The following is a 57,671-nucleotide window of genomic DNA, read 5'->3' as shown; positions in this document are numbered from 1 at the left end:
ATGCGAACAAACCGTTCGTGGCAGCAGATGCAAAAAAGATTCTCGAGAAATTTGTAGCGGCTGACGCAGACTACCGGAGGCGATTTGGAGACCAACAGGTCGAAAATCGGCTGCGCTTTAGCATCGTTACGAATCGGCCGATTGATGCAGACTTTGCTCTGGCCGTATCCAAGCTCGCCAGCGGGAAGGTCAGCCACGAGCGTCGAGTCATCGACCAGGCGCATCAAGTATTTGCAGCATGCAACAGAAGTCCTCGCGACCTGGAGAGCTTTCTCTCGCGCTTAGAGATGCGGGGCGCCTCGGGTTCGCTGACAGCCTTAAAGGCAGACGTCGCCACGCGAATTGTCGACTGGTCTGCGTCGTCTGACTACGTCGCACAAGGTCGACTGGGTGCGTTGAAGGCGCTTGTTAGAACCAAAGCTGGCACGGAGGGGGCGAATCGGAATGTCATCAGGCTAGAGGATGTCCTCAGCGCGCTCCATGTGGCAGATGCTCGCGATCTCCTCCCGACGCCAGCGAGTTTTGTCGGCATAGGCCCTGTTGTTTCGAGATCGCTCGCTCAGAAGAAGGTCCTCGAAAATCTGTTCAAGCAGAGGCCTGTCCTTTTGCATGCCGCAGGAGGCGTTGGCAAGACAGTATTCATGCAGGCACTGGCCTCAAATCTGGCAACCCAGGGCGAAGTGATTCTGTTTGACTGTTTTGGAGGCGGCAACTACAGGTCCGTCGAGGATTCGAGGCATCAGCCTCAGAAGGGCTTACTTCACGTAGTGAATGCGTTGGCCTCGAAAGGACTGTGCGATCTCATCATTCCTGGTCCACTATCTACGCCAGATTTGCTTGCCACGGCCAGACGACGTTTCAACCAGGCGGTTCAGACCTTGCGGCGCCAGGATAGTTCGGCAAAGCTGTTCCTGCTGATTGATGCCGCAGACAATTCTGCTCAGCAGGCACAGGATGTTCATGAAAAGGCATTCCCAACATTGCTAATGGAGACATTTTCCCAGATGGGGATGCCTGAGGGAGTGGAAATGGTCGCGAGCTGCCGAACCGAGCGCGTCCCGATGACCAAGGGGTCATCAAGTCCCATCCAAGTACAACTGCCGTCATTTGAACGCGAAGAGACATCTGCGTTCCTGGCGCCTCGCGTAGCCGAACTCTCCCAGACAGAAGTGGATATCGCCCAGGTGCGATCTGAAGGCAATCCCCGTGTACTTGCACATTTAGTGCAGGAGTGGGAGGGTTTGGTTCGCAAATCTCCCGTAGCCAAATCCGCTCCAATCCACGTCGAGCAACTTATTGAGCAAAGACTCGTCCGCGCCCTGAGGTACGTCGCAGACCAAGGGTTGGAAGAGGAGGTGCGGGCATTCTTATGCGGTCTGACAGTGCTCCCGCCACCTGTCCCCGTTGCCGAATATGCTCCCGCTATCGGGCTTGCCCCAGAGGCCGTAGAAAGTTTTGCGGCAGATCTTGCTCCGCTGCTCGATCGAACTTCACTCGGCATAGTATTCCGGGACGAGCCAACGGAGACGTTCATTCGCGAAAAGTACGGTACTGACGCCGTCCTCTTGCAGCGGTTGGCGGAACGGCTTGAGAAGGCACAGGGCGCATCGATATATGCTGCGCGAGCACTACCTCGCCTACTGGGCATGACAGAAGCTACCGAACTCGCACTTAAGTTGGCCTTTAGTGCTGACATGCCTGCGACGCTCACAAGCGATTTGGGTAAACGTGCCATCCGAACACATCGCCTAACCACTGCCCTTTCGATGGCGTGCCGCCAGGAGCGAAGACCCGAAGCAATTCGGCTACTAGTGGAGCTAGCGTCAGTTGCTGCAAACGGTGACCGACTCGATGCGCTCATAGCTTCATATCCCGATATGGTCGCTGCAGTGGGCGACTCGGAAGCCTTGCGCAGGCTCTTCGAAATTCGCACTGACTGGTCTGGTGCTCGCCATTCACGTCTTGCCCTCGTCCACCTCTTGATGGGCAACGCTGACGAGGCCTCGCTGCATGCGGAAAGCAGTCGGCAGTGGGTCCGGTGGTACTTGAATCAGGAGAAGCCAGATTCGAAGGTCACAGCTCCAGCGCCGCTCGAGATTGCTACCTTGTGTGCGCAACGCGCGAGTAAAGGAGACTACGGGAAAGCACTCGCTTCCCTACGGGTTTGGCGACCTTGGTTCGGATTTCTCGTCGCAAAGGAATTTGCTCGAATCGCAATTAGTCACCTTAAGCTGGTGCCGCAAGCCTTTCTAACGGAAGTTCTTGCAGCGCCGCCAATGGGGCCCGCACTGTACGCGGCATGCATTCAGTGTGTGCCTGATGCCTTGAGCTCACAGCGTGCGGCACTCATCGCGAAGCTAGCACATGCTTGCAAGGCTCGTCCTGATGCCCGCCCGTCAGGTGGAGACGAACGCTTTCCCCTCGAAGACGCGCTACTTCTTGCAGCAGCGAATGCCGTGAGCATTGGCGCGCACCGTCACGCGAGGCAGATACTCACGCAGGTAAGAATTCCGCGACCGAGCTACCACAGCTTTCAGCAAAGCTGGCCAGCCGAACGGGTGTCGAGATGGCTGGTTTTTTCGGTGCTGGAGAGTCTCACACGGAAAAAATTGCCCACGCTGACGGACATCGTACCGCGAGAAATTCGAGAGTGTCTCCCCCGAACGCTGCTTCGCGAGTATGCCAAGGAGGAAATAGCAGCTCGAATAGAGTCTCAAGCGCGCCGCAGATCAAAGAAAGCCGCTACACGCGAGAAGCAGATTGAGATGGATAGCTATTCAATCGTCCGCATCTTGACTGACAGTGTGGCCACTTTAATGCCTTTGTGCGTTCGGTTTGCAAACGCGGTGCGCGAGGGAAGAATAGGTAACGCATCCGGCATCATTGACGCCTTGGCCGAAGCGGCAACCCCGCATTTCAGCCACTCTGAATCAACGAGAGGCTTGGTGCGCGCGACGGCTCGCGAGATGACTCTCATTGCCCTACAGCTTGAGCCAAGTGACTATCCTGTGCTTGCCGATCGGTTTGTGAGCACTGTCACGGAGGAATCCGTCATTGCGTCTGCCGCAGGCCTCGAGTGCCTAGAAGTGCTTTGTCGGTTCCATCGGGCCGCAGATGTGGGGCCGAACCTGCTGCCATGGATCAATAGGCTGATTGAACGCGAGGACGACGCAAGCCATAAAGGGCATTTACTCGCCAGGGTATCGAGGATCCTATGGCCCATCAGTGCCGAAGATAGCGAGCACTACTTTCGTCAGTCTATGCGGCAACTTAACGCGCTGGGTTCTGCGGACTACGAGACAGTGCATGACTTGCTGCCATTGGTAAAGGAACTAAAAGAAAGAAAACTACAGCCGAGCCACTTTCAGCGGCTCGCGAACCTCTGCGAGATGAATTTTCATGGCGAGCCTTCGAAGTTTCCGTGGGTTGAGTTTGCCAGTGCAGCCGTAGCGGCGCAGGGCGTGCAATCGCTCGTACAGATCGGCCGCTGGTGTTCTCGCGACGCTGCTAGCTATGACTATACGGCGCCGCCTCTTGTTGTAGAGCTGGTGCGCAAGAAGCAACTCAATGTTGAACTTGGAATGGTGCTTCTGAAGCTGGACGAGTTGTCTGAAACGCATTGGTTCACTTGTGGATACGTCGCTGGGGTTTTCTCCGATGCGAACCCTCGGGATGCAGAAACCACAGCACGGGAGTTGATTGGAATTCTTGAGAAAGATAGTCCGTCGAGTACATCGACGTACTCCCTTGAAAGTATCTTGGAAACCCTAAAGCCTCGATTGGCGCCGGGTTCCGCCTCACTCGCTTACCTCGCTCAACGAATCGCTGCGCTTAAGGCTTTGCCGCATCCTGCTGCCACACCCAGGACTATTGCAATGGCGGAGGCAGAAACAAGAATGGGCCGGCGACGGCTTGTAGGAAGCCAAACTGATCGCCGTGTAAGCAGAATCGCCATAGGCTGTTCCCCAATAAATGTCGCGGAGGTCGCGGCAGCTCTGAAGGCCGTAGCGGAAGTAGAGCAGGGCTGGAGTGTCACACGTCAATTCCTCCGGCAGTTAGCCCTTCGGGTGGCATTTGGCGATCGCAATCGATTTTTGGAAGTTCTTACTCTGGTGGACGGGCTAGAGCTGGATCTCCGTCTTGAAGTCCTAGAAGAGACTTGCCAAGCGTGGGAGAGCACATCTCCCTCAATAGGAAGTCGAAGAACGCTGTACTTTGAGCGGCTATTGATTCAGAACGCTGGAGATTTAGTGGCGCAGAAGTGGAGGTTTCGTGGATCGTTCGAGCGAATAGCTCGGCTCGGCGGGATGACTTGCGAACGAGCCGCTATGGCTGTTGCCGGGAACCTCACGCTACTCCCTGTTGCCGTAAACGCAGGGCACTGGCTCAAGCTCGCTACTTATCTTGCGCAGGCCGATGACGGTCAGGCGACGCATGATGCGCTCGTACGTCTACTCAGTGGTCCAGCGCTTTCAATGGCCGCCTCCTACGGAGACGGGGAGCATCAAGAAGAGCACGCGCCTGCCATTGATGAGTGCGCAGTGGTCGCAGGGCTGGTGTGGATGCGGCTCGGGTCCGGTGACGCGTTTGAACGCTGGCGCGGAGCACATGCAGTTCGCATGCTAGTCGAGCGGGCTAGATTTGATGTTGTGGATGCACTGGTGGTTCTATATCGAGCCGGAGTTGGTGGCGCGTGTTCAGCGCGGTCCGTCAGGTTTCACATTTGGGATGCCAAGCTGTGGCTGCTTATTGGTCTGTCGCGTGCGGCGAAGGATGTCCCTGATCTGGTGCGTAGGTATAGCGGGCTTCTCATGGAGGAGGCTTTTGCGCCCCGTACTCCTCATGTCCTACTGGCTGAATTTTCTGTAGCTGCGCTACGTTGCGCACCAAAAAAGCTGGCGCACGAACTCAAACTAGAGAGCCTGCTGCGGAAGCATGACCCTGCAGGCGGCCCACGAACGAGGTATGACCGCGTTTCAAGTGACCCCTATACGCCTGGTGGCGTTCCTACTCCAGATCATGGATTTGTGCTGGACTATGACTTCCGCAAACACGAGGCACCATTCCTCGGCAGATTGTTCGGCTTGCCGGCATGGGAAGTTGCAGGGATGCTTGAGAAGCAGGCCGCTGAAATGGATCCGGGATGTCCTGGAATGTACGATGGGCATGCGCGACATTCGCGTGGATCGCGATCAGGCGTAGAGGGACGTTTCCGCGGTTATGGAGGCCATCTCGGCTGGCACGGCCTTTTCCTTCTGACAAGCCAACTGCTCAAAGTCCGGAGTGTCGCAAAGGCTTCAGATGATGCGGCTGATCCATGGCTAGAGTTCATGCAGCGTTATGGTTTGACGAGGTCGGATGGCTACTGGCTGCACGACGGCACGGATTCTCACCCGCTCGCGGCTCACTGCCTCTTGCGAACTAACAGGGATGAAGGAGAGGAGTTGCTGTCCAACCCGTCAACCTTGATGGAGCTCGCCGGTATACAAGGCGGTCGACCACTTGGAGCGATTGTCGTCGGAGGCTCATGGGAGAGTCGCGACGATGTGAAGATCGAGGTCAGCAGCGCTTTCGCATTCAGCGATAGAGCTATGTCGGCGTGCAGAGCGCTTTCGAAGCGGCATGCACACGATGTCTGGTTACCGCAAGATGATGGAGACGAGGGTTCTGACTTCGGAAGAATAGGCCGAGAAGCAACGTTCGAGCCCTGGATTGAGTATCCGAGAACACGCGTTGGGTGGGACGAATTTGACCCGTTGGCCACACCTTCGGCCAACAGTCGACCAATTCCCGGTCTAGATTTTCGGTCGGCAATCGAGATTTCGGCCTCGGACTGCTTTGGGCGCAGCTGGCGCGATAAAAGCGGACTTGAAGTAATGCGCGCATTCGCATGGGGAGCGCGCCGCGGATATGGCGACCAAGAAACCAAAGTCGTCGCAAACGCACTGCTATGCGAGACGAAGACTCTGTTGCGCCATCTCGCGGATACCAATCGAAGTTTGGTCATTCTTGTCAAGATTGACCGGTATCGCAATGAGCACTCCAAAAGCCCAATCAGGTATCGAAGCATGGGAGCAATTGGGGTGTTGCTCGCTGATGGGACTATGCCGCTTTTAGTGCCTGCTGCGGTAGTGAAGCGACGGTCCGATTGGTAGGGCGATCGCAGACAAGAATGATCAAATTCTCAAACCATAGCCCGCCCTCCAATGAGCCTCCTCCTTCACGAAATCCCGAACAATCCAAAGTTCGGTCAGGATGTCAAGAAATACATCTTTGAGCTTGAATCGAGGATTTGCACCCTCGGATTCTTCAAGGCAACTGCTGCAAAGTCGCAACTCGAACCAAAAGAAAGCTCACAATTCTTCGTCGACTGTATAGACGCAATTGAGAAGGCGTTTGCCCCTGACATCAATTCCTACTCCGCAATGCGGTGGATCTACTATTTGCGGCGCACCCCGCATGCCGTTTTCTCAGGGAAATTGGTCTCGACGGGGCCCAGTACGCGGGCCCTTGCGGAGATATACGCGCAGCGAAGTTTGAAGATCGAGCAAGCAAATCCTGGGAAGCAAGGCTTTGTTTTTCCCGTTGAAGAAGGTACGTTGAGACACATAGCGCGCTTTGTCGCATTCGTTCTCATCGTCTACGATCTGCAGGTGGGCTATCGCTATGCCAATAAGGGCTGTTGCTTCAGGTTCCCTGATAGAAGTCTCCAGGGAGCCTGGAGTATCGGTCGGGCGCCGCCTTCGAGTTTTAGGCCGTCAGGCCGTGCATTGATATCAGCGTTGCCGACTCGGTGCCCCGATGCGTTGATCGAGTCAGCGGTGCGAATATATGATGAGCGGCACAACCAACAGAGTACCTTCTTGGGCTTCGCCCTTCAACGCGCCGGGCTAGCGGACAACGCGGATCGCTCTGGTGAGGTCCGATCAACCACGCCAGTGAATCAGTCCATCTGGGGGATGCGAGATGAAAGCTGGTTTGCGCCGCAAGAGCTCCTCAAGGGACATATCAATGCAGCGATGTATGGGAATGATGGCTGTGTTGTCATCCGCTTCGGACCCCACGACCTAAATCTTGATGCTCTTTTTGAGATTCATCGGCTGCCGTCGATGTCGCGTATATCAATAGACGAGCGCGCCTCGCTCTGCTTATTGGTCCTATTGTTGGGGGGGCATTTACTACAGTCCCGCCGCTACTCATTCCTACGCACCATGGAGGTTGGCTATTTCGTTGTTGATCCTGAGGAGTGGGAGAGCATTGGCAAAGAGCAGTACGACCCAATCCAACATCGAGTAAGGCAGTTCCTCCCGCAATTTGTTGCCCCGTCGACCTTTCTGGAGTTCTCCGCCAAATGCCTTGAACTTGAAGGGTCCGCGTGGCCATTGGTGCACGGCGATCCCGTTCGAGTAAGTCGTGACTACGTCAGCATAGATATGTGGGCGGCCTCAATGGCTTTCCTAGCTGCGTACCAGTTCCCAAAGGTGCAAGGACAAATTGCGAACGACCGTGCCACGAAGTTCGAGGATGTTGTTCAGGATTTGATTGACGGCACGGCCTGGGCAGACAAGCGGCTTGGTGCAGATCGACAGCGCACGCTCTACATGGACGGGAAGGCTGTCACAGATATTGACGCGATTGGTAGTCTCGACGGGGTGCTTCTTCTTATCTCATGCAAAAGCATTCCGTACTCACTTGAATACGATCGTGGTTCGCACAATGCCATTCGGAATGCGCGATCAACTTTGGACGAAGCAGTTGACTACTGGGCAGGCATCGTTGACTCGTTCGAGGCGAGGCGCCACGGGGACAACTATGACTTCAGGGGCTATCTAAGAATTATCGGCTTAGTCTGCACGCCATTTGCCGTTTACACCACCCATGTGAAGGCGCTGTCTCAAACGACACCTTCATTGCGCTGGGCGAACTCCTTGGATGAATTGGCCCGATTTCTCCGGCAAGGCGTCGTGTGAAGTCCCGGCTCTCTTTGAGTTCTCTAACGTAACCCAACTCTCGTACCTCGATAGTGGGGCAGGGCGTGTGCGCCGATGGATGCGGTTGCTGCGCGCGCCGATGAGCGTGCCAGGCGCCGGCCTAAGCGTATCCTCAGCGCCGCGTCACGACGTTGTATCAATTCTGCGCAAGCGTCGGTGAACTGCGGTCAGTTTGATCGAGGCACTCAGGAAGTCTTCTGATGTCTGGTCAAAAAACAGCTCGGCCTCGAAGTAGCAACGCTGGTAAATCTCCAGCGTTGCAACTCCATCGTTAAGCTCGGCATTCAAGAAGTGTTCGTCGAACTCTGAAGCTGCCGACGAATACCGCCCGCCCGCTGCTTGGCTGGCGCTCATCTTTTGCTGACTGTCCTGAAGGCGGCTTCCTGCCAGAAGCAGCCATACGGGAGTACAAAAAGGGGGCGTGGCCCGCACAACCCAACTCTTAGTTGGATCGGCCGCTTCCCAACCGATTCTGCCGTTCCTACTCCGTCACCTCAGAACTAGAGCCTGCAGAATGGGCCGCCTGTGAATAGTTCATCGGCAGCACACCGCGGGGCCTAGAGCGGGCTGTTCATCGGCTTTTTTTGCTGCACGTCGGCGGCCGGACTGTGTGAAACGGAAGCAACCATTCCCCGCAGCCAAGCGTGTCCGGCATCGTGGTCGTTGCGCCGGTGCCAGACGGCAGTGGTAGTCGATGCACCGGCTTGATAGGGGGGGTGACGACGGAGCAAGTCACCAGCTCGCGTGAGGGCCCTGGCCAGAGAGGTCGGAACGATCGACAGCATGTCGCTTTCGCGCAGCAGAGCCGGTATGGCCAGCGAATGCGGGACGGTGACACGAAGCCGCGGCGTTTGCCCGATGTTGTGCAGAGCCTCCTGCAGCGCGTGGCGGTCGAACATCTCGGATTGGCGGGCCAGCCCGCGCTCGAGGATGAAACCGTCGACTGCGCCTTCCTCCTCACCACCAACCGAGATGGTCACCAAGGGGTACTTTGCACAATCCTGCAGTGTCAGTTTGCGGCGGGAGGCAGGATGGCCCTTACGCATCAAGATCACCTCGCCCTGGGTCATCAGCGTGCGGGCATTGAACCGCGGGGGCACTTGAGCAAAAATCCCGATCGCCAGATCAATACGACCGATGTCGATCTGCTCAGCGAGGTCCAGGCGGGTGGACGGCCTGATCACCAGATCCACACCCGGCGCCGCCTCTCTTAGCCGCTGCGACAGCGCAGCGACGATGACCTCAGTCACATGGTCGTTAGCAGCAATCACGAAGCGACGATCCGACTTCTCGGCGGAGAACGGCTCGATCCCGAGCGTGGCCTCAATGCGGCGCAGCGAGTCGCGCAGAGTCGGCGCCATCTCGGTGGCGCGGCCAGTGGGCAGCATGCCCTTGCGTGTCCGCAGGAACAATTCATCCCCAACAAGCTCTCGTAGGCGGGCCAGCGCATGGCTGACTGCAGATTGGCTCAGATTGAGGCGCCGCCCTGCGAGCACGAGGTTTCTGTCCTCATACACCGCGTCGAAAACCTTCAGCAGGTTCAGATCCATGCGGCCGATGCTCATGAAGGCCTCGAAGTCAAATGAATGCGCTGCATCTTACTCTTGCACAGATGCCAGTTCCATTCATTTCACAAGTTACCGATCATCGCTTCTCAACCTGTTCAACCCACGATCTCGAGGTGCCAAGATGGCCGTTCTCTCACGTCGCGCTTTTACGCGTATCGCAATGGCCGTCCCGGCCTCGACATGGCTGCGACATGGCCTGGCACAAACAAACGTAACGATCGGGAAGCTCCTTGTCGGCTATCCAGCGGGCGGTACGCTGGACACGACCGCACGGCAGCTGACCGAGGCCTGGCGGAAGTCGGGCCGCCAGTACATCGTCGATAACCGGGTTGGGGCCGCCGGCCGCATCGCGAACAGCCAGCTCAAGAGGGAACGGCCGGACGGCAACACGCTGCTTTGCACGCATTCGTCGGCGCTGACAATATTTCCGCACGTATACACACGTCTCATGTACGACGTGCTCACCGATTTCGCTCCAGTTTCGTCACTCGCGGTTGCGACCTGCGCCTTGGCCGTGAGCAGTGCGGTCCCGGCGACGGTCAAGACCTTGGCCGACTACCTGGTCTGGGTGCGCAGCTTCCCCTCGGGTTCGGCCTATGCCTCGCCTGCGGCAGGGTCCATGGCGCACTTCCTGGGCTTCCAGCTTGCAGAAACGGCCGGCGTGAAGCTGCAGCATGTCGGCTACCGTGGCTCTGCCCCGGCCTTGCAGGACCTCATGGGGGGCCAGATCCCCGCTTACTTCGGCTTCGTCGCTGACTTTCTTCCCTACATGCAACAGGGAAAAATCCGGATCCTGGGCGTTGCGGGCGAAAAGCGGTCCCCATTCGTCTCGGGAGTCCCCACGTTCGCCGAGCAAGGGTTCCCGACAATCCGCGGGGGGGAAACATACGGCGTCTTTGCCCCGCCGGGAACGCCGGAGCCGACCATCAAAGTGTTGCAGGAGTCCATCGTCGTTGCCGGCAAGGATGCAGGGCTGCGCGCCTCATTCGACCAGGTGGGGCTCGAGGTCTTCACCCAAACGTCCCAGGAATTTGGCCGTCAGCTCCAACGCGAGCGCGATGCATGGGGCCCGGTGGTCCGGGCGTCCGGTTTCCGATCGGAGGACTGATATGGCGGCAGAGCGTGTGACACAGGACCGCGATGAACTCATTGCGCGGAGCATCGCCTTCCTGGATGAGGTGAAAGACATGACGGCGGGGACCGAGACCGAACGCTGGCTGAACCAGAAGTACGGCCTCGGCAGTGAGCTCTACGAAACTCTTGCACGTCTGATCAAGAAAGGCGTTCAGGACGGCTGGGCCGCCAATATCGCACTTGACGGACCCGCATACCGTCGCAGCCGCATCGAGGAGCCCTCAGCGCACACCCATCAGTTCAGCATCACCGCGGTCTATATGGACAGCACAGGCAACGCGCAAGGGAATCCGGAGAGCGCATACCGGGGCCAGTACCATGCCCACCCTTACGGCGAGTTCAATCTGGTTGTACCTCTGAATCTGGGGGCCGCCTTGCGTGGCCCCAACGGCTGGTGTGAAGCAGGATGGACTGCCCCTGCGCCAGGGAGCCATCACTATCCCGAGGCCAAAGGGGGAGCGGTGATCGCGCTGTTCTTCCTCCCGGCGGGGCGCATTTCCTACCTTCCTGTCCCGCAAGGGGAACTCCTCTGCTCATGAGGCCGGCTGAAGTCCACGAGGCGCTGCTCTCGCGCAGGTCCATCCGGGCTTACAGACCGGAACCGTTGCCTTTGCCTCTGGTGCTCGAAATCCTGCAGGCCGCTTCCAGCGCGCCCAGCAACTCGAACACCCAGCCGTGGCGGGTGCACCTGCTGACGGGAGCTCCGATACAGTCCCTGGGATCGGCGCTGGAGGAGGCTTTCATCCGAGGGAAGCACCCCGCTTCAGCACATTTCCCGGACACGCTGCCCGATGAGTTCGCAGCGCGCCAGTCGGACTTCGCCGGGCGGTATTACGGTGCCCTCGGAATCGCCCGAGAAGATTCCGCGGCGCGCGCAAGGCAAACCCTGAAGAATTTCACCTTCTTCGGTGCGCCCGTGGGCCTGATCTTCACCATCGACAGGCGCCTACACCACCATAGCTGGCTTGACCTGGGCTTGTTCATCCAAAGCGTCATGCTTGCAGCCAAGGCGCGGGGCATCGACACCTGCCCACAGGTGTCGTTTTCGCGTTTCCACGAGGTCATCGCCGCTGAACTGCGACTTTCGGCGGACGAAGAAACCGCGTGCGGGATGTCCATGGGCTATGGCGACTTGTGTGCGGCCGTGAACCGGATGGAGATGCCGCGCCGGCGGGTCGATGAGTTCACTCGCATCGTCGGGTACGAGCCGTCATAGGTCGCGCCACATGCGCGCGTGCCCCCAGGACTGCGGCGCAGGCACCATTGCAGCCATCCATGCGGCGCTTGCGGTCGCTCAAGCTTCTTGCTTTGCGAGAGAGGGTGTGGCGAAGGGCGCGGGCCTGCGCCCGATGCGCCAGCTCCATGTCTCGCCTGGCGGGCCATGTGCTGATCCGCTCTAGATCTCACTTGGGTGAGCGTGCACCTCAACCCAAAGAGTAGGTCGCGTTTCATTCCTCAACGGGATCACATCGGACCCTGGCGGCTCCACATTTGGACAACACCTGCAATTCCTGCGGCCGTGTATGTCATTTCAGGAGTACCTATGCACATCATCTTCAAGAAGTCGATTCTTGCCTGCGTCCTGGGGCCCGCCTTGCAGGGCTTGTGGATGTGTCCTGCCACCGCGGCCGCACCCGCCTCTGGTGCCCCGGCAGTGAAGACCGCCCAGCCCACCGTCGTCCTCGTGCACGGCGCCTGGGCAGACGGTTCGGGTTGGGAAAAGGTCGTTGCGCTGCTGCTGGACAGTGGAGTCAATGTCGCCGTGGTCCAGAACCCGCTGACCTCCCTCGCGGATGACGTCGCAGCGACCCGGCGGGTGCTGGACAGCCAGTCCGGCCCCGTGGTCCTGGTGGGCCACTCCTGGGGCGGGGTCGTGATCGGCGAGGCGGGGGTGCACGACAAGGTCAAGGCCTTGGTCTACGTCGCCGCGTTCGCCCCCGCGGAAGGCGAATCCGTGAACGATCTTCTGGCCGTCAAGGACATCCCGCAGCCGCCCGGTCTCGCCGCGATCCGGCCCGACAGCGCGGGCTACCTTTGGCTGTCGCCTGAAGGCATGGCACATGACTTCGCCCAGGACGTCCCCTTGGCGAAAGCACGGCTATTGGCAGTCACCCAAGTTCCTATCAACAGCCCCAGCTTCGGCCAGAAATCGGCCGCAGCAGCCTGGCGCGCCAAACCGACCTGGTACTTGATGACGAATCAGGACCGAATGTTGCCGCCGGCCGCGCAACAGCACTTCGCCAAGCGGATGAACGCGAAAGTGACGGCCATCGACGCTAGCCATGCGCCCATGCTGTCCAAGCCCGCCGAAGTGGTGGCCGTGATCCTGGACGCCGTGCGCCGGGTCGGCCAGTAAGCGGCGCGCGCATTCCATTGGCAGCTCCGGCCGCCCCTGACCGCCGTGCTCCCTGACAGCAGTGGTTCCCCAAGGCTGCGCCATGAAAGCGGGCGGCCCGATTTCCTTCAACCCCTCTCCTCAAAGGACCTTCCCATGAGAAATACCCTCCAGGCGCTGCTCTGCGCCCTCACGCTTGCATGCTCCCTGGCGGCGCCGGTTGCAAAGGCTGCACCTGCGCTCGACAAGGTTGCCCCAAATGTGGCGAGCACTGCAGCGGTCAGCTACCGGACCGTCAAGGTTGACGGATTGAACATCTTCTACCGCGAGGCCGGTCCCAAGAACGCCCCGACAATCCTGCTGCTACACGGATTCCCGACCTCGTCTCAGATGTTCCGGAACCTGATTCCACTGCTGGCAGACCGCTACCATGTGGTCGCGCCGGACTATCCAGGCTATGGCCAGAGCGACATGCCGCCGATGGACAAGTTCCAGTACAGTTTCGACAACCTGGCCAACGTCGTTGACAAGTTCACCCAGGCCATTGGCTTGTCGACCTTCGCGATGTACGTGCAGGATTACGGCGCGCCAATCGGATATCGCATTGCGCACGCCCATCCAGAGCGCATCACGGCAATCATCGTGCAAAACGGCAATGCTTACGACGAAGGCTTGGACAACGACTTCTGGGTACCCGCCAAGCAGTTCTGGGCTGACAAGTCGCAGGCCAACGGCGCCAAGCTGCGTCCGCTGTTCGAGCTCCCCGCCACCAAATGGCAGTACAGCGAGGGCTACCGTGAGGCGCACCGCATCAGCCCTGACGCCTGGATGTTGGACCAGGCCTACATGGACCGGCCCGGGAACAAGGACATCCAGCTGGAGATGTTCTACAGCTATGGCACCAACCCCGCGCTGTATCCCGGTTGGCAGGCCTACTTCCGCAAGTACCAGCCGCCGATGCTGATCGCTTGGGGAAAGAATGACAAAATTTTCCCCGCCGCTGGGGCCCATCCTTACCTCCGTGATCTTCCCAAGGCCGAACTCCACCTGTTGGACACGGGGCATTTCGCACTGGAGGAAGACAGCGCGACGATCGGACGCCTGATGCGGTCTTTCCTGCAGCGTCATCTCGCGAAGCAAAAGCCAGCGGCAAGATCCGGCTCTTGAGTGCCGCCATCCAACAGGAGTCCGCATGGGCCGACCTTTCACGCGCATCGCATTCACGCCCTCAGTGAGGGAGGCCCAGGCCCACTACGGCTCCCGGTCTCCTCGCAGCGAAGCCGAAGCCAACTCCGGGGAGCCGGACGCACTGACGGAAGCCGAGGCCGACTTCATCGAGCAGATGGATGGGTTCTACCAGGCCACCGTGAACGAGGATGGCTGGCCCTATGTCCAGTTCAGGGGAGGGCCGCGCGGCTTTCTCAGGGTGCTCGACGCGAAGACCATCGCCTTTGCGGACTTCCGCGGAAATGGGCAGTACATCAGCGTCGGCAACATCAACGCGGCGCAGCGGATCGCCCTCATCCTGATGAACCAGGCGGCCCCGGCCCGTCTCAAGATCTGGGGCACGGCTCGGGTGATCGACCGGTCGAACGACCCTGCGTTTATTGAGGCGCTGCAAGTCAAGGGCTACACCGGCAGGGCGGAACGCGCGATCGTGATCGACGTCCTGGCTTACGATTGGAACTGCCCCCAGCACATCACGCCGCGATTCACGCGCAGCGAAATCAGGGAAATGAATGGGCCGCTCCTTGCGGAAATCGAGGCGCTGCGCAAACGCGTCCCCGCACCCACGGCGGCAGGCCAGGCTAGCGGGGCCGCCGGCGACAGCAACTGAAGTCCCCATCAGGTTCCCGCGCAGCCCTTCCCCGCAGAGCCGCCGGGATGATGCCTATGACGCCGGCCCGCATCTTCGCTTCAGGCGAAATCCGGGCGATGGCCGGCTGATGAGCTGTACCTCCAGAAACTGTGAAGGCCCGTCGAGCGAGCCGGAGAGGAACTGCGCGGTTAATTCCGGTTAAGGATTGCTCCACGAAGATGGACCCTGCCTAGAATCCACCCGTCTCTTTAACTGGAGGTCTAATGTCTTTCCCACCTATCCACCGTGTCGTCACGGGCCATGATGCCAATGGCAAGGCCGTCTTTGTCAGCAACGGCCCGCTGACAGCCGTGCACAGCGTCGAGTCCGTTCCCGGAATGATCTTCCATGAAGTATGGGAGGTGTGGGGCACGCCGCCCGTGGTGGGCAACACAGAAGACCCCACTCTGGTGCCACTGAAACATACCGCGCGGAAAAACGGCGTCCTTCTGCGATTCTTCGACTTCCCTCCCGACGAGAGCTATCTTTCGGACGACAAAGTGCCGGCCCGGATGAAGCACTTGTTCGACGAGGTCCGCAATCCCGAAGGGTTGACAACTAAGCCGGATTCCCCGCATCCGATGATGCACCGCAGCGAGGCCATTGACTACGGCATCGTCATCGAGGGCGAGATAATTCTCTTACTCGACGACTCCGAAGTGCATCTCAAGCCCGGCAGCGTCGTCGTGCAGCGCGGCACCAACCACGCGTGGGCAAACCGCTCCGGCAAGCCGTGCCGGATGCTGTATGTGCAGATCGACGGGCAGTACGACCCGGCCATCGCTGCCTTGTTGGCACCCAAGTGAGTTCTTATGCGCGTGGCATTGCCGCAAGCAGCTGCGATGACACCTGCAGTTCGCGCGTCCCGAAACCCTCGGTGAATTGACAACGGAGCTGGGCCAGCATGGTCGGCTGATGAGCCTTTACCTTCAGAAGCTGTGAAGGCCTGTCGAGCGAGCCGGAGAGGACCTGCGCGGTTAATTCCGGTTAAGGATTACTCCACGACGATGGGCTCTGCCTAGAATCCACTCGTCTCTTTAAATGGAGCTCCAATGTCTTTGCCACCGATCCATCGCGTCGTCACGGGACACGATCCCTACGGTAAATCAGTCATTGCCAGCGACGGTCCGCTGTCCACGATTGCCGAGCTCCGGGCTGTGGCCGGCATGATTTTTCATGAGGTTTGGGAAACCCGCGCAACCCCGGCTCCTGTCGACAATTGTCGGGATCCGACCAGCGGTCCCATGGTGCATGGCGCGCCGAAGAATGGAACGCGCATCCGCTTTGTCGACCTGCCGCCGGACACGGTGTATCTCGCCCAAGGGCAGGAAAAGATGAAGGAGTTGTTCCGCGAAGTCAACGACGATAAAGGCCTGACGACCAAGTCGGATTCGCCGCACCCGATGATGCATCGGACCGAATCGATCGACTACGGCGTGGTGATCGAAGGGGAGATCAGTGTCGTCCTGGACGACTCGGAGACGCTCCTCAAGCCCGGCAGCGTGGTGATTCAGCGTGGCACCAATCACGCCTGGGCGAATCGCTCAGGCAAGGTATGCCGCATGCTGTTTGTGCAGATCGATGGAAGCTACGAACCAGGCATCGCCGCAGCCATTTCCCGACGGTGAGCCTTATGAGGCCGGGATGGACGAAAGGAGCCGTGAGGCGGTCAGGAGATCACCTGTGTCAAAGCCTTCGGTGAATGCGCTGTAGATGGGCATGAGCATGGCGCGCGCCTCTTGTGCCTTCGAAGTGGCGCACCAAATAACGGCGAGGTCGTTCGCCGCGCGCAACCGCCAGGCCAGCGCATGGGTCTGCTCGGCGACCCTCAGGGCTTCCAGCAGAACTGATTCCGCTTCCCCGGTGCGTCCCTTGGCCAGCAAGATCGACGCATGGACACGGAGAACTTCAGGCAAGCACCAAGCTTCTCCCTGCGCCAGCGTGGCGGCAGAGGCTTCCAGGATCGTGGACTCCGCCTCGTCGAGCCGTCCCTCGCGGGCGAGAGCAGCCGCCACAACACTGAGGTAGTAACCTATTCGCGTCAGGTGGTTGATGTTGCGGAATTCGATGACCGCTTTCTGAAGATTGGCGACGGCGTCCGGCTCAGCGGTCGCGCTGCGGCTGGCAAGCGCGGCGCTGTAGAACATTGCAACCGGGCGACGCGCAACAATGCCGTGCTGCTTGACGTGCTTCGCCAGCCTCTCGACCAAGTGGCCGCACTCGGCATCACGTCCGCTCCAGAATGCCACTGGACAGGCATAGTTGAGCGCATTGTTGAACGACAGGTGGTGGTGATTGGGATGAGCCCTTTCCAGCGCCGCAGCGGCTGTGCGGGCTGCGGTGTCCGGGAACCCCATAAGCCACTGCACATGGGACAAAACGCCCTCGAGAAGGACGAGCGTGTCGGCGAGGTAGCGCACGTCGTAGGACCTGTTGAAGTAGCGCAGGTCCCGCTGGCGGAGCGATTCGAGTCTTCGCGACGCGGACTGGAGCCGGCCTAGAAAGAGGTCGGCGATGGCAGTGTGCACCTCACCTTCGGGCAGCGCAGACGGGTCCTTCTCCGCAGCGATCGCGACAAACTCATCCAGGAACCTCAAGCCAGCTTCGTGCCCGCCGGTCCAGAGTTCGTATACCGAGATCGCCGACAGGCAACGCAGCCGGTATTCGGTGTTGTCGGTCTGCGTAGCGATCTCCAGGGCCCGACGCATGGAGGCTAGCGTCAGCGGCTTGAAGTCGCGCGTCACCATCGTCGAGCTGCCAAGCCACAGATTGAGCTTCATCTCATACTCCGTGCCCGAAAGGCCGGCTGCTTCGAGATCCTCCACCGCACGAGAGACGTGGGCACGGCATTCCTCGGTGAGCGAAAAATGGTTCCACAGGAGAATGCCGGCCAGCGTAAGGCGAATCCTCAGCGACCTGTTCGCAGGGTCGGTCGCGGTCCAGGCAAGCGCGTCACGCAGATCGTCCAGGACCCGGCCATAGTCGATGGTCCATTCATGCGCCGGGCGTTTGGCCCATTCGGACGTCGCACGCTCGAGTACGGCGCAGACGTGTTCCGCATGGCGTTGGCGAACAGTGCGATCTTCCGCCTGCTCCCACAGTCGCTCGAAGCAGTCGGCGCGGGTGGTTTCGAGAAGGCGATAGGCGATGTCACCGGCATCCAGGTCGATCGCAAGCAAGGATTGCGCTTCCAGCTGCGCCAGGCACTCAACGACTTCGGCGCGATCGCGTGCGGACACGGCGGCGGCGCCTTCGGCGTCGAACACGCCGGAAAACACCGACACGGCCCGCAGCAGGGTTGCCTCCTCTGCGGAGAGAAGACTGTAGCTCCATGCAAGCGTCGCTGCCAGGGTTCGGTGCCTCTCGGGCCCTGCACGGCGCCCAATGAGGAGACGAAACCGGTTGTCGAGCTGATTGAGAAGTCCGCCAACGCCGAACGCGTCGATTCGGGTCGCGGCGAGTTCGATCGCAAGCGCAAGGCCGTCAAGCCTTCTGCAGATTTCACTCACAGCCGGCGCATCGGCGTCCCTGAACTCGAACGACTCCAAGCGGTCCGTCGCGCGCTTGATGAATAGTTGGACCGCGGGGAAGGCAAGGGCATCCTGCGCCTTCAGGCCGGACCCAGCGGGAGGCGTGCCCAGCCCAGGGAGCCTGCGCACGCGTTCGCCATCCATGCCGAGCGGCTCCCGGCTGGTCACCAGGATCTTGACCCCGGCGGCGACAGCCAGGATTCGAGCTGCGTAGTCCGCGGTTGCCTCGACGATATGCTCGCAGCTGTCGAGGACGAGCAGCACCTCTCGCTCGTGCAGGTGCTCGCAAACCGCGGCGAAGGTGGTGGGCAGATTGGAAATGACGCCGACGGAAGCGGCGATCGCGTTGGGCACCAGGTCCGGGTCCTTCAATACCGCCAGATCGACAAGCCAGATGCCGTCCTTGAAGGCGCCGAGGGCCTTTTCGGCGACGGCGAGGGCGACCGTGGTCTTGCCAATGCCCCCGGCACCGACGATCGACACCAGACGCGAAACTTCCAGTTCGCGGCAGATCGCTTCGATGGCGGGAGCTCGCCCGAATATGTGCGCCGTCCCGGTGGGCAGGTTGTGCGTGCGAGGCGGGTTGGCGGGCAGTTCGTGGAGGTCTGCTGAAAGTGGCCGCGTCTGGACGGTGCCAATGAACCTGTAACCCCGGCCGACGACCGTCACGATGTACTTCGGCGCCTCGGGCCCCTCACCCAAGACCCGCCGAAGGCCCGTGATGTGCACTTTGAGGTTGCCTTCTTCGACGACCGTATCCGGCCAGACCTGGTCAAGGAGTTCGCGCTTAGTCACGAGCTCGCCCTGGCGCTGGACCAGCACGGTGAGGATGTCGAGCGCCCGGCCGCCCAGCCGGATCGGGGTGCCGTTGAGCAACAGCAGCTGCCGTTGCGGAAGGAGGACATACGGCCCGAAGGAGAAGGACTGGGGGTCCATCGGTTCGGCTTGGATGTCCATCACGTTGACTGCCTCGCGTTCTGGTCGTTGATTCTAGTTTGCAGGCCTGGGCGCTGGCAGGTGCTGACTGCCCGCCGCCTCCATCGTATATCCCCCGGACAAGCGCTTCAGCTGCAGAACCCCCGCTCGCTGCGGCCGAAGAACGCCAGGATCTCACTGGCAATCGCCGGGGCGTCTTCTTCCAGGGCGAAATGGCCGGTGTCATAGAACCGCAGCTTCGCCTCGGGGAGATCGCGCAGGTAGGCTTGCGCGCCGGACGGCAGAAAGACCGGGTCGTTGCGGCCCCAGACGATCAGTGTCTTGGGCGTGTTGCGCCGAAGATAGGCGTGCCAGCGCGGATACTCCGCAACGTTGGAGCGGTAATCCAGCATGAGCTCGGTCTGGATACGCCGGGCTTCGGCATGGTCGAGGACCCAGGCATCCACGTTCCAGCTGGTTGGATCCATTGCTTCAAAGTCCCGGGCGCCGGTTTTGTACAGTTGCAGCGCAAAATCCCGGGACACCAGCTGCTCGGCGCCTTGGCGCTGCGCGGCCATGATGGCGGTGAGCTGATCCGCTGCGATCCCTTCCACATATGCGTTCGCGTTCTGGACGATCAGGCCATTGATTTGCTCAGGCTGCTCGGTGGCCATCCGCAAGCCCACAGGGCCGCCGAAATCCTGCATGTAGAGCAGGAAATGCGTCAACCCGATCTGACGGGTGAACTCGGACATGAGGTCGGCCAGATTCGCAAACGACGGCATGAACCTGTCGACGGGTGGATAGTCGCTGAAGCCTGAGCCCGGATAGTCCGGCGCGACAAGGTGGAAGTCACCGGCGAGTAGGTCCATGAGCTCCCGGTACATGTGCGAAGAGGACGGAAAACCGTGTAGCAGGAGAATGGTGGGTTTGGCCGGATCTCCCACTTCCCGGTAGAAGATCTTGATCCCACGCACCACCGCCCAACGGTACGCTGTCCGCATTTCGCGCTCGGATTGCCTGGTGAGCGGCGTGTAGGGTTGTGGCGAATCCGACGTGCAATGGTGTACTGGTATGCCTCCTAAGCCATGTGCTGCCGGATCGATGTTGCTTTTCATGAATGATCTCCATTTGGTCGGGCTGCTGCAAGAGAAGCCGAGTGTCGAAATGCCGCACTTCATGCATCGCTTCCACGCTCTCGACGCGCTAGCAGAGGAACTCTAGGTCGGGGTGTCAATGAGTGCGAGTTAATTTCGGTTAATTCGCTCTGCCCCGGAGCACTGCGGAGGAACTCCCGCGTGAGACAACTGTGGATATGCTTGTTCAGTCTTTTAGACAGCCCCAGTCCCCGGCAGATCTTGAAACGGGGCACCGGGGGCTCTGTGCGTCGTTTCCCCGCGCGTTTTTCTAAGGAGCGTGCTGCCACCTCAGATGGTGACCCGCTGAGTGTGGTGGGCCGCGGGTCTAGGCCCTGAAGCACGCCGCCACGCGGTGTGCGCCAGTCAGGTGTGAGCATCCTGCACGGCAGGTGCAGGCGCGTGCATCGTCATGGGCGGGACAGCTTTGCCGCGATGCCTGCAATGTATTTCCCCTGCGAACTGGCCATCGACAGCTCGTGCGGGCTCGGTGTCCTGGACCCATCCGGCCCAGCGATCGTGGAGGCGCCGTAAGGGCTGCCTCCACTCACTTGCGAAATGTCTGTCAGGCGTGATTCCGAGTACGGCAGGCCGGCAATCACCATCCCATGGTGTAGCAGACTGGTGTGGAAGCTCGTGATGGTGGTCTCGTGTCCACCGTGTTGGCTGCCGGCGCTGGTGAAGACGCTGCCGACCTTTCCGATGAGGGCGCCCTTCGCCCACAGGGAGCCAGTCTGGTCCAGGAAATTGCGCATCTGTGCCGCCATGTTCCCAAACCGCGTCGGCGTTCCAAAGATGATCGCGTCGTAGGAGGGCAACTCCTCCACCGTTGCCAATGGTGCTGCTTGATCGAGTTTCAAGCCGGCACGCTGCGCAGCCTCTGGACTCATGAGTTCGGGGACTCGCTTGATCATCGCTTCAGCTCCAGCGGAGTGCACTCCCTCGGCGATGGCATTGGCCATCGCTTCGATATGGCCGTAGGAGGAGTAGTAGAGGACAAGGATCTTTGTCATGGTGGCGCCTTCGTTGGTTGATTAGTTCAGATTAGTGAAGCACTTGCTGCCGCAAATCCTCCTGACGTATGAACTGGCGCCTATCCGGGTGGCTAGGGTTGTGAGGGAATGCTTCGTATCGATAGCGGCGGCCCCATCGCGGAGGCATATGCATGGTCAGCATGGGGCAGCGCGACTTGTCCGCAGGCCTGTCACGGGGCCTCGGAAAGGCTTCGGACCAGGCTGGAACCAAGTCGCTTGCCAGCCTCGACGCCGGCGCCTATGCCTTCATCCGACAAGACCTTGGACTGTTGGGCGATGGCTGCCCTGATCGAAGCGCGCTCAGGCCCCTTGTCGGGCGTACGAGCGGGTTGAGGCGCCCGCGCGCTGCGCCATGGGTACCATGACCGCGTCAGCAAGGTTCGTGTCCAGGCTGGCCAGGTCATGGGCAGAGACCCTGGGCCATGCCACGAGACCGCGATTCGCTGCGATCGACACTGCCTGGGTCCGACTGCATGCGTTTAGCTTGCTGAGAATGGATTTCACGTGCATCTTGACTGTAGCCAGCGCCACGTCCAGATCCCGAGCCGCGAGTTTGTTGCTGCAACCGAGCGCCAGCAGCCTGAGCACTTCCAATTCACGCGGAGTGAGGTCGTTTCTGGTCAGGCTTTCCGCCACGCTTTGCGCCGCGAAGCTGCACAGGTATCTGGACCCGCGTCCGACGGCGCGCACGGCATCCGAGAGTTCCTCGGGTGTGCAATGCTGCAGCAGGTAGCCCTGGATGCCGCAATCGAGTGCGCGGCGAATGTCATGTTCGCGGTCGACCGCGGTAATCACTACGATGCGAAGCCGCCCTTGGTCTCTGGTTTTCGCCAGCTCCAGTGCTGCCGTGTAGTCCGAAACGATCACATCGGCATCTGCCACGGAGGTGGTGATGTGCACACCCAATTCGCGACCAAGTGTCGCCGTGAGACCGAGAGCCAGGACCGGTTCCTGGTGCAAGACAGCGACTTTCAATGAATGTTCAGTTTCGTTCATGGAATCCTCCGATGCGGTTTCAGCGCATGCGAAGACTACCGCTGGACGTCGTGGGTCAGGGTTAATTGCGGTAAAGCGAAGGTCCCTGTGCGAATGACTGACTGGTGCCACAGCGCGGCAAGGTTGCGGCCTGTCGACGCATTTCTCCTCCTTCGAAAGGATGACGCGCACCTTCTCATTGATACGCGCTCGCTTCGCATCCGAAGGATGGATGGCACAGGGTCGGAAGCTGGCGATAGTGCGCTACATCGGTTCCCTAATTCCCTGGTCCAGACGCCTTCCATGTCGCCGGGGTCCTGCTGCTAACCAACTATGGATTTGTCATGCCTACCGACGTCCCTGACATGTTCGCCACGCGCCGCCACCAGGTCTTTCCGCGGCTCGAACTCCCCGAGATCGCTCGTGTCCATCGCTTCGGCCGCTTGCTGACGCACCGCGAGGGCGAGCTGCTCGACGCCAGCGGAACGGCGTCACAAGGCATGTTTCTGATTCTTCAAGGCAAAGTCGCTATCGTGCAGCGCGACGGCCTGGGCAAGACGGTGCCCGTCGTGGAGCTGGGGGCGGGCGATTTCGTGGGAGAACTGGGCATGATGTCGGGAAAGCAATCGCTGGTGGATGCGGTTGCGCTGGAGCAGGTGGAAACCTTGCTGCTCGACCCCAAGCAGATTCGCGCGCTCATCATCGCCGAGGCCGAACTCGGCGAACGGATTGTTCGCGCCATGATCTTGCGCCGGGTTGCCCTGATCGAATGGGGCTTGACGGGCCCGGTCTTGATCGGGCGAACGGGGTCGATGGAGCTGGTGAAACTCCAGAGCTTCCTGAGAAGCAACGGCGAACCGTACCGCCTTGTCGATGCAACCCAGGACGACCAGGCCAGGGATCTGATCGCCCACTACGGGGCTACCGGTGACGAGCCCGTCGTCGTCTGCCCCAACGGATCCGTGCTGATAAATCCCACCGAAGGTGCTTTGGCCAGGTGCATCGGCATGGTCGATTCCGCCGACCGGGAGGATCTCTACGATGTTGCGGTGGTGGGGGCCGGTCCGGCGGGGCTGGCGACTGCGGTGTATGCGGCGTCGGAGGGGTTAAGCGTCGTGGTCCTGGACCGTAGGGCGTATGGGGGGCAGGCTGCCAACAGCGCGCGCATCGAGAACTATCTGGGTTTCCCGACGGGCATCTCGGGAGCGGCGCTTGCGGGGCGCGCCTCGGTTCAAGCCGAGAAGTTCGGCGCCGAGCTGCTGATCCCGACTGAAGTGGATTCGATGGACTGTGCACGGGCCGGTCCCGACCGTGAACTGCAGTTGCGGCTCGCAGATGGACGGAGTCTGCGAGCCCGTTGTGCCGTCATCGCCAGCGGGGCACGTTATCGTCGGCCCGCAGTGCCACGCTTGCCGGATTTCGAGGGGCGCGGTATCTGGTATTGGGCATCTGCGCTTGAGGCGAAGATGTGCCTGGGTGCGCCGATCGCCCTCGTGGGAGGCGGTAATTCCGCAGGGCAGGCGGCCGTGTATCTGTCGCAATTCGCGTCCCAGGTCTATGTTCTGGTGCGTGGGGCTGGACTGGCCGCAACGATGTCGCAGTATTTGATCGAGCGCATGGAAGCCACCCCCAACATCGCGCTGCGGCCCTTCACAGAAATCACCGGGTTGCATGGAGATCCGTCCAGCGGGCTTACCGCCATCACCTGCCAGGAACGCGGGAGCGGGGTGGAGGAACTGTTGGAGGTGCGCCAAGTCTTTCTTTTCGTCGGCGCCGAGCCGGAAACCCGCTGGCTGGACGGATGCCAGATCGATGTGGACCGGCATGGGTTTGTGCGGACCGGCCATGCCTTGGCAGCCTCGGTGGCCGGATGGGTGCCCGCGCCCCTGGAGTCCAGTGTTGCTGGGGTGTTTGCCGTCGGCGACGTGCGTTCGGGTTCGGTCAAAAGGGTTGGAGGCGCCATTGGTGAAGGAGCCGCTGCCGTGGCCCAGATCCATCAGTATTTGGCACAGGCTGCACAAAATGCCTAAAGGGCCTTGCGCTGGAGAGCGTTACCCCGCAGGTCAGCGGCCCTTTTACCGCAATTAACCCGGGTTTTGGACCTCCGGCCATATACTGAATTTTCCACAAACCACCAGTGGGGCTGGCTTGAGCGCCCAGATTTCCAGGCTTCCTACTTCTTTCGCCTTTGGCACATTCCTGTTGATTCCGGAGCGACAGCTGCTCCTGGAAAGCGGAATTGTTGTGCGCATGGGCGGGCGGGCCTTCGACTTGCTGACGGTGCTAGTTCAGCGCCACGGAGAGGTCGTCAGCAAGCGGGAGTTGCTGGCCTTGGTGTGGCCTGGCCTTGTCGTTGAAGAGAGCAACCTGAAGGTCAATATGACCGCCATCAGGCGGGTCCTGGGCGAAGACACAGGCGCCCCGCGCTACATCGCAACCGTGGTCGGAAGAGGATACCGGTTTGTCGCGCCCGTGCAACATTCCGCCTGCCAATCCGGGCCTCATGTACCAGCCGTCCCGCGCTCCGGCTGCCCTACACCGGGCGCCAAGCGGATTTTCGGTCGGGAGGAAATGATTCACGCGGTCCTGAGTGATCTGGAGCATGGCCGGTTGGTGTCGCTCGTCGGGCCAGGCGGCGCGGGCAAGACGACCGTCGCACTGGAGGTTTCCAACAGGGCGGCATCGGTGTTGAAGAAGGCGGCCCTGTTCGTCGATCTTTCCATGGCGGAGGAGCCCTCCCAGGTTCCCGAGGCCATCGTCAACGTCATCGGGCAAGGCGATGGAGTGGGTGCAAGGTCCAGGCTGCCCGACGGCGGACTGGATGATCCCCACATCCTTCTCGTTCTGGACAATTGCGAACACCTGATCGGCGCCGTCGCCCAATGCGTGGACCAGGTGCTGGCGCGTACCAGGAACCTAAAGATCATCCTCACCAGCCGCGAACCGATTTGCATTCGGGGAGAGCGCGTGCGCCGCCTGCATGGCCTCGGACTGCCGCCGTGCGCCGACGGACTTAAGGCAGCGGAAGCGATGGCATATCCCGCATTGCAGATGTTCGTCGATCGCGCTGCTAAGCATTCCTTCTCGTTCAGGCTTGACGATGCGAACGCACCGGCGGTCGCCGCCATTTGCCAGAGACTGGATGGTCTGGCCCTCGCCATCGAGCGCGTCGCACAGCGCGTGGGAACACTGGGCGTCGACGGGCTGTTGGACCATCTCGACAGGCGGTTCCACATGCTCGACGGGTACCACGAAGGCCCAGAGCGGCATCGGACGTTGACAGCTGCGGTCGAAACCAGTTATGTGCTCCTGTCGCCCACCGAGCAGGCGACCATGCGCCGCGTTTCGGCTTTTGCCGGCCTTTTCAGCCTGGATGCAGCATGCGCCATCAGCGGGGCGGCCGGCGCCGACCGCGCCACCGTGATCGAGGACATCGCAGGTCTCGTTTCCAAATCCCTCCTGACGACCGAGTCCTGCGATGGCGAGATGTTGTACCGCCAGACGCATGTCATCCGCGCCTTCGCCCTCGACAAGCTTGCCGGGGACGGCGAGCAGACAGAGGTCAGGCGCCGGGCAATAGCTCTTGGCGAATTGGATGTGCCGCATCCGGGCTGGGAGGTTTTATCGGGTATTGCAGGGTCGGACGGCCGGAATTCCGAACCCGGCGGCCGCGAGGACCAACGAGATGTCGCGTGAGGGTGGGACGGGTGGCGCGTCGCCCAAGGTGATCTACCTGAATGCTCCGAAGGCGAATCACAACCTCCCGATCTTGGCGACACGGGTCGTCGGGCGCGGTGAAGTGATCGACATCCTTGAGCAGGCGGTCCACGCATCCCGGCTTGTTTCCATCGTCGGTGCTGGGGGGATTGGCAAAACGACAGTGGCTTTGGCGGTGGCGGAACGCGCAGTCGGCACGTTCGAGGATGGCGTGTGGATGGTGGATTTCGCGCCATTGCGGGATGCGGCGCTGGTGCCTCATGCCGTCGCCAGCGCGACGGGCCTGGTGGTGCATTCGGCCCACGTTCTGGCCGCCCTGTGCAGGTTCGTGCGGGAGCGCCGGATGCTTCTCGTGCTGGACAATTGCGAGCACCTGGTCGAGTCCATTGCTGACTGTGTGGGGAAAATCCTCCAGGAGGCGCCCGGCGTGCATGTTTTGGCGACGAGCCGCGCAGCGCTGCGCATGGAGGGTGAGCTGGTTCACACGCTACCCGGCTTGGCCCTGCCGCCGCGGTCGGCCGGACTGAGTGCCCGAGGCGCGCTGGCCTATCCCGCGGTCCAGCTCTTCGTGGACCGCGCCACTGACAGGCTGGACACGTTCGTGCTGAACGACGGCGACGCGCAGGCTGTCGCCGACATCTGCAGGAGTCTTGATGGAGTCGCTCTCGCGATCGAGCTCGCCGCCATGCGCGTCGATGCGTTCGGCGTGAAGGGCCTTCAAAAGCAACTAGACGACCGCTTCCGGCTTCTTGATGGCCGGCGCGGCGGCCTGGAGCGGCACCGTGCTCTTGCCGCCACGCTGGATTGGAGTTTCAGCTTGCTCACGCCGAAGGAGGCTTGCCTGCTGCAAGCCGTGTCCGTCTTCACCGGCGCGTTCCAGCTCATGGGCGCGTCTAGCGTTGCCGAAGTGCCGGTCGTGCAGGCGGCGTCAATCCTGGCGGAGCTGGCCTCCAAATCCCTGCTTACGATTGAAGGGCAGGTGCCTGACACGAGCTACCGGCCTTTGGAAACCACGCGTGCTTATTGCCTCGACAAGCTGGTCCGGGCGGGAAAAGATCAACCGGTCCGCCGGCGCCACGCCGAATATGTCTGCACCGTCCTGGAGCGGGCCGTCGGGGAATGGGGCCAGCAGCTGTCGCGCGACTGGGGCGCCACCTACGGCGCCCACCTGGACGATCTAAGGTCCGCGCTTGCCTGGACCGGCGCTGAACCGGTGGGGCGCTCCCTGCACATCCGCTTGACGGCGGCGGGAACGCTGCTCTGGAACCACTTTTCCTTAACCGACGAAAGCCGGCTCCATCTCACGCGTGCTATCGCGGAGCTCAGTGAGGACGAGGCAGGTGGAACAGCCCTGGAGATGAACCTCCAGTTCGCACTTGCCGGCGCCATCCTTTACACCCGCGGCGTGGTGCCCGAGGCGCGTGTGGCCATGCGCCGCGCGCTCACGCTCTCGGAGCAGCTCAACGAGACCGATTTTCGCCTTCGCTGCCTGCGGCTGGTCGGGACGTTCGAGCTGTTCTACGGCGAGACCGATGCGGGGCTGCGCACACTCGAGACGTTCTTCTCCATAGCCTCGGCGCAGGATCCTTCCTCGCTGGCGGAAGGCGAAACGCATTTCAGCGTGGGCGAACTTTTCATCGGCAGGCTACTCAGCGCCCGGGTCCGGATGGAACGGCTCCATGCGCAACACTCCCAGGATTACAACGACACACGCTTTGCCCGGTTCCAGTACAGCAACAGCATCAATGTCCTGGTCGTTCTCAGCCACGCGCAATGGCTGACCGGGTTGCCCGAGACAGCCGTGCGGACCGCGGAAATGATCTCGGCGTATGGACGTCAGGCAGAGCATGAACTCTCACTGAGCATCGCGCTTGCGTGGAACTGCCTCCTATATTTGTGGCTGGGCCGCGAAGAGGATTGCAGCAGCCAAGCCGCCATGCTTGATGACCTCGTCGAGCAACACGGAATCGTCATGTGGCGTCCCATCGTCACGTTCTGCAGGGGGGCCGTCGCCTCGGTGCGCGATCCCGGCTGTGCGGAGGGAGTCGCCGCACTCCAGCAGTCAATCTCAGAATTTCGCTCTACCGGGCATCGGGCCAGGCTGCCGTTTTACGTTGCAATGCTCGCACAGGCATTGGCGTCTGCCGGACGATTTGCGGAGGCGGAGGCGACGATCCGCGAAGCGTTGGAGCTTGCGCAAGTCCAGAACGAGACTTGGTGTCTGCCCGAAATTCTGCGCATCCAGGCTTGCATCGCGGCGTTGCAAGGCCAGGATGAAAGCGCCGAGAGGCTGCTACAACAGTCGATCTCCCTGTCCAGTCAGATCGGTGCGCTGACCTGGCAACTGCGCAGTTCGAATGATCTGGCCGCGCTCTGGAGCTCTCAGTCACGCTCGGCAGAGGCACGGCAGCTGCTTACGTCCATCCACGGAGCGTTCACCGAGGGCGCCGATACCCGTGACCTGGTTCTCTGCAGAAAGCTGTTAGACCAGCTGCAGTGATGCAGACCGGGCGCGGCAGCGCCAGGGATGCGGCTTTGGCTGCCTCTCGCGAGTGTTTGAAGCGCCCTATTTTTTTGAGCGTAAGCGGCCGCGGTGTTTGGCCCACCGAATATGGCAGGACCGACTGGACCGCCCCGTGCGCGCCGCCAGTCGGCCCTGAAGCGTTCAACCGGATCGAGGGGTAAGTCGCCAAGGACCGGTTACCGGCGTTTCCCGGATGGCAGACAGCGGTTCACTTGGAACGGGCGGCCTCTTGCGCCTTCTGGTAGCTTTCGAACACGGCGCCGTAGTTTGGCGCCGCGAGAATGTACAGCTTTGCGAGCTCCGCGGCTTCGGGGCGGGCCCAGGTGCGGTGCATCTCGCAGAGTACGGCATTAGCGGTCGTGGGAATGACGTCTCCCTGCACAAGGCGGGCCAGCGTCGTGCGGGAAGCCATTTCGCTCGGATCTCCGGAGGCATCCATCACCGCATACACGTTGAATCCAGCCTCCTGGGCGTCCAGAGCCGGAAACATCACGCAGACACTGGTCCAGACGCCAGCCATGATCAGGGTCTTGCGGCCGGTCGCCCGAACGGTTCTGACGAAATCGCCGTTGTCCCAGGCGTTCACTTCACCTTTGCGCGGAACGTAGACGGCGTGGGGGGCGAATTCGTGGATCTCCGGCATAAGCGGGCCGTTCGGTCCGTTAGGCTCAGACGCCGTCGTGATGACGGGAATCTTCAGCAGTGTGGCCATTTTCGCCAGCATCGCCGTGTTGCGGCGGAGATCGTCGATCGCGATGTCCTTGACGGTCTGGAACAGGCCAGTCTGGTGGTCCAGCAGGAGGAGCACGCAATCGGCGGGGTTGAACAGGGCCTGTCCGCCCCCGGTCGCAAGGACGCTTGCCTTGGAGCCGGCTTTGGCAGGGACTGCCGCTATTGCGGCGGAACTCGCGCCTGCCGCCGCGGTGGCGGCGACAAGCAGATTTCGGCGGGTCGGGGTGTATGCGTTGTCCATGAAAATCTCCTGAAACGGGTGGTTGCGAAGGCATGGCGATATTGGCTGTCAGAAGATCGGACGGATACACGCGAAGAGGTGGTGAGGGGGTCGGGAAAAGGAAGTACGTCGAGGAGCCCACCCTGTCAGATCGATGCGCGGCAGCGTGCACACACGGAGTCCGGCAAGTTGGTTTTGCATGCGGCTGTGACTGGCAATTGGGGGCAGTGCACGGCATCCATGGGTTCAGACAGCCCAAATGCCTGAGGAGCCGAACTCGGTCAAACTGCAGGGATGTAAGGTGCGTCGTTCCCGAGTGCCTTCCTCACCGCACGGGGGCGTCGCCTCTCATGAGCATCTGATGCAATGGAAGTACCACGAAGCGATCGAACGCGAATGAGATGGCTGCGATTCGCTAGTCATCTTCCTTGACGATGCCCACCCTTGTTCAGAATGGCGCATGTAACTCGCGAGCCAGCAGTGGGAGTGCCAGCGCACCTAACTCGAGGCAACAACGCGGCAAATCCAACCGGACGAGTTGGGACAAATAGGGACGGGCCCAGCCCGGCCCGCACCGAGGATCAACGCGGCACCGGCTGACGCAGAATGATCGAGCCGCTGTCTTCCCCGTAAAGGGCCCTCATCTCATCGCGGGACGCAGCCATCTCACGCCTGACTTCCTCCCTGCTCCTGGTGCTCTTGAATCCCTGCAGCGGATTGTAGGAAATGCTCCATGGCGGAGGACCGGCCTTCTTGAACTGTTGCAGCTGCGCGCGAACCTCCGCGCGAGTGGCTGAAGACTGGAACGGGGCCGTGTCGATGGTGATGTCGTCAGCTGCAGCCGGTGTGGAAATCTGCATCAAGGCTGTGGCGATGCCTGCCAGCAGGCGAAGCCACACGGAGAAAATGGACGAGCTTGCTCCCCATGAACCTTCCGGGATTTTGCTGCTCTTAGGACGACGATGAAGGTGAGGACTTTTCTGCGACATCGGTAATGATTCCTTTCTTGCGTGCAGCGTGGGACGACTTGCCGCCGGGCCGCCTCCGCAGCCGGGGCCGCTGCGTGGCAAGCAGCCAAGGCGTTGGAAGGTAAGAGGTGGGTGACTCTGTCACCGGGAAAGCGAAGCTCAACTCAAACGTTGCAGCTACAACCGAGTGCACCCCAGAATGCCCTAGGGTCTGCCGCCGGAACAGTTGCTGCCGCCGCCTGGAAATGATCATGCGCATGCACCATGCAACGGGAGTTGCAGTCGCACATCGCAGCGTACGCACGAGCGTTGTGGCCTTGCCTGCCGGGTGCGCGCGCGCTGTAGCCGCCGTACTTTCGAACTGGTGACCAGGTTGGCGAGACCGGTGGAATCGGTGGCGCGAGCGGTGCGTAGCGGCCGCCGCCGTAAACGATCTTGCCGGCGACGACGGTGAGCACCGAGACGATGTCTTGGATTTGGTCTTGCGCGACGGTGAAATAGTCGCGGTCGAGCACCGCGAGGTCTGCATACGCACCGGGGCGCAGAACGCCTTTGAGACCGGATTCTCGTGAGAACCAGGCGCCGTCAGCCGTCATGAGTCTGAGTGCAGCCATCCGGCTCAGGCGGCGGTCTTCTGGATAAAGTTCAGTGCCGCCGATGCTGCGCCCGGAAACAAGCCAGTACAGCGCCTGCCACGGGTTGTAGCTGTTCACACGGGTGGCGTCCGTCCCCAGCGCCACGGGCAATCCCATCTCCAGCATCCTTTTGACCGGAGGTGTCTGGGCCGCGGCCGCGAGGCCGTAGCGCCGGACGAAGTAGTCGCCCTGCATAGACATCCGATTCTGGATGGCCACGCCGCCGCCCAGCTTCTTGATCCGCTCAAGGCTTGCGGGGGTCACGGTCTCGCAATGGTCGAACAGCCACCCCAGGCGGTCGATAGGGATGTCTCGGTGCACCTTCTCGAAGACGTCGAGCGCCCGTGTGATCGTCTGCTCGTAGGTGGCGTGCATCCGCCATGGCCAGCCGTTACCCGCCAGGAAGCGGACGATACCCTCCAGATCCGCCTCCATATCCGCAGGCATCTCAGGCCGGGGCACCATGAAGTCCTCGAAGTCCGCGGCCGAGAAGGCGAGCATCTCGCCGGCGCCGTTCAAGCGGTACATGTCCGATCCGTCGCCCGGACGGCCGCTGGCGACCCAGCGTCGCATGTCGTCAAGCTCCGACTTAGCCTTCTGAGGGAACAGGTTGTAGGCGATCCGAAGAGTTAGGCGGCCTTCCCGGCCAAGTTGCTCGATGACACCGTAATCCTCAGGATAGCTCTGAAACCCGCCTCCCGCGTCGCCGACCGAGGTAACGCCGAGGCGGTTTTCCTCACGCATGAAATGCAGTGTGGAATTGACTTGGTCCTCAGGATTGAGCCTCGGACCCTTGGCTAGCGTGTTGTAGAGGACGAAAGCATTGGGCTCGGCCAGCAGCAGGCCAGTAGGCTCGCCACGCGCATCGCGCTCGATGATGGCCCCTGGGGGCTGCGGCGTATCGCGGGTGTATCCCACCACGCGCAGCGCGGCACGGTTGAGAAAAGCCTGGTTGTAGAGGTTCAGTACGAACACCGGCGTGTCCGGTGCCGCCTCGTTAATTTCTTTCAGCGTGGGCATGCGCTTTTCTTCGAACTGCATTTCGCTCCAGCCACCGACAACTCGCACCCACTGCGGCGGTGGCGTGTCGCGTGCCTGGGCACGCAGCATTTCCAGCGCTGTCCTCAAGCTGCGAACGCCGTCCCAGCGCAACTCCAGGTTGTAGTTCAAGCCGCCGCGGATGACGTGCGTGTGGGAGTCGATGAGGCCCGGAATCACGCGAGCTCGCTGCAGGTCTACCACCCTTGAGGTGGCGTCGCCCAGTTGGGCCACTTCCGCGTCGCTACCGACAGCGACGATCTTTCCGTCCAGCATCGCGATGGCAGTGGCTTCGGGAGTGGCGACGTCCAGCGTCGTGATGCGGCCGTTCTTCAGGATGAGGTCCGGCGTCGAGCGCGTTCCCGCCGCATAGGCAGGAAGCGGACCGCCCATCGCGGTCAGGCCGAAAGCGGAGGCGGAGCGCAGGAACCCGCGCCGATCAAGTTGGTTGAATGTCATGGTGACCTCGAATTCAGGGCGCGCGGAGGAACTCGGCCTCGATCGCGATGTCCGCTTGCGTTCCCACACCTTGCTGAATCGGCGGGGGATTGAGTCCGAATGCCAGCCGCGGCACGCTCGCCGTCGCCGAAAAACCCAGCGCGGCCACCTTGGCGAAAGGATGCGAGCGCATCGAGCCGCCGAGAGTGACGTCCAGGCTGAGGGGCTGCGTCACGCCAAGCAGCGTGAAGTCGCCATCGACACGCATCGTTCGAGCACCAGTGCGTGTCACCCTCTTCGAAACGAATATCGCGCGTGGGAACTTGGCGACGTTGAAGAAGGGTGCGCTGCGCAGTTCCGCATTAAAGTCTCTGCCTTGCGTAGGGACGAAATCCGTCTCGACGGATTCCAGATCCACACTGGCTTCAACCGAACTGCGAGAGAAATTTTCCGGATCGAACTGCAATGTAGCGTCGAAGCTTTTGAACCTCGCGGTGTAGTTGGACAGTCCCATGTGCCGGATCCGCCAGGTCAGGCTTGCATGGGTCTTTTCGAGGACATAGGTTCCGGCCGGCGCATCGATCGGCGCAGGGGCAGCGGCATGGACTGCCAGACCTAAAAATATGGCGAACGATGCCGCGAGGCGATGCCATCTGCCGGGCTGCTGTGCGCCGGCTGGGCGTTGAGAAGTGGAGGGCGCATGGCCCCATTGGATTGGCTGCGTCATGGAAGGTCTCCGGTGGGTGGTTCCCGAAGTCTCCTTGCCGACCCTGCAGATCGCCTCATCCTTAGGAGTTAATGCGAACCCATCCATTGGTCAACGGTCCGCGCGTGACGGCGGGCGCGCGCGATGACCGGCCCGCGCAGCTTCAAGTTTTACCGTGTTTAACTTGCGACAACCCCACGAGTCGCGCGACCATGGCAACAAGGTGGGAGCCGATCGTCGGTTCCCCAGGAACCCAAGAGGGCGCCATGAGACTTGCCGGATCCACTCCCCTTTCCGTGTGCATTGCACTTCCCGAATCGCTCCTGGCGCTTGGCATCGAGGGTGTTCTTCGCGGGCATTCGAGCCTGGATGCCAAGGTGGTGGACGACGACTGGGATGCCTTGGCGGCCGTGAGCAGCGGTGAAGTGGTCATCACCGATTACGAGCGGGGAATGTTGCTGGCCCATGCGTTCAGATCGTGCTCCAGTTCACCGGGTGTTGCTACTCGCCATATCCTTGTGTTGAGCGGCCGCGACCGCGAACAGGAAATTCGGCAAGCGCTGGAAAAGGGCGTGCGGGGTTACCTGTCTCCCGCATGTTCGGCAGCCGAACTCATTGAAGCATTGCTCACGTTGGCGCGAGGTCAGCGATACCTCAGCAAGATCGTTATCGACCGCATGGCTAGCAGTTTCGGACGTGAATTACTGACCGGCAGGGAGCAGGAGGTCCTGGCGCTGCTGGCTCATGGTGAATGCAACAAGCAGATTGCACGCCGCCTGGACATTGCGATCGGGACTGTGAAAACCCACGTGAAGTCCGTCATGTGCAAACTCGGCGCGAGCAGCCGCACCAAGGCGATCTGCATTGCCAGTGAACGCGGGCTCGTTGAAGTGCAGGGGACGGGTGCGCCCCATGAAACGGCGCACTTCAATGCGCTCTCAGTTAAGCACTGAGGGGCAATCTGAGTGTCCAGTTTCACGTTGATCTGATCTGGTAGGCCTTACGGAAGCACAGCCTCCCAAAGCGCCACGCCGTAGTCGACGTGTCAGACCTGCCGCTAGAGCCATTCTTCGTCGACAAAGAGCGACATCAGCGCGCCCCACAAGTTGCGCATCAGGCTCTGGTGGGGTTCGCTCGTCCTGACGCTGGTGCCTCCCTCGGGCGCGGATGCCAGCCAAAAGATGGCTACTTGCGCATCCCGTGTCACGAGGTATGCGCTGCGCGGCATGCAGCCGTGTTGCGGCACGTGGGGTGCAGATAGGCATGACTCAATGGCGTGCCTATCCCCTGCGTGCGAACCTGTCTGCGCGCGCGGCTTCCTCAACGTCTGTTGCATGGCTCGACAGAAGGTTCGCCGGTACTTCACCTGAAAGCCAGGGGTTGGGACGCGAGAACCAGACGGCTGTATCCCATTCATCAAAGGCCGGGGCGAGTTGCGCCAAAATTGGCCGCAGTTCCCTTTTAGGTTGCCTATCGTGGCGGTCGAACTGAAACGCGGGCAGCCAATAGTTGCCGGCCCAATAGAGGTACACCACGTGCCGGGCGGCGATCCATCGGGCGATGTCCTTGATCTCAGCACCATGCTGCGACCTGAGCACGCTGGGCATCTCGTCGGCACGAACAATACCGCCGCTAGCCCGGTAGCCGTCAAGCATGAACATGAAGTCGGCGTCTGCATCGGTTGTGGCGTTGCCGGATTCCGGTGCGGGCCGTGACGCTTTAAGGAAATTCATTTGCATAGCCGCTCCAGGAGTTAAGAGGCCACTTTGGATCCCCTGCTCTGTTTGAGCCTCCCTCCTTGGCGCGAGTCCCCGCACATCCTCTTGCTGGAACGCTCGCGAGGATGCGACGCCGCTTCGGCGTGACCGCTGCATCGGGACGCTGGACCGTGCTTGCATCCAGGATACCTAACCCTTCTGGTCAGGAGCTGATTCCCCCAGGGGTGGTGGCGAAAGTTCGGCAGCTGCCGCATCATGGCCTGAGTTCTTCCAAAGTTTCAGCATGCGCGGCATCAACCTTGCCGGAGTTGTCTCGTCCCCTCCTCTTAAATCCCGACAAGGGCCGCGCATGCTTTTTCTCACTACGGGTACCTTTGCGTGCGCTTATGGTTTGAGGAAGGAAATGGCGGGAATAGTCTCGTAGCCGCTGGCGGCGGCTGCAGTGGGCTCACGAAGCAGTGCCTACGGATTCTCATGGTGCGCGCGCAGTCGCATTTCCAGACGATGGTGTCAGGTGTGGATAACGCCTGGTCTTGCGCTGAAAAAATAGAGACGGCGGCGAGGGGGCTCGGGCAGAGAGGGAGGCCGCGTGGAGGTGGGCATAGCCGCTTTGGCGGTGCCTGCGGTTGCCGGTGGGAAGAAAGAGGCCGCCTAGGAGCCAGGCGGCCGTAGCGCTACTTCACGCTGCCAATTTCGCCCTTGGAGGTGATCTCCCCGGCCTTGTTGGCGCGGCGGCTCTCAGCCTTGCGCTCGGCGCGGGCTGTTTGGCGATCGGCCTTAGTGACCTTTGCGCTCGCTTCGGGGCGAGGATCGCCTTCGGCGTGTTGATCTTCCTTGGCGGCGGCGGCGCCGGTTTGCTTGCGTTGTGCCTTACCCAGCGCCTTCTCGTCGGCGGTGGCTTTGGCCTTAGCAGGCGGCAGTGACGTGCCGGGCGGCACCATTTCGGGGTTGGCGGGGCCCTGAGCCAGAGCGGGCCCTGCGAATATGGCGGCCAGCACCAGGGCTGAGCAAGCGTTGACGAGTTTCATAGGATCTCCTTGGAGTCGGTGTCATGCCGGCGGGCAAATCCCACAGGCTGCTCTCATGGTCGTCATGTGCGGTCATGGTTGACACCCCCTTTCGATCAGGTTGCTTGTCTCGCCTAGGCCTCAGGTAGCCGCTCTGGCAGAAGGACTTTTGATGTCTGCCGTGCCTTGCCTTGCAGATTCGGTTGTGCCTCGTGAAACGCGCATGTGCTTCACATCGAGTCGCCGAGCTTGATGGCTTCGTCGATCACTTCGTTTAGGTCAGCTTTTCCAAATCCGTCCGCGCAGGACGCTAGCACGGTCGAGGAAAGCCACTCACCGCGAAACGTCTCCAACCGAGCGCGCCGAGAATTCGCACGGCGCTGGCAGACTTACACACTAGCCGCGAGGATGACCGGGCAACGGATTCGGCTCGGATTGATGGCTGGATGACCTTAGAGGACCGGCTTACAAGCCGAGTTCAGTCAAGCCGGGGTGCTCGTCCGGCCGCCGGCCGAGGGGCCAGTGAAACTTCCGATCTGCCTGGGTGATGGGCAGGTCATTGATGCTCGCGTGCCGGTGAATCATCAGACCGAACGCGTTGAACTCCCAGTTCTCGTTGCCGTAGCTCCGGTACCAGTTCATGGAGTCGTCATGCCATTCGTACGCGAACCGAACCGCGATCCGGTGCGCCTCGAAAGCCCATAGCTCCTTGATCAGTCGGTAGTCCAGCTCGCGCTGCCACTTGCGCTGAAGGAGGGACTGCGCGGCCTGTCGTCCTGACAGGAACTCCGATCGGTTGCGCCAGTGAGTGTCCTCGCTGTAGGCCAGCGCCACGCGCGCAGGATCGCGTGTGTTCCAGCCGTCTTCGGCCAGGCGAATCTTTTGCACGGCAGTGTCGCGTGAAAATGGGGGCAAAGGGGGGCGGGTTTCCATGTTCGGGCCAGTCGTTTTGGAGGTTGAAGGGCGTCTGCGATGTGGATTGAGGTCAGAAGTGAAGGCGGCCCAAGGATCAAGCGTTGGCGCCTTCGGCATAACTTCTTTCCCGGATGTTCAGCAGAGCGCCCACTTTGGAGCAGGACCAGCTTCTGAACCTCCTTCCTTCGCCCTATTTACCTCTACTCATTCGGTGTCTCAATGGGCAGTACGGCTCGCATGCACCCGGGTCGATCGGCGATTGCCTTTTTTGAGGATTGGCCCTGTCTGGTCTGATAGCGCTACAACGTCTGTTTTGGATGGCGAGAGCGGACGTCACCGCCGGATTGTTCATCCGGCGGTCACGGCGTGGATCCACCCGCTAGTTGATCGGTCTGGGCGGGCGGAGCTTGATGCGCAGATTACTTTTTCTGCTTCTTGCGACGGGGCCCCCCTGGGTTTCGCAGCTGGTACCAGCACTCGCTAGCATCGATCAGGATGAGCCAACCTTTCGCTTTCATCTTTGCCAACGCCCGATGAAAACCCGCTTCAGTTAAGCGCGAAAAGCGCAGGAATTCGAGAGTCGTTTCGATGGTGACATACCCCATTTCGTCGGCGCTATCTGCAAGTACCAAGGCAAGCAGGTATTCACCACCGCCGCTCGGGTAATGCTCCATCACAACTGCGGACCACACTCCACTCATTTGAGCTCCTTTGTCAACTGTCAAGCAATTAGAAAATCCACTCACTAGGAAACCGTCGGGGGCGAAATTACCCTCAGGGCGCCTAGCCCCCAAAGAACCTACGGGGGGTGCACGTGCTCGTGTCTGATGGGGAAACTTGGTGCTCACGACTGCTGTTCTGTCATGGAATGGGCACATCGAGTTAACCCTCCTTGCTGACGTCGCGGTTAATGGGTTGCCTGTGCCGAGTGCTTAGCAATTGATCAATCCTCTGGCGGATCTCGACTGGCGGCGGCACCGCGTGACGGTCTCGGGTGGCGAGCATTCGCGCTGTCTCGTTCGCATCGATGTAGGGCCGCGGAGAACCAGGGGCCGCTGCGCCAGCGTGCGCTGCGCTCCCGCGCTCCCGAATAACCCAGGAGCGGAAGCTGACATCCCAACTTGTGCGCAGCTCGACGGTCGCGAGATAGTGGTCGCGGAAGTTTTCAATCACGGTCACCAGGTCCAGGTCTGGTCGCTTCTCACATGCCCACGCATGCAACTTCGCGTCCGGCCTCCAGTCCTCAGGGATGCGGTGCTTTGGTGCTGAGCGTTGCTCTTTCTCCTGTTTTTTGATGTCTTCTGGATGTGCTGGTGTCTCGGGTGCGCCAACCGCACCGCTCCCGTGCGTCTCGCGTACGGGTGGGGGTGCGTCTGCCGTACGGGGTAGGGTCTCTCCCGCACCGGTACGCGCGGCATACTGGCTTCGGATGGCATCGAGGAGCAAGGTCACCCTGTTGTTGCGCCCCTTCACCCTGTCCACCCTGATAACTCCGCAACTTTCCAAGGCCTTCGTGGCCTGGATAACGGCCGTCCGACTCAGACAGGTCCACTCGCAGATCCAAGGCAAAGATGGCCAGCAGAAGCCGGCATCGTCAGCGCGGTCTGCGAACGCCATGAGAACGCCCTTACGGGCGGGGCTCATCGCCAGTGGGCGACAGAGGTTCGTCACTCGGTTGCTCACTCGTTGCACTTCCAGGGCGAAGTCTTCATGCTCAAATGGAAACTCGTTATCTGTTGCGCGGATGTGGCCAGGGCGGCGAGGTCAGGAGAACGGAAACTGGGGCCCCACGAGTGCACAGAGCAAGTTCCGGTTGTGAGCGCAAACACATGGGAGCCAGTCACAGAGCGGTCCTCGCAGCGCTGGCGGAGCGATCGCGCACCTGGCGGTCGAGAAACTCGCGGACGCCCGCTCGCGGGTAGAGGACGCGATTGCCAATGCGAGAGTAGGCGGGGCCCTTATGCCTCTTGCGCCATGCCTCCAAAGTTCCGAAAGTGACCTTGCAGAGCGTGCAGACGTCTTCTTCGGTAAAGCAGTCCAGGGACTGCGCCAGCTCTTGAATGCGCGAGGGATAAACGTTTGTGTCGTCGGGGGAAGCCATTCCTGCCTCATCGGTACATTTGATGACCGAATATCAGCGTCAGTGGCTCTGCCGGATAGCTCTCCAAACGTAGAAAACCTCGGCGTCCGGCATGAAAACCTGACCCGAGGTTCGAGGGAAAGGGTGGGTAGGTTACCCAGGTGTCTTCGGCGCGCCGCCCTTTGTCATCCAGTTGGAGACGGCCGCACATTCCCCAATGGCCTTGCCGGAGAGGTCGAACCGGCTAGCGTTCTCTGTAAGCCACTTCTCTAGGCTTTGCTTCGTGGTGCTACCGGGCAGGGGTTCGGTGACGGCCTCCCACGCATGCACCGCTGCGGCCAACTTGGGCGTGTAGCGAGGATGATCCGGTCGGAGGTAGTCTGAGACTGGGGTGCCGGCAGCGGGTTTCTCGTCTTTGCTCGTGGCCTCGGGGAGCTCTAGGTGACGCCTCAGCGCTCGCCGACGCATCAGATGTGCATCTCCTGTCAGCTCGTAGCAGTCCGGACCGGCGAACATCCAGTCATGCGCTTGCTTGTCGTGAACTTTGATGAACACGTCATCCATCCAGTCTGGAAGAGGCTCCGGCGGGAGTTTTGCTTCGAGCTGGCGCCCGATCAGCAGGAACTGCACGACCGGGTCGCTGTTGTCGGCGAGGGTGTATGTGTCGTCCGGACCCTGCCTGTATAGCGGCAGCCCATTGCGTACGAACCATGCGGGATCGTTAACGAACATGCCCAAAGCACTGTGGGCCTCCTCCAGCAGGACTGCCATTTCTGTCAAGGGGGTGAGGATTCGAGCGTCATGCTTCGGAACGCGCCGGCCAAACCTACTGTCCATCAACTCAATTTGGTAGTGGTATTGGATAGAGCTCATGCGCAGCGCGTCACGCGCTTCCCGCCACACGAAGTTGTATAAGGACACGAAATCTTCGTCGAGCGGAGGGGACGGACCTTCTGAAGCCTCCGCTATCAGCTCGGCTGCGAGCCTCCGGTCATTGACCTGGGCGAATGGAGGTCTGGGGGATTCGTGGGTTAGGTCGGCCCAACTGCGAAACAGCTCGTCCTCGGGCATCTCGTTGTTTAGGTACCAACTGGCCATGGTCCGACTAAAAACATCGGGGCGCTCTATTGCGATGCGCCCAATGAGATAGGAGACTTCGTCTAGGTCTCGGGTATGAGGGGCAGTAGTGGAGGTCTCTGATTTGTCTTCGTTCATGGTCTAGCTAGCACAACCCGTTGAGGAGCCGCGCTTGCCTGTCAGGCGCGGCGTTCCGGAGATCAGCGTAGGCGCTACTTTATTGTCCCTCACGCCCCGGATGTGCCACGGGCAGCTTTTGCCTTTGCTGCGCTCGGCAATGCAGGCGACTTCTCAAGCCTGAAACGTCAGGGCTCGTTTCTCAATCGCCGAGTGCACGTCCTCCGGCTTGATGTTGGTGTAGCGCTTGAGCATCGCCCAGGTCTTATGCCCGGTGAGCAGTGCTACACGCGGAATGTCCAGTCCCATGCGGAAGAACTGCGCCGTCGCGCGATGCCGAAGATCGTGGAAGTGCAGATCAATGATCGGCGGCGTCACCTTTTGACAGGCGCGCGTGAATGCCGATGAGACTGAGGCTGCACGCACTCCAAAGATTGAGCCTAGCTCACGGTTCTCCAACAGCGGCTCTATGATCGCCCATGCGTCGGGCAGCAGGGGAACCACCTGATCATTTCCATGCTTCTGCTGCGGGTCCTTGCGATCCCGAATGATCACGGTGCGACGCTGGCGGTCAACGTCTTCGACCGCCAGTGAGCAGATTTCGTTTTGCCGCATGCCCGTAGCCAGCGCGACCCGACAGAGCAAGGGCATGTCGATACGCTGGCGCGGGTTGGCCTGCCAATACTCGAACAGACGCTGCAGTTCAGAGTCCGCGGGTTCGCGCGATCGCTCCTTGCTGCGGGTGTCCAGGCCGCGCACCTTCAGACTGGCGCGCGCCTCTACTGCCAGCCTGTCGTTAATGTCCAACTGCCGGGCGTGCCGGCCCCACTTCAGTACCGCAGACAGGAAAGATAGATCACCGGCGACTGTGACGCCGCCGGCGCCGGCCTTTACCCGTCGATCGATGAAGTCACGCAGAACAACTGCATTCAGCGCGCCGAGCCGTATCTTGCCTAGCTCGCGGACCAACATGTCCAGGGTGGCAGCCTTCGTCTTCCCAGGAATGCGGCCGTGGCTGCCACGGTACTTCTCCACAAGATCAGCGAAGGTAGCCTCTTTGGGTACGGGGGCGAATCCCCCCGCGGCGATGTGGTGGGCCTGGCTCTCGACGACAACCGCCCAGTCCCGGGCCTCCCGCTTAGTGGGGAAAGTGGCCGCGCGGTAAAGTCCTGCTTTCCGGACCTGAACCCTCCACTTGCCGCTTGGGAGCTTCTGAAAAGTGGGCAACGTGTGCACTCCATGTGTGACAAATCGTGTATCGATTATGGCTTTGAGATGTACTTCCTGTGCACTTCGTGTGCACTTTTTATCGCACACGACTTGTTTTATGGCACGATGAAGAAGTTATTTTCCTTATGAATCAACATCTTAACATTGGTCGCATGAGTGTCGCTCCGATGATGGATTGGACCGACCGCCATTGCCGCTACTTCCACCGGCTGCTGAGCCGCCACGCCCTGCTGTACACCGAGATGGTGACCACGGGGGCGTTGGTGCATGGCGACGTGCCGCGCCACCTGGACTTCAACGCCGAAGAACACCCGGTCGCTCTGCAACTGGGCGGCAGCGATGCCGGCGAGCTGGCCCATAGCGCCAAGCTGGGCCAGCAATGGGGCTACGGCGAGATCAACCTCAACTGCGGCTGCCCCAGCGAGCGGGTCCAGCGCGGCTCCTTCGGCGCCTGCCTGATGGCCGAGCCGGCCCTGGTGGCCGACTGCGTCAAGGCCATGGTCGATGTGGTGGACCTGCCGGTGACGGTCAAGCACCGCATCGGCATCGACAAGGACGAGAGCTACGGCTTCGTGCGCGACTTCGTCGGCACCGTGGCCGAGGCCGGCTGTGAGACCTTCATCGTCCACGCGCGCAATGCCTGGCTCAAAGGCCTGTCGCCCAAGGAGAACCGCGAGGTGCCGCCACTGCGCTACGAACTGGTCCATCGCCTCAAGCAGGAGTTCCCGCGGCTGGCCATCTCCGTCAATGGCGGCATCACCACCAGCGCCCAGGTCGGCGAGCAGCTGGCCGCGGTGGACGGCGTGATGCTGGGCCGCGAGGCGTACCACAACCCCTGGTGGCTGGCCTCCTGGGACAGCGCCTTCTTCGGCGCGCCCGTGGACGAGGGCAAGACGCGGGAATCGGTGGAATTGCAGATGACCGAGTACATGGCCCGCGAGGCGGACCAGCACGGCACGTCCTGGAGCCACATCGCCCGCCACATGCTGGGCCTGCGCAACGGCCTGCCCGGCGCGCGCCGCTGGCGCCAAGTGTGGAGCGACCACAAGCTCAAGGGCCTGCACCCGCGCGACGTGATGGCGCTGGCGCACGATGCGGTCGCCAAGGCGGCGTGACGTCCCGCTGGCGGGACAGTGTTTCCTGAAATCCTGCCCTGGTGGATGGGCTCCGTCATCCCCATCTGCAGCTCTGACAAGGAGTTATCCATGAAGAAGCTGGTGTCCATCCGCCGCAGCCAGGACCACCACTGGGTTGGCGACGGTTTCCCGGTGCAGAAAATCTTTTCCTACAACGACACGCCGCAGGCCCTGTCGCCTTTCCTGCTGCTGGACTACGCAGCGCCCACCAGCTTCGCGCCGACCACACATCAGCGCGGCGTGGGTCAACATCCGCACCGCGGCTTCGAGACCGTGACCATCGTCTACGAGGGCGAGGTTTCGCACCGCGATTCGGCCGGCGGCGGCGGCACCATCGGCCCTGGCGATGTGCAGTGGATGACGGCCGGTTCGGGCCTCGTGCACGAGGAATACCACGGCCCGGATTACGCACGCCGTGGCGGGCCGTTCGAGATGGTCCAGCTTTGGGTCAACCTGCCGGCCAGGGACAAGATGGCCGCGCCCGGCTACCAGGGCATCACCGACGCCACCATCCCCAAGGTCGACCTGCCGCAGGGCTCAGGCTCGGTGCGCGTCATCGCGGGCGAGTACGGTGGGGCGCGCGGTCCCACGCGCACCTTCACGCCGATGAACGTCTGGGATCTGCGCCTGAAGGCGGGCCAGCCGGTGGAGTTCAAACTGCCCGAAGGCCACACCACGGCGCTGATGGTGCTCAAAGGCGCGATCCGCGCCGGCGGCAGCGAGCAGGTGGTGGGCGAAGTTGAAATGGCGGTGATGGAGCGCGCCGGCGACCTGCTGCGTGTCCAGGCCGTGCAGGATGCCACGGTGCTGCTGCTGTCGGGTGAGCCGATCGATGAGCCGGTGGTGGGCTACGGCCCCTTTGTGATGAACACCGAAGAGCAGATCCACCAGGCCTTTGCCGACTTCAAGGCCGGCCGCATGGGCCGCATCACTGCAGCCGCTGCCTAGCCGCGCTGCCGGTGCTGCAGGAAGAACCGCAGCATCTGCGCCGACGCGTCCGGACCGGCCGGGTCGGTGAAAGAGCCCGAGGCATCGCCGCCGGACCAGGCGTGCGGGCTGGCCGCGACCGACCAGCTTTCCAGCAGGCTTTTTTTGTCACCATCCTGCCAGCGGGTGCAGGCAGCGGTCCGCGCACCGGCGCCCTGTGCCTGCTTGCTGCTTGCCAGCTGCGTGCCCCGGGCGGTCCATGCGGCCAGTTGCCCATCGACGATGGCGTCCGCGTTCTTCGACGACACGGTCTTGTCGGCCGTGCCATGGAAAACGATGGTCGGGACGGCCGCAGCCTTGGTGGAACGTGAGCCCGTGCCCTTGCGCATGGCGCTGAAAGCCGAGGGCATGTCGTGGGCCGCGCCGGCGGGCAGGCCGGAATGGATGCCGACGGCGGCAAACACATCCGGATAGGTCTGGCCCAGCACCGCCGCCATGGCGCCGCCGGCGGACAGGCCTGCCACATAGATGCGCGCAGGATCGGCGTCGTGCTCGGCAGCAACCTGCTGCACCAGGGCGGCGAGCATGGCCGGCTCACCGGCGCCACGGCCCTGGTGGCCGGGCTCGAACCAGTTCCAGCAGCCCATGCCATTGGCCTTGCGCAGCTGTTCAGGGTACAGAACCAGTACTTTCTCCTGCTCGCCCAGCGCGTTCATGGCCGTGCCGCGGGCGAAGTCAGCCGCGTCCTGCTTGCAGCCGTGCAGCATCACCACCAGGGGGAGCTTGCCGTCGGCCTCGGAGCGGGAAGGGACATAGAGGTGGTAGGGATGGCGCTCGCCGCCGAAGTCAAAGCTGTGCGGCAGGAAGGAAGAGGGGCGCGCGGCCTGGCTGCGCCCGGCGGGGAGGGACGGTGCGGAAACCTTGTCCGACGGTGGGCGCTGGACCTCGCGGTAGGTCACATCCGTGACATCCGCGACGCCGGCGGCCGGCGGCTTCGGCGCTTCGGGCTCGGGGTGGCCCGCCAGGGCCCGCTGGATGGCACGGGTGGCCTCCAGCAGGCGGCCCTGGCTGGTGAGCCGGGTGGCCTGCATGAGATCCGCCGCTGTGATTGCCATTGCTGAGCTCCGGTTTAATTGTTGCAGTGCAGCATATCGGGCATTTGACCAGGATCACAAGCCCCGTCCAGCTCATTTGTGACGAATTCTTTGCCGCCCAGATGCTTTAAGCCTAAAATATATAGGTCGGTACTTTTTTGGAGCGCGCATGAACATCGTCTGCATTGGCGGCGGCCCCTCGGGCCTGTATTTCGCGCTGCTGATGAAGAAGCAGAACCCGGCCCACCAGGTCACGGTGGTCGAGCGCAACAAGCCCTACGACACCTTCGGCTGGGGCGTGGTGTTCTCCGACCAGACCCTGGGCAATCTGCAGGCGGCCGACCCGCAGACGGCGGAGCAGATCCTGGACGCCTTCAACCACTGGGACGACATCGAGGTCAACATCCGCGGCCACAAGATGGTCTCGGGCGGCCACGGTTTCTGCGGCATAGGCCGCAAGCGCCTGCTCAACATCCTGCAGGCACGCTGCGAGGAGCTGGGCGTCCAGCTGGTGTTCGAGACCGATGTGCAAGGCGACGAGCAGTACCCGGATGCCGACCTCATCATCGCCTGCGACGGCCTGAACAGCCGCATCCGCAGCAAGTACGCCGCCAGCTACCAGCCCGACGTTGACCTGCGCCAGTGCCGCTTTGTCTGGCTGGGCACGCACAAGAAGTTCGACGCCTTCACTTTCGCCCTGGAAGAGACCGAGCACGGCTGGTTCCAGGCCCATGCCTACCAGTTCGATGCAGACACCTCCACCTTCATCGTCGAGGCGCCGGAAGAGGTCTGGCGCAAGGCTGGCCTGGAGAGCATGGAGAAGGAAGACGCCATCGCCTGGTGCGAGAAGCTCTTTGCCTCCACGCTGGACGGCCACAAGCTGATGTCCAACGCCAGCCATCTGCGCGGCTCGGCCCAATGGATCCGCTTCCCCCGCGTGATCTGCAAGACCTGGGTCCACCACAACGGCAAGCAGCCGGTGGTTCTGATGGGCGACGCCGCCCACACAGCGCATTTCTCCATCGGCTCGGGCACCAAGCTGGCGCTGGAAGATGCGATCGAGCTGGCGCGCAGCATCGCCAAGCACCCCGGTGATCTGGACGGCGCGCTGCGGGACTACCAGGCTCTGCGCAGCGTCGAGGTGCTCAAGATCCAGAACGCGGCACGCAACTCCACCGAGTGGTTCGAGAACGTGGAACGCTATGCCGGCCTGCCGCCCGAGCAGTTTGCCTATTCATTGCTCACCCGCAGCCAGCGCATCAGCCACGAGAACCTGCGCCTGCGCGACAAGGCCTTTGTGGAAGGCTATGAGGACTGGCTGGCTGGCAAGCCGGGTGTGCCACCCATGTTCACCCCCTACACGGTGCGCGGCGTCACGCTGAAGAACCGTGTCGTCGTGTCGCCGATGGCGCAGTACTCCTGCGTGGACGGCCAACCGGCCGACTACCACCTGGTGCACCTGGGCGCGCGCGCCATGGGCGGCGCTGGCATGGTGGTGGCGGAGATGACCTGCACCTCGGCCGACGCCCGCATCACGCCCGGCTGCCCCGGCCTGTGGAACCAGGAGCAGATGCAGGGCTGGAAGCGCGTGGTCGATTTCGTCCACGCCAACAGCGACGCGAAGATCGCCATGCAGTTAGGCCACGCCGGTGCCAAGGGCTCGACCGGCCTGCCCTGGGAGGGCGGGGAGGACAAACCTCTGGCCTCGGGCAACTGGGCTTTGCTCTCGGCATCGCCCCAGCAGTACCTGGATGGCATCAGCCACTGGTCCAAGGCCATGACGCGCCAGGACATGGACAGTGTGCGCGAGGACTTCGTGCGCAGCACGCAACTGGCGGCGCAGGCCGGCTTTGATTGGCTGGAACTGCACTGCGCCCACGGCTACCTGCTCTCCAGCTTCATCTCGCCCCTGACCAACCAGCGCACCGATGCCTACGGCGGCGCGCTGGCCAATCGCCTGCGCTACCCGCTGGAGGTCTTTGCCGCCATGCGCGCCGCCTGGCCGCAGGACAAGCCCATGTCGGTGCGCATCTCGGCGCATGACTGGGTGGAGGGCGGCATCACGCCGGACGACGCGGTGGAGATCGCGCGGGCCTTCAAGGCGGCTGGCGCCGACATGATCGACTGCTCCTCGGGCCAAGTCAGCAAGCAGCAAAAGCCGGTCTATGGCCGCATGTTTCAGACGCCGTTTGCCGACCGCATCCGCAACGAGGCCGGCATTCCCACCATCGCCGTCGGCGCCATATCGGACGCCGACCAGGTCAATAGCATCATCGCCGCCGGCCGCGCCGACCTCTGCGCCGTGGCACGGCCGCATCTGGCATCGCCCTCCTGGACCCTGCTGGAAGCGGCGAAGATCGGCTACACCGGCGCTGCCTGGCCCAAGCAGTACATCAGCGGCAAGAGCCAGCTGGAACGCAACCTGGAGCGCGAGAAGGCCATGGCCGCTGCGCCCGTCCGCAATCCCGAGGAGACACAATGACAAGCAAGCAACTCGACCCGCAGCTGGCAGCAGGCAACCGCCAGCAACTGGCCGGCCACAAGGCCGAACACTTTCTGTGGGAGGTCAAGGACGGCGTGGGCACGGTCACCCTGAACCGCCCCGAGCGCAAGAACCCGCTGACTTTTGATTCCTACGCCGAACTGCGCGACCTGTTCGGCCGCCTGAAGTACGCGACCGACGTGCATGCGGTGGTGGTCACCGGTGCCGGCGGCAATTTCTGCTCCGGCGGCGACGTGCACGAGATCATCGGCCCCCTGGTCAAGCTGCCCGCGCCCGAGCTGCTGATGTTCACCCGCATGACGGGCGACTTGGTCAAGACCATGCGTGCCTGCCCGCAGCCCATCGTGGCCGCCATTGACGGCGTCTGCGCCGGCGCCGGTGCCATCGTCGCCATGGCCTCCGACCTGCGCCTGGGCACGGCGCGCAGCAAGACAGCCTTTTTGTTCAACCGCGTCGGCCTGGCCGGCTGCGACATGGGCGCCTGTGCCATCCTGCCGCGCATCATCGGCCAGGGCCGGGCCAGTGAACTGCTCTACACCGGTCGCTCCCTGGGCGGCGAGGAGGGCGAGCGCTGGGGTTTCTTCAACCGCATCTGCGAACCCGATGCTGTGCTGGCCGAAGCGCAAAAGCTGGCGCTGGATCTGGCGCAAGGGCCGAGCTTTGCCAATGGCATCACCAAGACCATGCTGCACCAGGAATGGGCCATGACCATCGAGCAGGCCATCGAGGCCGAAGCCCAGGCCCAGGCGATTTGCATGCTGACCGAAGACTTCAACCGCGCTTACGAAGCGTTTGTCGCCAAGCAAAAACCCGTTTTTCAAGGCAACTGAGATGGCCGACACCTCTTACCTGGACTGGCCGTTCCTCGAGGAACGGCACGGCGCGCTGCAGCGCGAACTCGACGCCTGGGCGGCGCAGCACGTTGCCCATGCCCATGGCAGCGATGTCGACGCGGAATGTCGCAAGCTGGTCAAGCAACTGGGCACCGCCGGCTGGCTCCAGCACGCCGTGGCGGGGGAGGGCGGCGAGGCCATCGACACCCGCGCCATCTGCCTGATCCGCGAGACCCTGGCCCGCCACAACGGCCTGGCCGACTTCGCCTTTGCCATGCAAGGCCTGGGCTCTGGCGCCATCAGCCTGCAAGGCACGCCCGAACAAAAAGAACGTTACCTGGGCCGCGTGCAGCGCGGCGAGGCGATTGCAGCCTTTGCCCTGTCCGAGCCCGAGGCCGGCTCCGACGTGGCGGCCCTGCAGTGCACGGCCCACATCGAGGGCGACCAGGTCATCCTCAACGGCGAGAAGACCTGGATCTCCAATGGCGGCATCGCCGACTTCTACGTGGTCTTCGCCCGCACCGGCGAGGCGCCGGGTCCACGCGGCATCTCGGCCTTCATCGTCGATGCCGGTACGCCCGGCTTCGAGATCGCCGAGCGCATCGAGGTGATCGCGCCGCACCCCCTGGCCCGCCTGCGTTTCACCGACTGCAAGGTACCGCTGGCCAACCGCATCGGTGCGGCAGGCGAGGGCTTCAAGGTGGCGATGCGCACCCTGGACGTGTTCCGCACCTCGGTGGCGGCCGCGGCACTGGGCTTTGCCCGTCGCGCCATGGACGAGGCCCTGGAGCGGGCCACCACCCGCAAGATGTTCAACCAGACCCTGGCCGACTTTCAGCTGACGCAAGCCAAGCTGGCGACCATGGCCACCACCATCGACAGCGCCGCCCTGCTGGTCTACCGGGCAGCATGGCAGCGCGACCAGGGCAAGGCCGTGACCAAGGAAGCCGCCATGGCCAAGCTGGCTGCCACCGAGGGCGCGCAACAGGTCATCGACGCGGCAGTGCAGATCTTCGGCGGCATGGGCGTGGTCAGCGGCAACATGGTGGAGCGCCTGTACCGCGAGATCCGGTCCCTGCGCATCTACGAAGGCGCGACCGAGGTGCAGCAACTGATCATCGCCCGCGAACTGCTCAAGCAACTGGGAGACAAGCAATGAACGCACAAGTGATCCTGCCCGAGGGCTGGCCCCGGCCCAAGGGCTATTCGAACGGCGTGGTGGCGCAGGGCCGCATGCTGTTTATCGCCGGCATGATCGGCTGGGATGAGCAGGGCGTCTTCCACAGCGACGATTTTGCAGTGCAGGCCATCCAGGCACTCAAGAATGTCGCCGACGTGCTGCGCCAGGCCGGCGGCAAGGGCGAGAATATCGTCCGCATGACCTGGTACGTGACGGACAAGCGCGAATACCTCGCCGCCGGCCGCGAGATCGGCGCCGCCTTCCGCGAGATCATCGGCAGCTACAACGCCGCCATGACCGCCGTGGAAGTCAGGGCCTTGATCGAGGACCGCGCCAAGGTCGAAATTGAATGCACTGCCGTCTTGCCTGACTGAACGCACACAAGGACTGAATTCTCATGGCCTCTTCTTCCAAAGCCGCCTTCCATTGGGACGACCCGCTGCTGCTGGACCAGCAACTGACCGACGACGAGCGCCAGGTGCGCGATGCCGCCGCCGCCTACTGCCAGGAAAAGCTTCTGCCACGCGTGACACTGGCCTTCCGCAACGAAACCACCGACGCCGCCATCTTCCGCGAGATGGGTTCGCTGGGCCTGCTGGGCGCGACCATCCCCGAGCAGTACGGTGGCGCCGGCCTGAACTACGTCTGCTACGGCCTGGTGGCGCGCGAGGTGGAACGTGTGGATTCCGGTTACCGCTCGATGATGAGCGTGCAGTCCTCCCTGGTGATGGTGCCGATCAATGAATTTGCCAACGAAGCGACCAAGCAGAAGTACCTGCCCAAGCTGGCCAGCGGCGAGTGGATCGGCTGCTTCGGCCTGACTGAGCCGAACCACGGCTCGGACCCCAACAGCATGATCACGCGGGCCAAGAAGGTCGACGGTGGCTACAAGATCAGCGGCGCCAAGATGTGGATCACCAACAGCCCGATCGCCGACGTGTTTGTCGTGTGGGCCAAGGACGACGAAGGCTCGATCCGCGGCTTCGTGCTGGAGAAGGGCTGGAAGGGCCTGAGCGCCCCCGCCATCCACGGCAAGGTGGGCCTGCGCGCCTCCATCACCGGCGAGATCGTGCTCGATGAAGTGTTCTGCCCGGAAGAGAACGCCTTCCCCGAGGTGCGCGGCCTCAAGGGCCCCTTCACCTGCCTGAACAGCGCCCGCTACGGCATCGCCTGGGGCGCGCTGGGCGCGGCCGAGGACTGCTGGCACCGCGCCCGGCAGTACGTGCTGGACCGCAAGCAGTTCGGCAAGCCGCTGGCGGCCAACCAGCTGGTGCAAAAGAAGCTGGCCGACATGCAGACCGAGATCACCCTGGGCCTGCAAGGCTGCCTGCGCCTGGGCCGCATGAAGGACGAGGGCACGGCTGCCGTGGAGATCACCTCCATCATGAAGCGCAACTCCTGCGGCAAGGCCCTGGACATCGCCCGCCTGGCGCGCGACATGATGGGCGGCAACGGCATCAGCGACGAGTTCGGCGTGGCCCGCCACATGGTCAACCTGGAAGTCGTCAACACCTACGAAGGCACGCACGATATCCACGCCCTGATCCTGGGGCGCGCGCAGACTGGCATTTCGGCTTTCTGACCCAGCCCCGTTCGGGCCGGGCCGACCATCCGTTCGGGCCGGGGCGACTACCCGTTCGGGCTGAGCTTGTCGAAGCCCTTCCTCGCAGGCTCTCACCCGTGCCTGCGCCGGCCGGTGTCCGGGCTGCGGCCTACGGTCATCGTGCCGCCTGCCGGCGGCATTCCCTGTGACGCCCGGGAAACGTGTCTTCATTCTTTGATTAAACCGGTGCCGGTCGCCGGCGCATGCCCAAAGGCCGCAGCCCGGACACCGGCCGGCGCCGGATCGGCGGTGGTGGCTGGCTTGCGATTCGCAACCCGCACGCACGCACGCGGCTTGGTGGATGCCTTCTGGGCGCCGTTTCAGAGACGAATTGGACTGTAGCCCCCGGGAAATGGACTTCTCGTGCTATGAATTCAGAAGCGGCCGTACTGTGAAGCGAAGTGTCAACTAAAGCGATGCAAGCTCCACGTCCGTGTCGAGTGACTTGTTAGACCTCACCGTCAGCCCTCCCCACTCGTTGCCAAGAATAGACAGGGAATTCAATGCTTGGAATGAATCCCAGAGCTTGGGCCAATTGTCCTGAAGCACGGTTGTCTTTGAAGCAATCCCATCCAGGCTGCAGCCCTCGACCCAAGCATTCCTGAATGTAAGCCGAAGCGACTGCTCTCGCCATCCCTTGCCTCTTGTACGGCTCCAGCGTAAGTATGTCGATCTCCCGGTGTGATCCACTCACAAAGACGGAGTAGCAAAGACTCACAACACGCCCTCGCGTGAGTACGCAGAATCCGAGTCCATTTCGTTCAAACTCCTCTTCTGACTTCCACGTTCCGCGAATCCACGGGTACGAAGTGTCCGCCACATCGCGCATAAGTGCGGCGTCCAGCTTGGCCAGTGTGAAGTTCTCTGAAAGCACTTGCGGCGCACGCTGACCGAGGAATGTGCCTGCGTCGAACTCATAGCCGATGCGCTCTACTTTCTTTACCGGCGCCGTAGCGAGCGAGTCCAGTACCGGAACCCAGCGCTCGTGACCCGGGTACAGGATGAAGAAGTCCTGCTCCAGGTGGCTATACAGCCAGTTCAGGCAGGCGTGCGCGAATTCAGCATCGGCTACGGCGCCAGCAAGTACGCAGAAGCCATTGTCATAGAAGAAACCGACCGAGGGGTCAGCAGGCCTCCGGAGAAAAACTTTTCCTCTGGTGTGGCCCGATAGAACGGCGCCAGCAATCGCTGGTCCGACGTGAAGCTCATCGAGGAGCGAGCCCGCTACAGCAAAGTCATCCTCTCGCAGCTCGATCACAGAACCTCGCTGGCGTAAATCAAGATGGTGAGCTCCTGTGAGGTCTAACGTAATGTCTGCCGCAAAACCTGCGGTTTAAATTGGCGGCTGCGGCCTAATCTGGACACGGATTTCCTCCTCAAGTGGCTTCTGGCTTGGCTTTGCGCCCCGGCGCCAGAAATTCATCCAGTTATAAATTGCCCCACCAAACCCGGCAAGCAAAAGCTGGCGCGATGTGCACTGACGCCACGCCAACCTCGGTCGCCAAGCCGCATGCGGGCGGGCTGCGGGGCGCTTGGGTCGGCCGCTTGTCCAGCCTGCGCCGAGTCCATTCCTATCTGCCAAGGACCATCGCAAGCCCGCCACCACCGCCGATCCGGCGTCGGCCGGTGTCCGGGCTGCGGCCTTTGGGCATGCGCCGGCGACCGGCACAGGTGGGTCCGGAGAGCGCGGTGCGTTTTCCGGGCGTCACAGGGAATGCCGCCGGCAGGCGGCACGATGACCGTAGGCCGCAGCCCGGACACCGGCCGGCGCGGGCTGAGATGTCTGCAAGCGAAGGGGCTTCGACAGACTCAGCCCGAACGGGGATGGAAGCCCTGGGTCCCCGCCTCCGCGGGGATGACGCGGCGCGTCACCTGCTTGGGGATGACGGGACTAGGCCCGCACGACTTCCAGCAGCCGGTCCAAACCACCAGAGTTGATCGCCACCATCGCCTGCTCGCGCACCTTCGGCTTCGCGTGGTAGGCCACGGAGAGGCCGGCGACGGACATCATGGGGAGGTCGTTGGCGCCGTCGCCCATGGCGATGGATTGCTTGGGATCGATGCCCAGTTGGGCGCAGGTGGCCAGCAGCATCTTGCGTTTTTCCTCGCCGTCGCAGATGTCGCCCCAGTCCTGGTCCACCATGCGGCCGGTCAGCTGGCCGCAGTTGGGGCCGGACTCGATCTCCAGCACGTTGGAGCGGGTGTAGTCGATGCCCAGCAGGGCGCGCACATGGTCGGTGAAGTAGGTGAAGCCGCCCGAGACCAGCAGCACTTTCAGTCCGGCGGCCTTGCAGGCTTTCACCAGGTCGGCGGCGCCGGGGTTCAGTTGCAGGCGCTGGGTCAGCACTTCTTCCATGTGGGCCACCGTCACGCCGCGCAGCAGGGCCACGCGCTGGCGCAGGCTCTCCTTGTAGTCGGTGATCTCGCCGCGCATCGCGGCTTCGGTGATGGCCGCCACTTCTTGCTTGCGGCCGGCGGCGTCGGCGATCTCGTCCACGCACTCGATGTTGATCAGCGTCGAGTCCATGTCGAAGGCGATCAGCTTGAAGTCCTGCAGGCGCAGGGGCGGCGTGAAACCCTGGATGGCCAGGCCGGGGGCAAAGTCGGTGGGAACGGTCATTTGGCAATTTTACGAAGAGAGTAGGCCTCTAGCTCCCGTCCAATGGACCTGGGATGCTATGAAAAGAGGAGCGATTGCCGTTCATGCGGGCTGCGCCAGCTTGGGTTGGCCGAGGGAACGCAGCACGTCGCGCACGAACTGGGCCCTGTCCTTGGGCTCCTTGATCTCGCGCTCGATGCGCAGCTTTTCGTTGCCGGCCAGGCGGATGTGCTTGTTCTTCTGCACCAGCTCGATGATGCGCATCGGGTCCACCGGCGGGTTGGCCTTGAAGGTGATGGTGATGACGCCGGGCGCGGCATCGACCTTCACCACGCCGTAAGGCCGGGCCAGCACGCGCAGGCGGTGCACGTCGATCAGGTTCTGCGCCTGGGGCGGCAGCTTGCCGAAGCGGTCGACGATCTCTTCGAGCAGGGCGTCGATCTGGTCCGGGTTCTTGGCCGTGGCCAGCTTCTTGTAGAACGACAGCCGCAGGTGCACGTCGCCGCAGTAGTCGTCTGGCAGCAGGGCGGGGGCGTGCAGGTTGATGTCGGTGGCCACCGACAGCGGCGCCAGCAGGTCGGGCTCCTTGCCCTCCTTCAGGGAGCGCACGGCCTCGGCCAGCATCTCGTTGTACATCTGGAAGCCGATCTCCAGCATGTTGCCGCTCTGGTTGTCGCCCAGCACCTCGCCGGCGCCGCGGATCTCCAGGTCATGCATGGCCAGGTAAAAGCCCGAGCCCAGCTCCTCCATCTGCTGGATGGCGTCCAGCCTCTGGCCGGCCTGCTTGGTCAGGCTTTCCTTGTCCGGCACCATCAGGTAGGCATAGGCCTGGTGGTGGCTGCGGCCGACCCGACCTCTGAGTTGATGCAGCTGCGCCAGGCCGAACTTGTCGGCGCGGCTGATGACGATGGTGTTGGCTGTCGGCACGTCGATGCCGGTCTCGATGATGGTGGAGCACAGCAGCATGTTGTAGCGCTGGGCCACGAAGTCGCGCATCACGTGTTCCAGGTCGCGCTCGGGCATCTGGCCATGGGCCACGGCGATGCGCGCCTCGGGCAGGAGCTCCTCCAGCCGCAGGCGCCGGTTCTCGATGGTCTCCACCTCGTTGTGCAGGAAGTAGACCTGGCCGCCGCGCTTCAATTCGCGCAGCACGGCCTCGCGGATCACGCCGTTGCCCTCGTCGCGCACAAAGGTCTTGATGGCCAGGCGGCGTTGCGGCGCGGTGGCGATCACCGACAGGTCGCGCAGGCCTTCCAGCGCCATGCCCAGGGTGCGGGGGATGGGCGTGGCCGTCAGCGTCAGCACGTCGACCTCGGCGCGCAAGGCCTTCATCGCCTCCTTGTGGCGCACACCGAAGCGGTGCTCCTCGTCGATGATCAGCAGGCCCAGGTTCTTGAACTTGGTCGACTCCGACAGCAGCTTGTGCGTGCCGACCACGATGTCGACGGTGCCGTCGGCCAGGCCCTTGAGCGAGGCCGTCACCTCCTTGGCCGAGCGGAAGCGCGAGACCTCGGCCACCTTGACCGGCCACTTGCCGAAGCGGTCGACCAGGGTCTGGTAGTGCTGCTCGGCCAGCAAGGTGGTGGGCGCCAGGAAGGCCACCTGCTTGCCGCCGGTCACGGCCACGAAGGCCGCGCGCAGGGCGACCTCGGTCTTGCCAAAGCCCACATCGCCGCAGACCAGGCGGTCCATGGGCTGGGGCGAGACCATGTCCTGGATGACGGCGTGGATCGCGCCCTTCTGGTCGGGCGTCTCTTCAAAGCCGAAGTCGTTGGCAAAGATCTCGTAGTCCTGCGCCGAGAAGCGGAAGGCATGGCCTTGCCGCGCCGCGCGGCGCGCGTAGATGTTCAGCAGCTCCGCCGCGGTGTCGCGCACCTGCTCGGCGGCCTTGCGCCTGGCTTTTTCCCACTGGCCCGAGCCCAGCTTGTGCAGCGGCGCCTCGTCGGCCGAGACGCCGGTGTAGCGGCTGATCTGGTGCAGCTGCGCCACCGGCACGTAGAGGATCGCCTTGTCGGCGTACTCGAGATGCAGAAATTCGCTCGAGCCCTGGCCCAGGTCCATGTTGACCAGGCCCTTGTAGCGGCCGATGCCGTGGGCTGCATGGACCACCGGGTCGCCCACGTTCAGCTCCGACAAGTCCTTGATCAGGGCCTCGACGTCGCTGACCTGCTCCTGCCTGCGGCGGCGGCGGCCGCTAGGGCCGGTGGAGAACAGCTCGGTCTCGGTGACCAGGTCCAGGCCTTCTTCCAGCCAGCAAAAGCCCTGGGCCAGGCCGGCGGTGGCGATGCCCAGCATCTCGGGGCTGGCCTGGAACTCGGCCAGCGAGTCGAAGGCCGGCGGCGACAGCTGGCTGGCGCGCAGAAAGTCCAGCAGGCTTTCGCGCCGGCCATCGCTTTCGGCCAGCAGCAGCACGCGGTGCGCCGTGTTGCGCAGGTGGGCTTTGAGCCTGGCCAGCGGGTCCTCGGCGCCGCGCACCACCGTCAGCTCGTCGAGCTTCTGGAACAGGGCGCTGTCTTCGATGTCGGCCACGCCGGGCCGGATGGCCAGCTGGGCGTGCTCGTTGGCGCGGCCATAAAACTGCTCGGCCGAGAGAAACAGGGCCTCAGGGGCGATGACGGGACGTTCGGGGTCGCCCTGGGCCAGCCGGTAGCGCTCCTTGGTGTCGGTCCAGAAGCGCTGGAAAGCCGGCTCCAGGTCGCCGTGCAGGACCACGGTGGCTTCGGTGCCCAGGTAGTCGAAGACGGTGGCCGTTTCGTCGAAGAACAGCGGCAGGTAGTACTCGATGCCGGCCGTGGCCACGCCGGCACCCATGTCCTTGTAGATCCGGCTCTTGGTCGGGTCGCCTTCGAGCCGCTCGCGCCAGCGCCGGCGGAATTTGCTGCGGGCGTCGTCGTCCATCGGAAACTCGCGGCCCGGCAGCAGCCGCACCTCGGGCACCGGGTACAGGCTGCGCTGGCTGTCGGGATCGAAGGTGCGGATGGAATCGATCTCGTCGTCGAACAGGTCGACCCGGAAGGGCACGAGCGAACCCATGGGGAACAGGTCGATGAGGCCGCCGCGCACCGCGTACTCGCCGGGGCTGACCACCTGGGTCACATGGCTGTAGCCGGCCAGGGTGAGCTGGGCCTTGAGCTTGGCTTCTTCCAGCTTTTGCTTGACCTTGAACTCGAAGGTGTAGCCGGCCAGGAACGAGGGCGGCGCCACCCGGTACAAGGCGGTGGTGGCCGGCACGATGACCACGTCGGCGCCGGTGTCCTTGTCCTTTTGCGAGATGCGCCACAGCGTGGCCAGGCGCTCGCTGATCAGGTCCTGGTGCGGGCTGAAGGTGTCGTAGGGCAGCGTTTCCCAGTCGGGGAACACGGCCACGCGCAGGCCCGTTTCGAAGAAGGGCAGTTCGTCGGCCAGCCGCGGTGAGTCAGAGGGTTCAGCCGTGAAGATGGCCAGCACGCGCCGCGGCACGCCGCGCGTGAGCAGGAACACCATGTCGACCTTGACGTGGCTGTCCTGCGCCAGCAGGCCGGGTGGGGCGTCCAGGCGGTCGAAGACGCGGTAGCCGGGCTGGCCGCTGGCGCGCATCTGGGCTTCGAAGCGGGGCAGGTCGGCACGCGCCACGCGCTGCCCGTAACCCAGGGCCTGCAGGGGCTCCGGTGCGCTGCCGGACTGGGCGAGCTGGGCGGCCTGGGCGGCCACCGAGAAGGCGCCGGTGATGACCGCCTGACTGGCGATGATCGTGGCGAAGGTCGCGAGGATCACGATCGGCAGCAGCGCCCAGGACGGGAACATCAGAAAGAAGGGATCTGAGGCCGTCGAGGGGTCGCTCAGGACCAAGGCGCCCTGGCCGAGATAATTCAGGACAAGTGCCGGGAAGACCAGCGCGAACCAGGCCAGCTGAATGGGCTTGCGTCCGAAATGGCCAAGGTCAGCGTAAAGGGCTTCCGCACCTGTCACCGTCAGGAAAACGGCGCCGAGCACGACGATGCCGAGGAAGCCTTCGCGCACCAGGAAGGACGCGGCATACCAGGGATTGAAGGCGGCGAAGATGCCGACATCATCGAAGATATGGTAGATGCCGCCGGCTGCCATGACAATGAACCAGACCGCGGTGATCGGGCCGAAGAAGCGGGCGACTGCGCCCGTTCCACGCGACTGGACCGCAAAGAGGCCAATCAGGATCGCCAGCGAAATGGGGACGATGAAG

At 62.3% G+C, this 57,671-nt stretch carries 43 protein-coding genes (1 of these 43 running past the window's edge); 21 read left to right on the top strand and 22 right to left on the bottom strand.

Going from position 1 to position 57,671, the window contains the following annotated elements:
- Positions 1 to 6,155, top strand: the 3' portion of a protein-coding gene (locus Q0632_RS09835) for an NACHT domain-containing protein (RefSeq protein ID WP_298928196.1). The gene continues 256 nt to the left of window position 1, outside the view; 6,155 of the gene's 6,411 nt are visible here — the last part of the coding sequence; its start codon lies off the left edge, out of view; it ends in the stop codon at positions 6,153 to 6,155.
- Between the two features lie 51 nt (positions 6,156 to 6,206).
- A complete protein-coding gene (locus Q0632_RS09830) occupies positions 6,207 to 7,970 on the top strand; it encodes a hypothetical protein (protein ID WP_298928193.1) in 1,764 nt (587 codons plus the stop codon).
- A gap of 144 nt (positions 7,971 to 8,114) precedes the next feature.
- Here Q0632_RS09830 and Q0632_RS09825 read toward each other — a convergent pair whose 3' ends face one another.
- The gene (locus Q0632_RS09825) at positions 8,115 to 8,345 is read right to left on the bottom strand and encodes a hypothetical protein (RefSeq protein WP_298928190.1); all 231 of its coding nucleotides are present in this window, start codon (positions 8,343 to 8,345) and stop codon (positions 8,115 to 8,117) included.
- Between the two features lie 203 nt (positions 8,346 to 8,548).
- Complete coding sequence (locus tag Q0632_RS09820) at positions 8,549 to 9,541, bottom strand: LysR substrate-binding domain-containing protein (protein ID WP_367181186.1); 993 nt, start codon at positions 9,539 to 9,541, stop codon at positions 8,549 to 8,551.
- A gap of 139 nt (positions 9,542 to 9,680) precedes the next feature.
- On the opposite strand from Q0632_RS09820, the gene Q0632_RS09815 reads away from it, so the two are divergent.
- The 8 genes from Q0632_RS09815 to Q0632_RS09780 all read left to right on the top strand — a co-directional run bounded on the left by Q0632_RS09815 (position 9,681) and on the right by Q0632_RS09780 (position 16,514).
- Positions 9,681 to 10,667: a tripartite tricarboxylate transporter substrate-binding protein gene (locus Q0632_RS09815; protein WP_298928184.1), complete on the top strand. Its 987-nt coding sequence runs from the start codon at positions 9,681 to 9,683 to the stop codon at positions 10,665 to 10,667.
- Between the two features lies 1 nt (position 10,668).
- On the top strand, positions 10,669 to 11,232 hold the full coding sequence (locus Q0632_RS09810; RefSeq protein ID WP_298928181.1) for a DUF4863 family protein: 564 nt from the start codon (positions 10,669 to 10,671) through the stop codon (positions 11,230 to 11,232).
- On the top strand, positions 11,229 to 11,909 hold the full coding sequence (locus tag Q0632_RS09805; protein WP_298928179.1) for a nitroreductase: 681 nt from the start codon (positions 11,229 to 11,231) through the stop codon (positions 11,907 to 11,909). Before Q0632_RS09810 ends, Q0632_RS09805 begins: the two co-directional genes overlap by 4 nt.
- 327 nt (positions 11,910 to 12,236) lie before the next feature.
- Positions 12,237 to 13,049, top strand: coding sequence for an alpha/beta hydrolase (locus Q0632_RS09800; protein ID WP_298928173.1), 813 nt, complete (start codon positions 12,237 to 12,239; stop codon positions 13,047 to 13,049).
- Positions 13,050 to 13,184: 135 nt separating this feature from the next.
- Complete coding sequence (locus tag Q0632_RS09795) at positions 13,185 to 14,195, top strand: alpha/beta fold hydrolase (RefSeq protein WP_298928170.1); 1,011 nt, start codon at positions 13,185 to 13,187, stop codon at positions 14,193 to 14,195.
- A gap of 25 nt (positions 14,196 to 14,220) precedes the next feature.
- Positions 14,221 to 14,865 carry a pyridoxamine 5'-phosphate oxidase family protein gene (locus Q0632_RS09790; RefSeq protein ID WP_298928167.1) on the top strand — a complete coding sequence of 215 codons (645 nt, stop codon included), beginning with the start codon at positions 14,221 to 14,223 and terminating at the stop codon, positions 14,863 to 14,865.
- Positions 14,866 to 15,110: 245 nt separating this feature from the next.
- Positions 15,111 to 15,692 carry a cupin domain-containing protein gene (locus Q0632_RS09785; protein ID WP_298928164.1) on the top strand — a complete coding sequence of 194 codons (582 nt, stop codon included), beginning with the start codon at positions 15,111 to 15,113 and terminating at the stop codon, positions 15,690 to 15,692.
- A gap of 246 nt (positions 15,693 to 15,938) precedes the next feature.
- On the top strand, positions 15,939 to 16,514 hold the full coding sequence (locus Q0632_RS09780) for a cupin domain-containing protein (protein ID WP_298928162.1): 576 nt from the start codon (positions 15,939 to 15,941) through the stop codon (positions 16,512 to 16,514).
- A 3-nt stretch (positions 16,515 to 16,517) separates the two neighbouring features.
- Here the strand turns inward: Q0632_RS09780 and Q0632_RS09775 are convergent, their stop codons facing one another.
- The 4 genes from Q0632_RS09775 to Q0632_RS09760 all read right to left on the bottom strand — a co-directional run bounded on the left by Q0632_RS09775 (position 16,518) and on the right by Q0632_RS09760 (position 22,497).
- Positions 16,518 to 19,373 (bottom strand): winged helix-turn-helix domain-containing protein, encoded by a 2,856-nt coding sequence (locus Q0632_RS09775; RefSeq protein ID WP_298928159.1) that lies wholly within the window; start codon positions 19,371 to 19,373, stop codon positions 16,518 to 16,520.
- 107 nt (positions 19,374 to 19,480) lie between these two features.
- Entirely contained in the window at positions 19,481 to 20,449 is a 969-nt protein-coding gene (locus tag Q0632_RS09770) for an alpha/beta hydrolase (RefSeq protein ID WP_298928156.1), read from the bottom strand.
- 428 nt (positions 20,450 to 20,877) lie between these two features.
- On the bottom strand, positions 20,878 to 21,480 hold the full coding sequence (gene wrbA / locus Q0632_RS09765) for an NAD(P)H:quinone oxidoreductase (protein WP_298928153.1): 603 nt from the start codon (positions 21,478 to 21,480) through the stop codon (positions 20,878 to 20,880).
- Between the two features lie 321 nt (positions 21,481 to 21,801).
- On the bottom strand, positions 21,802 to 22,497 hold the full coding sequence (locus tag Q0632_RS09760) for a response regulator transcription factor (RefSeq protein WP_298928150.1): 696 nt from the start codon (positions 22,495 to 22,497) through the stop codon (positions 21,802 to 21,804).
- A gap of 323 nt (positions 22,498 to 22,820) precedes the next feature.
- Between Q0632_RS09760 and Q0632_RS09755 the strand changes: the two genes are divergently transcribed.
- The 3 genes from Q0632_RS09755 to Q0632_RS09745 all read left to right on the top strand — a co-directional run bounded on the left by Q0632_RS09755 (position 22,821) and on the right by Q0632_RS09745 (position 28,693).
- A complete protein-coding gene (locus tag Q0632_RS09755; RefSeq protein WP_298928147.1) occupies positions 22,821 to 24,506 on the top strand; it encodes an FAD-dependent oxidoreductase in 1,686 nt (561 codons plus the stop codon).
- A gap of 118 nt (positions 24,507 to 24,624) precedes the next feature.
- Entirely contained in the window at positions 24,625 to 26,172 is a 1,548-nt protein-coding gene (locus Q0632_RS09750) for a winged helix-turn-helix domain-containing protein (protein ID WP_298928144.1), read from the top strand.
- The gene (locus Q0632_RS09745) at positions 26,162 to 28,693 is read left to right on the top strand and encodes a hypothetical protein (RefSeq protein ID WP_298928141.1); all 2,532 of its coding nucleotides are present in this window, start codon (positions 26,162 to 26,164) and stop codon (positions 28,691 to 28,693) included. The genes Q0632_RS09750 and Q0632_RS09745 overlap by 11 nt, the downstream gene beginning before the upstream one ends.
- A 232-nt stretch (positions 28,694 to 28,925) precedes the next feature.
- Here Q0632_RS09745 and Q0632_RS09740 read toward each other — a convergent pair whose 3' ends face one another.
- From Q0632_RS09740 to Q0632_RS09725, 4 genes are all read right to left on the bottom strand, one after another.
- Positions 28,926 to 29,690, bottom strand: a complete 765-nt coding sequence (locus Q0632_RS09740) for an isochorismatase family protein (RefSeq protein WP_298928138.1) — start codon at positions 29,688 to 29,690, stop codon at positions 28,926 to 28,928.
- A 560-nt stretch (positions 29,691 to 30,250) separates the two neighbouring features.
- A complete protein-coding gene (locus Q0632_RS09735) occupies positions 30,251 to 30,568 on the bottom strand; it encodes a DUF4148 domain-containing protein (RefSeq protein ID WP_298928136.1) in 318 nt (105 codons plus the stop codon).
- Between the two features lie 233 nt (positions 30,569 to 30,801).
- The gene (locus Q0632_RS09730; protein WP_298928327.1) at positions 30,802 to 32,703 is read right to left on the bottom strand and encodes an amidohydrolase; all 1,902 of its coding nucleotides are present in this window, start codon (positions 32,701 to 32,703) and stop codon (positions 30,802 to 30,804) included.
- A gap of 79 nt (positions 32,704 to 32,782) precedes the next feature.
- Positions 32,783 to 33,475 carry a YceI family protein gene (locus tag Q0632_RS09725; protein ID WP_298928133.1) on the bottom strand — a complete coding sequence of 231 codons (693 nt, stop codon included), beginning with the start codon at positions 33,473 to 33,475 and terminating at the stop codon, positions 32,783 to 32,785.
- Between the two features lie 245 nt (positions 33,476 to 33,720).
- On the opposite strand from Q0632_RS09725, the gene Q0632_RS09720 reads away from it, so the two are divergent.
- On the top strand, positions 33,721 to 34,407 hold the full coding sequence (locus tag Q0632_RS09720; protein ID WP_298928130.1) for a response regulator transcription factor: 687 nt from the start codon (positions 33,721 to 33,723) through the stop codon (positions 34,405 to 34,407).
- Between the two features lie 327 nt (positions 34,408 to 34,734).
- Here Q0632_RS09720 and Q0632_RS09715 read toward each other — a convergent pair whose 3' ends face one another.
- The 8 genes from Q0632_RS09715 to Q0632_RS09690 form a co-directional block, all read right to left on the bottom strand.
- Positions 34,735 to 35,193, bottom strand: a complete 459-nt coding sequence (locus Q0632_RS09715; protein WP_298928127.1) for an antitoxin Xre/MbcA/ParS toxin-binding domain-containing protein — start codon at positions 35,191 to 35,193, stop codon at positions 34,735 to 34,737.
- Between the two features lie 653 nt (positions 35,194 to 35,846).
- On the bottom strand, positions 35,847 to 36,200 hold the full coding sequence (locus Q0632_RS09710) for a hypothetical protein (RefSeq protein WP_298928124.1): 354 nt from the start codon (positions 36,198 to 36,200) through the stop codon (positions 35,847 to 35,849).
- Positions 36,201 to 36,644: 444 nt separating this feature from the next.
- Entirely contained in the window at positions 36,645 to 37,112 is a 468-nt protein-coding gene (locus Q0632_RS09705; RefSeq protein ID WP_298928121.1) for a nuclear transport factor 2 family protein, read from the bottom strand.
- Between the two features lie 401 nt (positions 37,113 to 37,513).
- Positions 37,514 to 37,795 (bottom strand): hypothetical protein, encoded by a 282-nt coding sequence (locus tag Q0632_RS09700; protein ID WP_298928117.1) that lies wholly within the window; start codon positions 37,793 to 37,795, stop codon positions 37,514 to 37,516.
- A gap of 181 nt (positions 37,796 to 37,976) precedes the next feature.
- Positions 37,977 to 38,738, bottom strand: a complete 762-nt coding sequence (locus Q0632_RS22365; RefSeq protein ID WP_367181185.1) for a helix-turn-helix domain-containing protein — start codon at positions 38,736 to 38,738, stop codon at positions 37,977 to 37,979.
- Between the two features lie 196 nt (positions 38,739 to 38,934).
- Positions 38,935 to 39,195 carry a helix-turn-helix domain-containing protein gene (locus Q0632_RS22360; protein ID WP_367181184.1) on the bottom strand — a complete coding sequence of 87 codons (261 nt, stop codon included), beginning with the start codon at positions 39,193 to 39,195 and terminating at the stop codon, positions 38,935 to 38,937.
- Between the two features lie 132 nt (positions 39,196 to 39,327).
- Entirely contained in the window at positions 39,328 to 40,272 is a 945-nt protein-coding gene (locus Q0632_RS09695) for a hypothetical protein (RefSeq protein ID WP_298928114.1), read from the bottom strand.
- 270 nt (positions 40,273 to 40,542) lie between these two features.
- The gene (locus tag Q0632_RS09690; RefSeq protein WP_298928111.1) at positions 40,543 to 41,595 is read right to left on the bottom strand and encodes a site-specific integrase; all 1,053 of its coding nucleotides are present in this window, start codon (positions 41,593 to 41,595) and stop codon (positions 40,543 to 40,545) included.
- 128 nt (positions 41,596 to 41,723) lie between these two features.
- Between Q0632_RS09690 and dusA the strand changes: the two genes are divergently transcribed.
- Complete coding sequence (gene dusA / locus Q0632_RS09685) at positions 41,724 to 42,713, top strand: tRNA dihydrouridine(20/20a) synthase DusA (RefSeq protein WP_298928108.1); 990 nt, start codon at positions 41,724 to 41,726, stop codon at positions 42,711 to 42,713.
- 90 nt (positions 42,714 to 42,803) lie between these two features.
- Positions 42,804 to 43,682: a pirin family protein gene (locus tag Q0632_RS09680; protein WP_298928103.1), complete on the top strand. Its 879-nt coding sequence runs from the start codon at positions 42,804 to 42,806 to the stop codon at positions 43,680 to 43,682.
- On the opposite strand, the gene Q0632_RS09675 is transcribed toward Q0632_RS09680, so the two are convergent.
- A complete protein-coding gene (locus tag Q0632_RS09675) occupies positions 43,679 to 44,776 on the bottom strand; it encodes a PHB depolymerase family esterase (protein WP_298928100.1) in 1,098 nt (365 codons plus the stop codon). The genes Q0632_RS09680 and Q0632_RS09675 overlap by 4 nt on opposite strands.
- 148 nt (positions 44,777 to 44,924) lie before the next feature.
- Here Q0632_RS09675 and Q0632_RS09670 point away from each other — a divergent pair, with 148 nt between their 5' ends.
- The 5 genes from Q0632_RS09670 to Q0632_RS09650 are packed head-to-tail and all read left to right on the top strand — an operon-like array spanning position 44,925 to position 50,853.
- Complete coding sequence (locus Q0632_RS09670; protein WP_298928097.1) at positions 44,925 to 47,237, top strand: bifunctional salicylyl-CoA 5-hydroxylase/oxidoreductase; 2,313 nt, start codon at positions 44,925 to 44,927, stop codon at positions 47,235 to 47,237.
- The gene (locus tag Q0632_RS09665; protein WP_298928094.1) at positions 47,234 to 48,088 is read left to right on the top strand and encodes an enoyl-CoA hydratase family protein; all 855 of its coding nucleotides are present in this window, start codon (positions 47,234 to 47,236) and stop codon (positions 48,086 to 48,088) included. Before Q0632_RS09670 ends, Q0632_RS09665 begins: the two co-directional genes overlap by 4 nt.
- 1 nt (position 48,089) lies before the next feature.
- Complete coding sequence (locus tag Q0632_RS09660; RefSeq protein WP_298928090.1) at positions 48,090 to 49,250, top strand: acyl-CoA dehydrogenase family protein; 1,161 nt, start codon at positions 48,090 to 48,092, stop codon at positions 49,248 to 49,250.
- On the top strand, positions 49,247 to 49,645 hold the full coding sequence (locus tag Q0632_RS09655; RefSeq protein ID WP_298928085.1) for a RidA family protein: 399 nt from the start codon (positions 49,247 to 49,249) through the stop codon (positions 49,643 to 49,645). The genes Q0632_RS09660 and Q0632_RS09655 overlap by 4 nt, the downstream gene beginning before the upstream one ends.
- A 23-nt stretch (positions 49,646 to 49,668) precedes the next feature.
- A complete protein-coding gene (locus Q0632_RS09650) occupies positions 49,669 to 50,853 on the top strand; it encodes an acyl-CoA dehydrogenase (RefSeq protein ID WP_298928082.1) in 1,185 nt (394 codons plus the stop codon).
- Between the two features lie 469 nt (positions 50,854 to 51,322).
- Here Q0632_RS09650 and Q0632_RS09645 read toward each other — a convergent pair whose 3' ends face one another.
- The 3 genes from Q0632_RS09645 to mfd all read right to left on the bottom strand — a co-directional run.
- Positions 51,323 to 52,132, bottom strand: a complete 810-nt coding sequence (locus tag Q0632_RS09645; protein ID WP_298928079.1) for a GNAT family N-acetyltransferase — start codon at positions 52,130 to 52,132, stop codon at positions 51,323 to 51,325.
- Positions 52,133 to 52,765: 633 nt separating this feature from the next.
- On the bottom strand, positions 52,766 to 53,494 hold the full coding sequence (gene serB, locus Q0632_RS09640) for a phosphoserine phosphatase SerB (RefSeq protein ID WP_298928076.1): 729 nt from the start codon (positions 53,492 to 53,494) through the stop codon (positions 52,766 to 52,768).
- Positions 53,495 to 53,575: 81 nt separating this feature from the next.
- Positions 53,576 to 57,671: transcription-repair coupling factor (mfd, locus tag Q0632_RS09635; protein WP_298928073.1), on the bottom strand; the 4,096-nt coding region annotated here is incomplete at its 5' end.

This window comes from uncultured Ramlibacter sp., assembly GCF_936925435.1.
Taxonomy (GTDB): Bacteria; Pseudomonadota; Gammaproteobacteria; order Burkholderiales; family Burkholderiaceae_C; genus Ramlibacter.
The sequence above is the reverse complement of the archived record's forward strand: the minus strand, read 5'-3'. Positions and strand labels throughout refer to the sequence as shown.

Excerpts from the sequence above, each read along its gene's own strand:
- Q0632_RS09830 (WP_298928193.1), top strand. The coding sequence starts at position 6,207 with ATGAGCCTCCTCCTTCACGAAATCCCGAACAATCCAAAGTTCGGTCAG.
- Q0632_RS09825 (WP_298928190.1), bottom strand. The coding sequence starts at position 8,345 with ATGAGCGCCAGCCAAGCAGCGGGCGGGCGGTATTCGTCGGCAGCTTCA.
- Q0632_RS09820 (WP_367181186.1), bottom strand. The coding sequence starts at position 9,541 with ATGGATCTGAACCTGCTGAAGGTTTTCGACGCGGTGTATGAGGACAGA.
- Q0632_RS09815 (WP_298928184.1), top strand. The coding sequence starts at position 9,681 with ATGGCCGTTCTCTCACGTCGCGCTTTTACGCGTATCGCAATGGCCGTC.
- Q0632_RS09810 (WP_298928181.1), top strand. The coding sequence starts at position 10,669 with ATGGCGGCAGAGCGTGTGACACAGGACCGCGATGAACTCATTGCGCGG.
- Q0632_RS09805 (WP_298928179.1), top strand. The coding sequence starts at position 11,229 with ATGAGGCCGGCTGAAGTCCACGAGGCGCTGCTCTCGCGCAGGTCCATC.
- Q0632_RS09800 (WP_298928173.1), top strand. The coding sequence starts at position 12,237 with ATGCACATCATCTTCAAGAAGTCGATTCTTGCCTGCGTCCTGGGGCCC.
- Q0632_RS09795 (WP_298928170.1), top strand. The coding sequence starts at position 13,185 with ATGAGAAATACCCTCCAGGCGCTGCTCTGCGCCCTCACGCTTGCATGC.
- Q0632_RS09790 (WP_298928167.1), top strand. The coding sequence starts at position 14,221 with ATGGGCCGACCTTTCACGCGCATCGCATTCACGCCCTCAGTGAGGGAG.
- Q0632_RS09785 (WP_298928164.1), top strand. The coding sequence starts at position 15,111 with ATGTCTTTCCCACCTATCCACCGTGTCGTCACGGGCCATGATGCCAAT.
- Q0632_RS09780 (WP_298928162.1), top strand. The coding sequence starts at position 15,939 with ATGTCTTTGCCACCGATCCATCGCGTCGTCACGGGACACGATCCCTAC.
- Q0632_RS09775 (WP_298928159.1), bottom strand. The coding sequence starts at position 19,373 with ATGGACATCCAAGCCGAACCGATGGACCCCCAGTCCTTCTCCTTCGGG.
- Q0632_RS09770 (WP_298928156.1), bottom strand. The coding sequence starts at position 20,449 with ATGAAAAGCAACATCGATCCGGCAGCACATGGCTTAGGAGGCATACCA.
- wrbA (WP_298928153.1), bottom strand. The coding sequence starts at position 21,480 with ATGACAAAGATCCTTGTCCTCTACTACTCCTCCTACGGCCATATCGAA.
- Q0632_RS09760 (WP_298928150.1), bottom strand. The coding sequence starts at position 22,497 with ATGAACGAAACTGAACATTCATTGAAAGTCGCTGTCTTGCACCAGGAA.
- Q0632_RS09755 (WP_298928147.1), top strand. The coding sequence starts at position 22,821 with ATGCCTACCGACGTCCCTGACATGTTCGCCACGCGCCGCCACCAGGTC.
- Q0632_RS09745 (WP_298928141.1), top strand. The coding sequence starts at position 26,162 with ATGTCGCGTGAGGGTGGGACGGGTGGCGCGTCGCCCAAGGTGATCTAC.
- Q0632_RS09740 (WP_298928138.1), bottom strand. The coding sequence starts at position 29,690 with ATGGACAACGCATACACCCCGACCCGCCGAAATCTGCTTGTCGCCGCC.
- Q0632_RS09730 (WP_298928327.1), bottom strand. The coding sequence starts at position 32,703 with ATGGGCGGTCCGCTTCCTGCCTATGCGGCGGGAACGCGCTCGACGCCG.
- Q0632_RS09725 (WP_298928133.1), bottom strand. The coding sequence starts at position 33,475 with ATGACGCAGCCAATCCAATGGGGCCATGCGCCCTCCACTTCTCAACGC.
- Q0632_RS09720 (WP_298928130.1), top strand. The coding sequence starts at position 33,721 with ATGAGACTTGCCGGATCCACTCCCCTTTCCGTGTGCATTGCACTTCCC.
- Q0632_RS09715 (WP_298928127.1), bottom strand. The coding sequence starts at position 35,193 with ATGCAAATGAATTTCCTTAAAGCGTCACGGCCCGCACCGGAATCCGGC.
- Q0632_RS09710 (WP_298928124.1), bottom strand. The coding sequence starts at position 36,200 with ATGAAACTCGTCAACGCTTGCTCAGCCCTGGTGCTGGCCGCCATATTC.
- Q0632_RS09705 (WP_298928121.1), bottom strand. The coding sequence starts at position 37,112 with ATGGAAACCCGCCCCCCTTTGCCCCCATTTTCACGCGACACTGCCGTG.
- Q0632_RS09700 (WP_298928117.1), bottom strand. The coding sequence starts at position 37,795 with ATGAGTGGAGTGTGGTCCGCAGTTGTGATGGAGCATTACCCGAGCGGC.
- Q0632_RS22365 (WP_367181185.1), bottom strand. The coding sequence starts at position 38,738 with ATGAGCCCCGCCCGTAAGGGCGTTCTCATGGCGTTCGCAGACCGCGCT.
- Q0632_RS22360 (WP_367181184.1), bottom strand. The coding sequence starts at position 39,195 with ATGGCTTCCCCCGACGACACAAACGTTTATCCCTCGCGCATTCAAGAG.
- Q0632_RS09695 (WP_298928114.1), bottom strand. The coding sequence starts at position 40,272 with ATGGCCAGTTGGTACCTAAACAACGAGATGCCCGAGGACGAGCTGTTT.
- dusA (WP_298928108.1), top strand. The coding sequence starts at position 41,724 with ATGAATCAACATCTTAACATTGGTCGCATGAGTGTCGCTCCGATGATG.
- Q0632_RS09680 (WP_298928103.1), top strand. The coding sequence starts at position 42,804 with ATGAAGAAGCTGGTGTCCATCCGCCGCAGCCAGGACCACCACTGGGTT.
- Q0632_RS09675 (WP_298928100.1), bottom strand. The coding sequence starts at position 44,776 with ATGGCAATCACAGCGGCGGATCTCATGCAGGCCACCCGGCTCACCAGC.
- Q0632_RS09670 (WP_298928097.1), top strand. The coding sequence starts at position 44,925 with ATGAACATCGTCTGCATTGGCGGCGGCCCCTCGGGCCTGTATTTCGCG.
- Q0632_RS09665 (WP_298928094.1), top strand. The coding sequence starts at position 47,234 with ATGACAAGCAAGCAACTCGACCCGCAGCTGGCAGCAGGCAACCGCCAG.
- Q0632_RS09660 (WP_298928090.1), top strand. The coding sequence starts at position 48,090 with ATGGCCGACACCTCTTACCTGGACTGGCCGTTCCTCGAGGAACGGCAC.
- Q0632_RS09655 (WP_298928085.1), top strand. The coding sequence starts at position 49,247 with ATGAACGCACAAGTGATCCTGCCCGAGGGCTGGCCCCGGCCCAAGGGC.
- Q0632_RS09650 (WP_298928082.1), top strand. The coding sequence starts at position 49,669 with ATGGCCTCTTCTTCCAAAGCCGCCTTCCATTGGGACGACCCGCTGCTG.
- serB (WP_298928076.1), bottom strand. The coding sequence starts at position 53,494 with ATGACCGTTCCCACCGACTTTGCCCCCGGCCTGGCCATCCAGGGTTTC.